Source organism: Variovorax sp. JS1663 (assembly GCF_002157355.1).
Taxonomy (GTDB): domain Bacteria; phylum Pseudomonadota; class Gammaproteobacteria; order Burkholderiales; family Burkholderiaceae_C; genus Variovorax.
Window position 1 is genome coordinate 55,277 of record NZ_LYMK01000017.1, and the last position, 54,125, is coordinate 109,401.

Consider the following 54,125-nt stretch of genomic DNA (forward strand, 5'->3'; position numbering starts at 1 on the left):
CCGCCGCCCTGCGGCCCCTGGCCGGCCACCGGCTTCAACCGCGGCGCATGGCGCGGCAGCCAGCCGGCCCAGGCCGGGTACCAGCGCAGCAGGTGGAAGACGAAGAAGCTGCGCACCAGGCGCCAGCCGCTCCATTCGTCCAGATCGGCCGCCTCCACGTGCTTGCAGTGGTGCTGCATCAGGCGGTCCAGCCGTTCCCACAGGTGCTGGGCAAAGGCGGCGTCGCGCACGATCACGTTGGCCTCGAGGTTGAGCGACAGGCTCAGCGGGTCGAGGTTGCTGGAGCCCACGGTGCTCCACCGGTCGTCCACCACCGCGACCTTCCCGTGCAGCGGCCGCTGGCAGTACTCGTAGATGTGCACGCCGGCGTGCAGCAGGTGGTGGTAGAGCATGCTGGCCGCCACCTTGACGATCGGCATGTCGGGCTCGCCCTGCAGGATCAGGCTCACGTCGACCCCGCGTCGCGCCGCGCGGCGCAGTTCCTTGATCAGGCGGTAGCCGGGAAAGAAGTAGGCATTGGCGATCACGATGCGCCGGCGGGCGCTGCGGATGGCGGCCAGGTAGTGGCGCTCGATGTCGTTGGTGTGGCGACGGTTGTCGCGCGTGACGAACTGCACCTCCGCCTCACCGGTCGGGGCGAGTTCGGCCTGCGGCGCCGCCTTCAGTCGGCGGCGGAACCATCCCGCGCCCTTGCCGCCGACCGCGATCGCGTGCAGCACGAAGCGGTGGATCTCCGACACGATCGGTCCGGTCAGCGCGACGGCATAGTCCTGCTTGGCCTTGGGGCCGAAATCCATCAGGTGATCGGCCGAGTAGTTGATGCCGCCGACAAAGGCCAGGCGGCCGTCGACCACCACGATCTTGCGGTGCATGCGGCGGAAGAGGTTGAGCCGCTGGCCGAGGAACTGTTGTCCGGGGTCGAACACGCGCACCCGTACGCCGGCACTGCCCAGGCCCTGGATGAAGTCTTCGGACAGGTCGGGCGAACCGAAGCCGTCGATCATCAGGTCCACCTTCACGCCGCGCTGCGCGGCTTCGCGCATGGCCTCGGCCAGTGCCTGGCCAACCTTGTCCTCGAACAGGATGAAGGTCTCGATGATCACCTCGCGCTCGGCACCGCGGATCGCGTCGAAGACGCGCGGGAAGAATTCCTCGCCGTTCTCCAGCAGTTCAACCCGGTTGCCGCCGATCCAGCGTTGACTCATGCCGCGTGTCCTCAGAGCTCGATGTCCGCCACCAGCGGTGCGTGATCCGACAGGTGCGACCAGGGCCGGCGCGGCAGCACCACCGGCGCATGCACGCTGGCGTTGCGCACGTAGATGCGGTCCAGCGACAGCACCGGCAGGCGCGCGGGGAAGGTCTTTGCCGCGCGGCCCCTGGCATGCACGAACACCTCGCGCAGCTGTGCGCCTTCCTCGAGGATGCGGTGCGCGCGTCCGCGCCAGTCGTTGAAGTCGCCCGCCACGATCAGCGGTGCATCGGCCGGCACCTCGTCGCGCACGATGTGGCACAGCAGCTCCAGCTGCTGCAGGCGGTGGTTCTCGGCCAGGCCTAGGTGCGCGCAGATCGCATGCACGTCCACCGTGCGGCCGGGCAGGCGCAGCACGCAATGCAGCAGGCCGCGCTTCTCGGGGCCCACGATCGACACGTCGTGGTTCTTGTGGTGGACGATCGGAAACTTGGACAGCACCGCGTTGCCGTGGTGGCCGCGCGGATAGACCGCGTTGCGGCCATACGCGAACTGCGGCCACATGGTGTCGGCCAGGAATTCGTAGTGCGGTGCCTCGGGCCAGTTGTCGATGCGGCTGGAATGGCGCGAATGCGTTCCGAGCACTTCCTGCAGGAACACCACGTCCGCACCCACGGTGCGCACCGCCTCGCGCAACTCCGGCAGGATGAACTTGCGGTTGAGCATCGTGAAGCCCTTGTGGGTGTTCACGGTCATGACCTTGAGCGAGGTCGGCGCAGCGGTCATCCCGGCGGCTGGCGAAGAAGGCTTCACATCCTGTTTTTAAGCCGCCGTGCAACTGGCGGTTGTAGGAGCCCGCCATCTCCTGCCGCCTCCTCCTGGCTTCGCCTGCGCCCGGCGGGGTCCGGCTCCTACAGGGATGGCGGCCCCCTCCCCACACCGGGTGCACGGGACGGCACCTACGTTGAACCCAGAGTCTTTCGAGAAGGGCTCGTTTTGTTGAACTTCGAGACAAGGACATCACCATGACAAGAGCTTCGATTTCCACCGCGGTGCTCGCGGGCCTGATGGGCCTGGCGGGTGCCACCTACGCGCAGACCACCAGCGTGCCGGCGCAACCCGACCCGGCCAAGGGCGGCCAGGCCAGCACCAAGAGCGTGCCTGGTGGCGTGGCCAATGCCACGCAGCGCCCTGACGGCACCGACCCGGCCTCGCGCGAGGCCGTGCGGGCCGAGGCGCGCGCGCACAACCGCAACAATGTCAACAACTCGGTACCGAAGGGTGAAGCCACCACCACGGTGAACGGCCAGCCCAATGCGATGCCGCGCCCCACGGGCGAGGTGTCGCGCACCGAGGTGAGCATGGAAACGCGCAAGGTGCGCCCGCGCTTCGGCAACCCGGGTGAGCGGCCGGAGGTGCCGACCAATCCGACCGACCGCACCGGCACCCCGCAGTAAACGGCGGCCCGCAAAAAAGCCCGCAGCGATGCGGGCTTTTTCATGGGCGGCGCGAGGCTCAGCTTCGGGTGGGCTCACCCTTGCCGTGGGGATGCGGGCCATGGCCGCGATGGCCGAAGCGCAGCGTTTCGGCGTCGAAGGTCTTCTGCTGCTCAGGCGACAGGGTCGCGTAGAGGTTGCGCGTGGCGGTCATGAGCTCGGTGAAGCGGGCGCCGCGCTCGGCATGGCGGGCCTGCATGCGTTCGAGGCGCTGCGGCGTGCTCAGCTTGGCGAAGGCCTCGCGCTCCGCGCGCGCCTGGCCGGCGGGTCGGACGGGGCGTTGTTGCGCGGCGGCGAAGTTGTTCCAGGCGCCTTCCTGGCTGGACTGCAGGTGCAGCTTCTGCTTGAGATCGGCCAGGCGCTGGACGCGTTGCGCCTGCATCCGCTCCATGCGTTGCGCGCGGTCCATGCGCTGGGCCTTCTGCGGCGCCTCCGCGGGTGCGGCCTGGGCCTGGGCGACAGGCGCAGCGCCCGAGGGCTGCGGCGCCTGTGCGAAGGCGGCACAGGCAAAGGCGGCCGAGGCGATCAGGCCGGCCATGCGGATCTTTTGACGGGACGGGATCATGTGCGAGCTTCCTTTCGAAGAAGCCTGACGGCGGGGCCGGCAGGTGAGACGAAGTGTGGAAGTGCTCTGTATCCCCGCCGTGGCCTGCTCGTGAGGCGTGCGTAAAGAAAGATGTCGAGCCGTGTCGCCGGCAGGCTCTACTTGGGCCGCGGGCGCTCGAGCCCGATGTCGGGTGGTTTCAAGCGGCCAGTGCGCAGTGCGTCCACCGCCCGGGCCACCGCGCGCGCGACGTTGCGCACCTCTTCCTGCAGGCCGGGGTCCCGGTCGAGCGCGTCATGGCTGGTTGCGTACGGCTCGTAGTAGCCCACGTAGCGGTCCAGCCGGGCCTGGGTGCCCGCATCGACCAGTCCCATCCAGTCCAGCCAGTCGCTGAGGTTGCGCCTGAGGCTCTCGATGCCGGCCACGTCGCCATGCACCACCAGGCCGTAGGCACGGCCGGCCAGGTGCTTGGGATAGTTCCAGCCCTTGAGCTCGATGGCCTTCGCCTCGTCGGCCTTCTTGCCGTGCGTCGAGGTGGGATCGGGATTGCCGCCGTCGGCGCAGACCAGGCGGTCGGCCATCAGCTTGAGTGGGCTGGTCGCCTGGTACCAGTGGGTCGGGGTGAAGATGATCACGCCGTGTGCCGCGACCCAGCGCTCGTAGATCTCGTTCATCCAGTCGCCGGTCTGGCGCAGTGCATGGTTGGGATAGCAGCTGCAAGGCCAGTGGCACAGCGGCATGGCGGTGGAGACGCAACTCTTGCAGGGATGGATGTGGCGGCCGTAGTCGGATGTCACTCGGCTCAGGTCGAGCACGTCGCAGTCGAGCTGCGGCTCGAGCACTTCCTTCGCCAGCTGCAGCAGGCGCCAGCTCTTCGACATCTCGCCAGGGCAGGTGCCGTCGTTGCGCGGGGAGCCGTTGATCAGCAGGATGCGCGATGTCGTCTCCGGCCGCGACCATGCGGCCTGCGCCTGCTCGATGCGTTCCCTGGCCTCCAACCAGTCGACCGACAGCTCGTAGTCGGGATCCGCGTAGCCGGGGCCGGCCTTGCGCGTGACGGGTGCCTTGCGGCCGTCTTCGTAGGCCTTCCATGCGATGACCTCGATGCGGGTCAGTGCCGCCAACTCGGCGTGGTAGGCCGGGTCCTGAAAGCCCTGCATGAAGCGTTCGTGGAATTCGGCGCGTTCGATCGTGGGGGGCGCTTGCCCCTTGCGGACGTCGGTCATGCCGCCAATCTAGGCAGCAGGCGGCGCGTCCGCAGCGCGCCGATGGGCGCAAACTGCCGTAGGCAGAAGGCTACAGTTTTCCGTTCTGGAAGTCGTGCACCGCTTGCAGCACCTGCTCGCGTGTGTTCATCACGAAGGGGCCGTACTGCGCGATCGGTTCGTGCAGTGGCTTGCCGGCGATCAGCAGTGCGCGCGCCGGGCTGTGGTTGGAGGCCTGGGCGCGCAGCAGCACGCCGTCGCTGTCGGCCTCGTTGGCGAGGATGGCCATGCGCTTGGTCGGGATCTCGCTGCTGCCCACGAACAGCGATTCGCGGAACACGTAGACCAGCACATTGCGGTCCGGCGGCAGCGGCTGGGCGAACTCCGCGCCCGGGGGCAGCGTGAGGTCGAGGTAGAGCGGCTCGGTGTGCTCACGCTGCACGGCGCCCGCGATGCCATGGCTCTCGCCCGCGATCACGCGCACCTGCACGCCGGACGGCGTGACGAACTCGGGAATCTCGCCGCTCTGGATGTCGCGGTACCAGGGCTTGCGCATCTTGTCCTTGGCCGGCAGGTTGAGCCAGAGCTGGAAGCCTTCCATCATCCCGTGCTCCTGCTCGGGCAGCTCGCTGTGCACCAGGCCGCGGCCGGCGGTCATCCACTGCACGCCGCCGTTCTCCAGCAGGCCTTCGTTACCGGCGCTGTCGCGGTGCCGCATGCGGCCCGCGATCATGTAGGTCACGGTCTCGAAGCCGCGATGCGGATGGCTGGGGAAGCCGCCGATGTAGTCGCCGGGGTTGTCGCTGCCGAAGGCGTCGAGCATCAGGTAGGGGTCCAGGCGCTGCTGCAGCGGCTGGTGCAGCACGCGCGTGAGCTTGACGCCGTCGCCGTCGCTGGTGGAGACGCCGGCGACGATCTGGTCGATGCCGCGCGGGCGTGCGAGGGTCGCGGACGCGACGTGGTGGGGATGGGGGCCGTTCGTGTTCGGTGCTGTGCTCATTGGATCCTTCGCCTTTGGCTGCGGTATGACCGCCTTCGGGCGGCCGGGCGGCGCGCATGCGTCGCATGGTGGCACGGAGCGGAGACCGCGCTAGGGGTGGGGCTGCCGGCCGCTGAGCGCCTCGAGCTCCCAGGAGACGCCCTGCCAGGCCACTTCCAGACCGGGCGCGCGCGGTGCCGGGCCCGAGCGCCCGGCCTCGATCGCCCAGCGGGCGCCGGCGACCACGCTGTCGATGAGCGGCACCGGCAGCGACGGCGCGATGCCGGCGGCCAGGCCTGCGAGCCCGGCGCCGCCCAGGATCAGCGCCTGTGCGCCGAAGCGGTCCGCCGCCTCGTGGCAAGCCTCAGCCAGTAGCGCCTGCGCGCGTGCCGGATCGGCCGCCAGCTCGGCGCCGCTCGGTGCCACGGTGTGGATGCCGGCGAGTGAGGACGCATGCCCGAGCGCGAGCGCCAGCCGTTCGAGCATCGGCCGCCAGCGCTCGCCGCCGGTCACGACGGCAAAACGTCCGTGGCGTGCGGCCGCCGCGAAGGCCGCCTCCGCCAGCCCGCCCACCGGCACGCCGGCCGCCTCGCGCAGCGCGAACAGGCCCGGGTCGCCGAAGCAGCCGATCAGCACCGCGTCGGGCCGCTCGCCGCGCGCCAGCGCCGCAGCCCAGGCATCGAGCACCGCATGCTGCGCCACCGCGTAGCTCGCCTCGCCGGCGATGTAGGGCGCGCCGAAGCGGGCGGTGACGGTGTGCACTTTCAGCGCCGGGCTCAGCTCGTCCTGCACGTGGCGCTGCAGCAGTGCGCTCACCGCCGTGCTGGTGTTGGGGTTGATGACGAGCAGGCGGCTCACTGGAGACCTTCGCCTTCGGCTGCGGTATTCGCCTTGGGAGCGGCCCTGCGGCTCACGAGCGCCGGCGGGTGGCGCGCCGGCGCAGCCAGGCCGCGCTGCCGAGCGCGACTGCCATCACGGCGAAGGAGACGACGGTGGTGACCGTGCCCAGCGCATAGATGGCCGGCGTGGTGACGGTCGAGGTCAGGCCCTGCAGTTCCAGCGGCAGCGTGTTGACGTCGCCGATGGCCTGCGAGGTGCGAGCGATCTCGTCCCACGAAAGCGTGAAGCCGAACATGCCGATGCCCACGACCGAGGGCCCGATCAGCGGCAGCACCACGTGCCGGAAGCTCTGCCAGGGCGTGGCGCCGAGGTCGCGTGCTGCTTCCTCGAAGGCCGGGTTGAAGCGGTTGAAGACGGCGAACATGATGAGCAGGCCGAAGGGCAGCGTCCAGGTGAGATGGGCTCCCAGCGCGGAGCTCAGCAGGCCGAGCGCGGTGCCGTAGCTCTCCAGCGTGCTGCTGGCCTCCATCGCGGCCAGCGCGCCCTTGATGCCGCCGTCGAGCAGGCGGAACTGCAGTCCGATGCCCAGCGAGACGATGATCGACGGCATGATCAGGCTGGCCACGGTAACGAAGAAGAGCGCGTTGCCGCCCGCGAGCTTCTTGCGGAAGGCCAGGCCCGCCAGCACGGAGAGGGCCACCGTCAGCAGCATCACCACCGTGCCCAGCATCAGCGAGCGGCGGAAGGCGGCGCCGATGTCCACCGTGCCCAGCCCTTCGGCCAGCTTGTGGAACCAGTGCAGCGACACCCCGCGCAGCGGAAAGGTGAGGCCCCCCTCCGGCCCCTGGAAGCTGAGCACGAAGATGGTGATCATCGGCCCGTAGAGGAAGAGCACGAAGAGCGCGAACACGATCGCCAGCGGCCAGAAGCCGGGCCTGCGCTCCGCAGGTACTCGTGCTTGCATTTTCAGTACGCCCGACGCGCAATGCGCGGGCGTGTTCGGGGAACACCGTGGAACCGGCTTTGCCGGGCCACTGGTGTTGCCCCCTTGAGGGGGGAGGCGGCTACACGAAGTGAGCAAGCAACGGGGGTGGTCATAGCTCCTTGCGGATGTCGACGAGCCGCGTCAGGCCCCAGATGATCATCAGCACCACCGCCAGCAGGATCATCGCGTTGGCCGCTGCCAGCGGGAACTGCAGGTAGGAGGTCTGGACCTGGATGATCTTGCCCACCGAGGCGATCTGCTGCCCGCCCATCACGCCGATGGTGACGAAGTCGCCCATGACGATGGTGATGACGAAGATGGAGCCGATCAGGATGCCGGTGCGCGACAGCGGCACGACCACGTTCCACAGCGTCTGCCAGCCGGAGGCGCCGGCATCGCTGGCCGCCTCGAGCAGCGCGCGGTCGATGCGCATCATCGAGTTGAAGATGGGCACGATCATGAACATGGTGTAGAGGTGCACGAAGGCCAGCACCACCGAGAAATCGGAGAACAGCAGCCACTCCACCGGCTGCTCCACCAGGCCCAGGCCCATCAGCCCCTGGTTGACCAGCCCGTTGCGGCCCAGGAGCGGCACCCACGAGATCATGCGGATCACGTTGGAGGTCCAGAAGGGCACGGTGCACAGCACGAACAGCAGGGTCTGCATGCCGGGCGAGCGCACGTGGAAGGCCAGGAAGTAGGCTACCGCGAAGCCGATCAGCAGCGTGATGGCCCACACCAGCAGGCAGAACTTGAGCGTGCTGAGGTAGGTGGACAGCGTGACGCAGAAGTCGCCGTTGTCGGTGAGGTGCGAGCAGCCCTCGAAGATGCTCGCGTAGTTGCGCACGGTGAGCGCGGGGATCAGTTCGTACTCGTTGAAATTCCAGAGGCTGACCATGGCGATCAGCCCGAGCGGGATCAGGAAGAAGAGCAGGAAGACGGCCGCGAAGGGCGCAGCCTGCCACCAGGCCTTGATCACATGGGTAGGCGCCAGCGGCGCATGAGCGGATGCCGCGCTCACGGCAAGCGAAGCGAAGCCCGTTCGGGAGACACCGCGGAACCGGCTTTGCCGGGCCGCTGGTGTCGCCCCCTTGAGGGGGGAGTCGAGCTACACGAAGTGAGCGAGGGACGGGGGTGGGCCATCACGCCGCGACGAATTCGTTCCACTTCCTCACCATGTATTCGTTCTCGTCCATCACCGCGTTCCAGCACGCGATGCCGCCCATGCGCTGCTCGTAGCTGCCGCCGTCGCGCGTCGCGCCCGCCTTGGCGAGCAGGTCGCCGTTGGGGCTCTTGATGTCCTGGGAGGCCGCCTTGCCTTCCATCCAGTAGGCCCACTCGTAGGCTTCCATCTTGGCCTTGGCGGTCTCCAGCACCGCGCTGTAGTAGCCCTGGCGGTTGAGGTACGCACCGGCCCAGCCGTCGAGGAACCAGTTGATGAACTCGTAGGCGCCGTCGAGCTTGCGGCCCGAGAGCGTGGCCGGCAGGCCGAAGCCCGCGGCCCAGGCGCGGTAGCCTTCCTTCAGCGGCTGGAAGTTGCAGGCGATGCCCTTGGTGCGCACCGCCGTCACTGCCGGCGACCACATCGACTGGATCACCACCTCGCCCGAGGCCATCAGGTTCACGCTCTCGTTGAAGTCCTTCCACAGCGCGCGGAACTGGCCGGCCTTCTTGGCCTCGATCAGGGTCTTGATGGTGAGGTCGATCTCGGCCTTGCTCATGTTGCCCTTGTCGGCGTACTTGTGGATGCCCTTGGCCTCGACCACCATCGCCGCGTCCATGATGCCGATGGAGGGGATGTTGAGGATCGCGGCCTTGCCCTTGAACTCGGGATTGAGCAGCTCGGCCCAGGTGTCGATGGGCCGCTTGATCAGGTCGGGCCGGATGCCCAGCGTGTCGGCGTTGTAGACCGTGGGAATCAGCGACATGAACTGGGTCGGCGACTTCGCGAACACCTTGCTCTTCTCGCCCTCGAGAAAGATCACCTTCTTCGGCGCCGTGCCCTGGTCGCCGACCTTCTTGCCGCCCACCTCGCCCTTGGTGAAGAGCGGCGTGATCTTGTCGGCGTTCTTGATCTTCCTGGTGTCGATGCCCTTGAGGTTGCCGGTGGGAACGATCTTCTTGAGCGAGAAGTACTCGGTGTCGATCAGGTCGAAGCTGTTGGGCGCGGTCACTGCGCGCTTGGTGACGTCGTCGGTGGTGACGGCCACGTACTGGATCTCGATGCCGGTGTCGGCCTTGAACTTCTCGGCGATGGCCTTGTCCTGGTTGACCGCGGTGCCGAGGTAGCGCAGCACGATCTTCTCCTGCGCGTGGATGGCAGGGAACACGCCGGCCGCGAGGATGCCGGCGGTGCCCTGCAGCAGGGTGCGGCGCGCGAGGCCCTTGGCGTTCGGATCATGGGCGTGGGACATGGATGGGTCTCCTTGGACGAGAGATGAAGAAGAAGGAAAGAACTCAGCGGCGCCCGGCCCTGTGTGCCTTCTTCGGGGAACACCGCGGAACCGGCTTTGCCGGGCCGCTGGTGTTGCCCCCGGCGAGGGGGTTGGCGGACCGCACGAAGTGGGGGAGCCTGGGGGAGCGCGTCATTTCAGGCGGCCATGGCGGCAAGTGCGGCCAGTGGTTGCCGCACGCTCGGCGTGCCGGGCGACTGGGGCTCCGGCCGGGTCGCGCCGGGGCCCAGCACGCGCACGTCCGCCGGCGACCACGAGAGCCGCACGCGCTCGCCCACCGCGTAGGGCCGCTGCGCGAACGTGCGCTCGGTCAGCTGCACCGAGACACCGCGCCGCTCGGGCGTCGATTCGGCCAGGTGCAGCCCCATCAGGACGTAGGTGCCCTGGTATTCGACGTCGGTGATGTCGGCGGCCAGTCCGTCGCCGTCGGACGCGATGCGCGTGTGGTCGTGGCGCACCGCGATCAGGCCTTCGGGCGTGTCCAGCACGTTGTGCCCGCCCATGAAGCGCGCGACGAACTCGCTGGCCGGATGGTTGTAGACCTCGTGCGGCGAGCCGACCTGCTCGATCAGCCCGTGGTTCATCACCACCATGGTGTCGGCCAGCGCCATCGCCTCTTCCTGCGAGTGGGTGACGTGGATGAAGGTCAGGCCCAGGTCCTTCTGCCAGCGCCGCAGCTCGGCGCGCATCTGGATGCGCAGGAAGGGGTCGAGCGCGGACAGCGGCTCGTCCAGCAGCAGCACGCGCGGCTCGGTGATCAGGGCGCGCGCCAGCGCCACGCGCTGCTGCTGGCCGCCGGAGAGCTCGCCCGGCTTGCGCTGCGCCAGGTGGCCCATGGCGACGCGCTCCAGCAGCTGGGCCGCGCGCCGGTGGCGCTCGACCTTGGAGACGCCCTTCATCTTCAGGCTGAAGGCCACGTTGTCCAGGGCCGAAAGGTGCGGGAAGAGGGCGAAGCTCTGGAACATCATGGCCGTGCCGCGGGCGGCGGCCGGCAGGTGGGTGATGTTGCGGTTGTCCAGCAGGATGTCGCCGGAGGAGACGGATTCGTGGCCCGCCACCATGCGCAGCGTGGTGCTCTTGCCGCAGCCGGAGGGGCCGAGCAGGCAGCAGTAGCTGCCGCTGGCGATGCGCAGGTCGATCCGGTCGACGGCGGGCGGCGTGCCGGCGGCATAGCGCTTGGTCAGCGCGACGATCTCGACGGCCGCGGGGGGCGGGGCGGTGACGGCATCCATCGATGCCGGTGTTCGCAAGACATATGCCAGCGCCAGCCGGGCCTGCGTGCGCCGGCTTGGTGCGGGCAGGCCCGATTCAGGGCGCTGGCGGTGCGAAGCGCGCCGCGGCGAGCTGCCGCAGCAGGGCCTCGCGCTGGGGCCGGGTGATGCCGCGCACGCCCTCGGCCACCCACTTGGCGCGCTCGCCGTCGATGCGGCCGTCGCGCTGCCATTTCCCGACCGCCGCGCCGGGGTTGTTCAGCATCGCGGCCAGCCAGACGGCCTGGGCCGGCTCCAGGTTGCGGGCGCTGCGCTTGAAGTAGCGCCTGGCCGCCGCCTCGGCGCCGCACAGGCCGCCCTCGCCCCAGGGCGCGTTGTCCAGGTAGAGCTGCAGGATGCGCGCCTTGCCCAGGGTCTGCTCCATCTCGACCGCGTAGAGCAGCTCGCGCAGCTTGCGCTCGGCGCTGCGCTCGCTGCCGGTGGCGATCAGCCGGGCCAGCTGCTGGGTCAGGGTGCTGCCGCCGCGTTCGACCTGGCCGGCCTTCTGGTTGGCGTCCAGCGCGGCGGTGAGTTCGGCCAGGTCGTAGCCGTAATGGCCGAAGAAGCGCTGGTCCTCCGCGGCGATGACGGCGCGCGCCAGCCAGCTGTCGGTGGCCAGCCGGCTGGGCGGGCCGCAGCTGGTGCGGGCATCGAGCAGGGCCTCGGTGCCCAGGCCCTCGACGGTGAACTGGTCGATGCGCGGGTGCACGGCGAAGCGGCCCGCCGGCATGTCGACCTGCGCCCGCAGGGCCATCGTGCCGCCGATCTTCGCGCGCTGCAGCTCGGGCAGGGTGGGGGCGAGCACCGCGTACCAGCGCGCGATCGGCGCCTCGGGCGCGTCGACGTGGATCTGCAGCGCGGTCTGCGTCAGCCGGCCGTCCCAGCGCGCGCGCAGCAGGTTGTCCCCGGCCAGGGTGGAGACGGTGGTGGCGGCCGGGGTGGCCTCCAGCGTGCCGGCCAGCGAGGGGCCGTCGCGCCGGGCCGTGAAGCGCAGGGTGTCGAGCCGCAGGGGCTGTGGGCCCAGCGCCGGCACGGCGGCGGTGCAGGGCGCACAGTTCAGCGCCAGCGTGTGGCTGGCCTCGATCCATTCGATCTGCACCGTGCCGTGCGCGGTCTGGACGCTGCGGCCGTCCAGCCAGGGCCCGAACCAGGACGAGGTGGCCAGGCGGATCGCGGTGGGCACGCCCACGTTCAGCGCGAAGGGTCCGGCCTGGATGCGGGTGGGCCATTCGCCCGGGCTGGGCGCCAGCGCGAAGCGGACGACCAGATAGATGGCGACCACGGCGGTCAGCACGAGGGCCAGCAGCCCGAAAAGCAGGAACAGCAGCGCTTTCTTCAAGAAATCTCTTTCACTCACTCGCAAATGCAATCGGTCTGGCCTGGGTGACCGCCTGCCACGGCCCGATGGACCGGCCCGTGGCCGCCGCCCAGTACCAGTCCGAAGTGTCGGTGAAAGCCGTGCCCCGGGCATCGACGATGCGCTCGCAGACCCTCAACTTCTGCCCATCGTGGCCTTCGGTGACGAAACAACGCCACAGTCGGCCCTCCGCATCGCGTTCCAGGCGGGTGTCGCCGATCCGGAAGCCGAGCGCGCGGTAGCAGTCGGCGGCCGGGTGCAGCATGCGGGTGGGCGCCTCCACCCGGCGCAGCACCAGGGTCTGGCGGCCGTCGGTGAGGCGGGCGATGGTGCCCGGGAAGCGCTCGGCGAAGCGCTGCTCGACCGCGCCGAGCGCCATCGGCCGCAGGGGCGCGCCGTCCCAGTGGCTTGGCCATTCCTGGAAGCGCGCGACCGGCGCGGGCGCCGCCGGCCGCAGCGCGAAGGCGGCCGACCAGAGCAGGCAGAGAAGCATGACGAGCGCGAAGACCGCCTTGTGCGCGATGCGGTTGAGAAAGCGGTTGCCGAAGCAGCGTTCAAGAAAGAGCGGTATCCACATGGCGGGCTCCGGGAGCGGTGATCAGGCCGGGAACGGCGAGGGAGGGGGCGGGTCGCGGCCGCCGCGCGGGTGCCATCAGCCAGGCGATGGCGCCGCAGACCAGCGCCAGCGCGGCCAGGCCCACGGCCTGGTGCAACCAGGGCGCGAGCGCGTGGCCGGCGCCCTCGAAGCCCACCAGCACGCTGTTGCGCAGGACGTTGCCGCCCAGCACCAGCAGGCCGACGGCCGGCAGGCGGGCGAGAAAGCGCCGGTCGCCATGCCGGGCCCACAGCGCCACCACGCAGGCGCAGAAGTAGCCGAGCCAGGCCATCTGCACGCCCGAGCAGGGCGCATCGACGATCACCAGCCGGCCGTCCACCAGCAGGCTGCTGCCCTCGCGCAGCACCGAGAAGCCCGGCGCCAGCAGCCAGCGGCTGGCCTCGGCGGTGACGATGCGCAGCGGGTAGCCGGCATAGAACTGCAGCGAGGACAGCAGCGGCAGTGCGAGCACCGCCAGCCCCAGCACCGGCAGCTTCGCGACCTGGCGCGGCAGGAAGGCCAGCAGGCCGGCGGCCAGGGCCAGCACGGCGATCAGGCCGGTGGCGAGCGGCGGCCATGCGGGCAACGGGCCGATGCCGGTGCGCAGCAGGGTGGCGGCCACGGTGCCGGCGCCGGCGAGCGCCAGCCACCCGAGACGCGGGGCGGCACGCAATGCATGGCGCTGCGACCAGACGAGGCAGGCCAGAGCGGCCAGCGCCAGCAGGCCGAGCGGATCGTCGCTGCCATCCTGCAGGCGGCGGGCCATCCAGACCCAGGTCGGCGCCAGCGCCGCGGCCTGCAAGGCGAGCCACGCGGTCGCGGGCCAGCGGTCGAGGCGGATGCCCCCGTCGAAGAGACGTGGATGGGAGCGGGCGAACTGGTCGAGGGTCATTGGCTCTCCCCCAGGCTTGCCCACTTCGTGTGGCCGCCAACCCCCTCACCGGGGGCAACACCAGCGGCCCGGCGAAGCCGGTTCCGCGGTGTTTCCCGAACGAGCCTGGCTCCACCGGCCGAGGGCTGCTTCTGAATGTGGAAGTTGCTGAACATCATGCAGTCAGGCGGCGGTCATCGTGGCGGCGGGCACGCCGGCGCAGCATGGCCAGCATCGACAGCGCCACCGCGATCGCGCCCAAGGTCTCGGGCTCCGGCGTGCTCGGCACCTCGGCGCCCAGGGCGTGGCCCTGGCCCAGCGCCTGCTCGCTCACGCCCTTGGGCAGGGGCTGCGGCTGGTCCACCGAGGTGCCGGCCTGCGGGTTGGGGTTGCGAACGACCTTGTCGACGGCGATAAAGCTGGTGTACTGCGTGAGCAGGCTGTAGCGCAGGCCGAGCTCGGTGATGCGCTGCTTGAGGGCATCGCCGCCTTCCAGCGCTTCCTGGTCGCTCAGGCTCGCGATGCGGTGGCGCGCCCACAGGCTGCGCAGCGCGGCGGCGTCCTGGCGCGTCTTGCCGTCGATCACCAGCTCCTGGCGGAACGGGCCTTCGGCGCCCTGGCCCTGGATCACCACCCGGCCCTTGGCCTCGCCGCGCCACTTGCCGAACACGATCACCGGGCGCTCGCCCAGCACGTCGGGCAGGGCCTGCGGCTCCACGTCGTAGACCTCGAGGCCGCCGAAGGTGGCCTTCACGTTGGTGAGCACCGGCGACTCGACCATGCGGCGGAAGCGCGCGGCCTGCTCGGGGGCCTGAATGGGGTCGGTGATGATGAAGGGCTCGCCCATGCCGGCGCGCGCCAGGCCTTCCATCAGGTGCCGGTTGACCGAGCTGCCGATGCCGAAGGCGAAGACGTTGGCCTTCGAAAGATTCCTGCGCACCAGCTCGAAGGCCTCGCGCTCGACGGTCACGTAGCCGTCGGTGACGACCACGACGGTGCGCGAGACGTTCTCGGCCTTGGGCTCGGCATAGACGCGCTTGAGCGCCGGGATCAGCTCGGTGCTGCCGCCGCCGCTGTAGTTCCTGATGGTGGCCAGCGCCTGCTCGATGTTGGCGCGGCTGGCCGGCACCGACTGCGGCGACAGCATCCTGTTGCTGCCCGAGAACAGCAGCACGTTGAAGGTGTCGCTGGGGCGCAGGCCGCCGATCAGGCGCTCGAGCAGCACCTTGGCGGTGTCCAGCGGGAAGCCGTGCATCGAGCCGGAGATGTCGACCACGAAGATGTAGTCGCGCGGCGAGATCGTGCTGGCCGCGACCGACTTCGGCGGCTCGACCATGGCGAGGAAGAAGTTTTCCGGGCCATTCCCGTCATTGCCGCCCTGGCCCCTATAGAGCATCAGGCCCGATTCGATCTTCTCGCCCGCCAGGCGCCAGTCGAGCACGAAGTCGCGGTCGTTGGCCGGGCCGGCGCCGCGCGCGAGCGCGACCTCGGCATGCTGGTCCTCGCTGCTCTTGCGCACGTCGATCGCGTGCGTGGCGGAGCGGATCTCCTTGATGCCCAGCGGCGTGTCGAGCGCGACCTTCATCGCGAAGGCGGTGTTCGGCAGGGCGCTCGCGCGCAGGGTGGGCTGCGCGACCCACTTCGCGTCCTTCTGTTCCGAGCGCGGGCTGTTGTAGCGCGGCCCCACCACCGTCGGGAAGACGAACTGGTAGCTGCCGGCCTGCGGCACCAGGAGCTCGGTGTAGCGCAGCTCCACCCGGACGTCGTCGCCCGGCAGGATGTTGGCCACGTTCATCTGGAACACGTTGGGCAGGTGCTGCTCCAGCAGGGCGGCGGTCTTGCCTTCCTTCTTCGCCGCCTCGTAGTCGATGCGCGCCTGCTGCTTCTCGCGGATCTGCGCGGTGATCAGGCGGTCGGCCAGGCGCACGTTCAGCCCGCTGACCGCGGCGCGGGTCGAGCCGGGGAACACGTAGCGGGCCTCGATGGGGCGCGTGCCCTCGTTGCGGTAGGTCTGGGTGACGGTGACGTCGGCGATCACGCCCGAGACCTTGACGTCCACCTCGGTGCGCCTGAGCGGCAGCTGGTCGACGGCGGGATCGTCGCTCTTGACGAAGAAGTAGGGGCTCTCGGTCTTCTGGCGCGGCGGCGCCTCCTGCGCATGAAGCGGCTTGGCGACGAGCAGCGCGAAGCCGGCGCCGGCGAGCGCGATGGTCGTGAGCCAGAGCCAGCGGCCGGGGCGGGTGGTGGTGGCTTCCATGGTCCTTTTCCCTCGATGGATGTCGTGCAACGGTGCACGGTGGCCACTGTCGAGGGCGCAGGCGAAAGGAGTGGGAAGCCTTCTTGAAGCGTGCGGCGCCGTGTGAAGTCCATGTGAAGTCCGCCGGCGGCCGCACTTCACATCCGCTTCGGACAGCGCGGCCAGCATCGCCGCATCGCCCGAAACGAGGAGAACCCTGTGCTTCAGATGCTTCGAAACTCCGTGCTGGCCAAGGTCGCCGGCCTGCTCCTGCTCACCGTGCTGCTGTGCATTCCGCTGGCGCAGATCGACGCGCTCAACCGCGAGCGCGGCCACAGCCAGCAGGAGGCCGCGCAGGAGCTGGCCGCCACCTATGCCGGCCCGCAGACGCTGGTCGGGCCGCTCGTGGTGCAGCCCTACGTGGAGCGCTGGATGGAGCCGCAGCGCGATGCCCAGGGCCGCATCGTCGGCCAGGAGGCGCGCAGCAAGGAGTTGGCGCACCTGGTCTTTCCGGACCGGCTGCACATCGAGGGCCGCATGGCGCCGCAGGAGCGCTACCGCGGCATCTTCCGCATTCCCTTCTACACGCTGGACGCCACGCTGGATGGCGGCTTCGCGGCTTTCGACGCCGCCAGCGTGCCGCGCAGCGAGAAGGGCTCCACCATCGAGCTCGGCGCGCCCTACGTCGCGCTTCACGTGAGCGACCTGCGCGGGCTGGACGGCTCGCCCGCGCTGCAACTCGGCGGCGAGGCGCTGCGCTTCCAGCAGCGGCTGCCGGGGCTGGCGGAGGATGCGCGGCTGGCCAACGGCATCCATGCGCCGCTGGCCGGCGCGGCGCTCGCGGCCTGGCAGGCGGGGCAGCCGCTGCCCTTCCAGCTGAAGCTCGGGCTGGTCGGCCAGGAGCGGCTGGCGATGGTGCCGATCGGCGAGGAGACGACCGCGCACCTCACGTCGCCCTGGGCGCATCCGAGCTTCGGCGGCCGCTTCCTGGCCTCGGAGCGCAGCGTGACGGCGCAGGGCTTCGATGCGCGTTGGCGCGTGGCTTCGCTGGTGACCACGGCGCGCGAGCAGGTGCGTGAAGGCGTGCGCGGCGCGCGCGAGGGCAAGGCGCAGGCCGGCGGCATGGCGCCGCAGAGCTTCGACGTGTCGCTGGCGCAGCCGCTCAACGTCTACGCGATGTCGACCCGGGCCTCGAAGTACGGCCTGCTCTTCATCGGCCTGGTGCTGATGGCGGCCTTCATGTTCGAGCTGTTCCGCAAGCTGCGGCTGCATCCGGTGCAGTACGGGTTGGTGGGGCTGTCGATCGCGCTGTTCTTCCTGCTGCTGCTGGCGCTGTCGGAGAAGCTGGCCTTCTGGATCGCCTATGCGGGCGCCGCGGGCGCGAGCGTGCTGCTGCTGGCGGTGTATTTCAGCGCAGTGCTCGGCGGCTGGCAGCGCGGCGCGTCCTTCGGCGCCTACGTGGCGCTGCTCTATGCCGCGCTCTACGGGCTGCTGGCCTCCGAGAGCAATGCGCTGCTGCTGGGGTCGCTGCTGATCTTCGGCATGCTGGCCGCGCTGATGCTGGCGACGCGCAAGGTGGACTGGTATGCGCTGGGTGGCGCCAGGGCCGCGGCCATCGCGCCCTCGGCTGCGGGGGTGCCAGCATGAAGCGCGTGCTCCGCTGGACGATCGGCATCGCCGCTGGCGGCGCGCTGGCCTCGCTCTGCGCCGTCGGCATCGCCATCGCCGTGCTCCATCCGCGCCTGCCCGATGTCTCGTCGCTGGACGACTACCGCCCCCGGCAGCCGCTGCGCATCTACACCGCGGACGATGTGCTGATCGGCGAGTTCGGGGAGGAGCGCCGCACCTACACGCCGCTGGACCAGATCCCGCAGGCGATGAAGAACGCGGTGATCGCGGTGGAGGATGCGCGCTTCTACGCGCACCCGGGCGTCGACCCGATCGGTCTGCTGCGTGCGGTGGTGGCGAACCTGCGCCACGGGCTGCACCAGGGCGCCTCCACCATCACCATGCAGGTGGCGCGCGAGATCTACCTGAGCCAGGAGCGCACGCTGACGCGCAAGCTCTCCGAGGCGATGCTGGCCTTCGAGCTGGAGCGGCGCTTCGGCAAGGACCGCATCCTGGAGATCTACCTGAACCAGATCTTCCTGGGCCGCCGCGCCTTCGGCTTCGCCGCCGCCTCGGAGACCTACTTCGGAAAGCCGCTGCAGCAGGTCACGCTGGCCGAGGCCGCGATGCTGGCCGGCCTGCCGAAGGCGCCGCAGGCCAACAACCCGGTGGTCAATCCGCGGCGCGCGCGGGCGCGCCAGCTCTATGTGCTCGACCGCATGCAGGAGGCCGGGATGATCACCGCCGAGCAGGCGGCGGCCGCGAAGAAGGAGCCGCTGCAGCTGCGCGCGCCCTCGGACCCGCCGCGCCTGCACGCGGAGTACGTGGCCGAGACGGTGCGGCAGATGATGGTGGCGCAGTACGGCAAGGAGGCCTACACGCGCGGCTTCAAGGTCCAGACCTCGCTGGTCGCCGCCGATCAGTCCGCCGCCTGGCAGGCGCTGCGCAAGGGTCTGCTGGACTACGAGCGGCGCCAGCCCTGGCGCGGGCCCGAGCGCTTCGTCGAACTGCCGGCCGATGGCGCTGCGCTCGACGATGCGGTGGACGAGGCGCTGGCCGGGCATCCCGACAGCGACGAGCTGCTGGCGGCGGTGGTGCTGGAGGCCGATGCGAAAACGGTAACGGCCGTGCGCGCCGACGGCGAGCCGCTGCGCATCACCGACGCAGGCCTGCGCCTGGCGCAACCGGGGCTCGCGCCGCGCGCGGCGCCGAACCTGCGCGTGCGCCGCGGCGCCGTCATCCGCATCGCGAAGACGCCGCAGGGCGCGTGGGAGATCCTGCAGATGCCGCAGGCCGAGGGCGCCTTCGTGGCGCTGGACCCGCGCGACGGCGCGGTCAAGGCGCTGGTCGGCGGCTTCGATTTCGGCCGCAACCAGTTCAACCACGTGACGCAGGCCTGGCGCCAGCCGGGCTCCAGCTTCAAGCCCTTCATCTACTCGGCCGCGCTGGCGAAGGGCTTCACGCCGGCCACGCTGGTCGACGATGCGCCGCTGTTCTACGACAGTGCGGCCACCGGCAGCCGGCCCTGGGAGCCGAAGAATTTCGACGGCGGCTTCGACGGGCCGATGACGCTGCGGCGCGCGCTGGAGCTGTCGAAGAACATGGTGACGATCCGCGTGCTGGAGTCCATCGGCCCGCGCTACGCGCAGGACTGGATCACCCGGTTCGGCTTCGAGCGCGGCAGGCATCCGGCCTACCTGCCGATGGCGCTGGGCGCGGGCGCGGTCACGCCGATGCAGATGGCGGGCGCCTATGCGGTGTTCGCCAACGGCGGCTTTCGCGTCAGCCCGCGGCTGGTGACGCGCATCACCGATGCGCGCGGCGAGGTGCTGGTGGAAGCGCCGCCGGTGGCGCTGGACGAGTCGGCACGCGTCATTCCGGAGCGCAATGCCTTCGTGATGCGCTCGCTGCTGCAGAGCGTGGTGCGCCACGGCAGCGGGGTCAAGGCCTGGCAGGCGCTGCGGCGAGACGACCTGCACGGCAAGACCGGCACCACCAACGACTCGGTCGACACCTGGTTCGCCGGCTTCCAGCCCACGCAGGTGGGCATCGCCTGGATCGGCTACGACACGCCGCGCCAGCTGGGGGTGCGCGGCGAGACCGGCGGCAGCCTGAGCCTGCCGGTGTGGACCGGCTACATGCAGGCCGCGCTGCGTGGCGTCCCGGTGGCGCCGATGACGGTGCCGGACAGCGTGGTGCAGGTGGACGGCGAGTGGTACTACGACGACTACGCACCGGGCCACGGCATCGCGAGCCTGGGGCTGGATGCGAAGCCGGCCGCACCGGCGGAGACGCTGGCCGGTGCGCCGGTAGGTGCGGTGCCGACGGACCAGGAGCGCCTGCGCATCCTCGACCTGTTCCGCTAGGCGCTCGCCAAGGGCAGGGTGAGGGTGGCCAGCGCCCCGCCGCGCGGCGCGTTGGCGAGCTCGATGCGCCCGCGGTGCAGGCCGGCGATCTCCTTCACGAAGGCCAGGCCCAGGCCGGTGCTCTTCTTCTGGTTGTGCGGGCGCGCCAGCGAATAGAACTTCTCGAAGACCTTGTCCTTGGCGTAGTCGGGGATGCCGCGGCCATGGTCGCGCACGGTGATGCGGGCCTCGCGCGCGCCGGCATGCAGGGCCAGTGCGACCTCGGCGCCTTCGGGCGAGAAGTCGATCGCGTTGTCCAGCAGGTTGCTGACGGCGCGGCGCAGCAGGAAGGGGTCGCCCTCCACGCGCGCGTCGCTGTCGATCGCCAGGTGCAGGCGGATCTCGCGCGACGCCGCGGCGCCCTGCGCGCTGGCGGCGACCTCCTGGAGCAGGGGCGCGAGCGCGACCGTTTCGCTGCGGTCCAGCGCGCGCTGGGTCTCCAGCGCGGTCAGCTCCATCATGCGGTCGACGATCTCCTGGATGCGCTGCGTCTCGTGCGTGATGTTGGCCAGGAAGCGCGCGCGCTCGGCCTGCGGCATCGAGGGCTCCTGCACCAGCTCCGCGGCGCCGCGGATGGCCGAGAGCGGGCTCTTGATCTCGTGGGTGAAGGTCTGCACGTAGTCGGACACGTAGCTGCGGCCGGTGAGGGCGTCGCGGATCTCGCCGAAGCCGCTGCGCAGGGTGTCGACCGCGCGGCGCACCATGCGCGGCAGGCTGAAGCTGCGCTGCGCGCGCAGCCAGCGCCAGTAGTCGGAGATCAGGCCGAAGGGCCGCACCAGCCAGATGGAGATGATCAGCGCGCCCACCAGCAGCGCGAAGGCCGACCCCACGCCCACCCACAGCGTGCGTGCGCGCGCGTCCTCGACGAACTGGCCGAAGGCCTGCACCGGCTTGCCCACGCTGACCACGCCGACGATCTCGTTGTTCCAGCGCACCGGCGCGGCGGCGTACATGACGGAGGTGAGCGGGTCTCCTTCGATGTCGCGCGAGGTGCGCGCGCCGTACATGCCGGCCAGGGTGCGGCTGACGTCGCTCCACTTGGCGTAGTCGGCGCCGGTGTTGCGGCCCAGCGAGTCGAAGAGCACCCGCCCGCTGCGGTCGGTGACGTAGACGCGCAGCTCCACGCGGCTCTTGTGGAGGTTGTAGATCTGGGCCGAGAACTGGCGCGCGTAGACGGTGCGGAACAGGGGCTCCAGCCGCGCGGTGTTGATGGCCCCGGCGATCACGTCCTGCTCGATCAGGCTGGCCATGAGCTGCGAGGTCTCGACCAGCGATTCCTCGGCCGACTCGCGGTAGCGCGGGTCGATGTCGGCCACCACGCGGTACAGCAGGAAGGCGATGCCTGCCGTGTAGATCAGCAGGATGCCGATGAAGATGCGAGTGCGTCGGCTCACGTTACTGGACGTGCGGCGGCAGGTCTTCGTGCAGCGCGTAGCCGGTGCCGCGCAGGGTACGGATCGGCTCCACGTCCGGCGCCACGGCGCGCAGCTTGGCGCGCAGCGTTTTCACGTGGGCGTCGACGGTGCGGTCGAAGCTCTCGCTGGCATCGTCCCACACCAGTTCCAGCAGCTCGTCGCGCGTGAAGACGCGGCCCGGGCGCTGCACCAGCAGCTTCAGCAGGCCGTATTCGTATCGCGAGAGCTCGAGCAGGCGGCCGTAATAGCGGATCTGCATGCGCTCGGCATCGAGGGCGAAGGGCGAAGAATGCGCGGCGGGCGGCGCGGCGGCAGGGGCCGGCGGGTGCACCGGCGTGGGGGCTGCATGCCCGTTGCCGCGGCCGCTGCGGCGCAGGATGCTGCGCACGCGCGCCACCAGCTCGCGCGGGGAGAAGGGCTTGGCGATGTAGTCGTCGGCGCCCAGCTCCAGGCCCACCACGCGGTCGATCTCGTCGCTGCGTGCGGTGAGAAAGAGCATGGGCACCTCGGGGCCGCCCTGCGCGCGGTTGAGCGCCTGCAGGCGCTTGAAGAGCTCGAAGCCGTTCATGTCGGGGAGGCCGACATCCAGGATGGCCAGCGCCGGCGGCTCGGCGGCGAAGCGCGCGATCGCCTCCTCGGCAGTCGGGCACCAGACCGGCACGAAGCCGTCGGTCTTGAGCACGTACTGCAGGGTGTCGGCGATGCCGGATTCGTCCTCGGCGATCAGGATCCGCGGTGGGGAGAACATGGGGCGGATGGTAGCGGGCCGGAACTTTGGGCCGGCGCCGGCAACGAAGAGGGTCCTGCATCTGACGGAGAAACGCATCGTGACCCCATCCGAAACCCGCGCCATCGTGAGCCTGAGCCTGCTGGCGGCCTTCGTCGACGGCGAAAAGCACGAGCGCGAACGCGCCGAGATCAAGCGCATCGCCGAGGGCCTGTCGCAGGCCGACGGCGTGCAGCTGCCGATGCTCTACCAGGACGTGCTGATGAAGCGCGTGTCGCTCGCCTCGGTGGCGGGAGAGCTCAAGACCCCGGATGCGCGCCAGCTGGCCTACGAGATGGCGGTGTGCGTGTGCGACGCCGACGGCACGCAGTCGGAGGCCGAGCGCGCCTTCCTCGCCGATGCGCGCACCGCGCTCGGGCTGGATGCATCGTCGGCCACGCAGTTCACGCAGCAGGCCGAGGCGATCGCGGCGGTGCCGCTGGCGCCTGCTGCGGCCGCCCCCGCGGCGACGGGGCCGGCCGTGGACGGCGCGGCACTGGACCAGGCGATCCTCAACGCCGCGATCCTCAACGGCGCGCTGGAACTCCTGCCCGAGACGCTCTCGACGATGGCCATCATTCCGCTGCAGATGAAGCTGGTCTACCGCGTCGGCAAGGCGCATGGCTACGAGCTCGACAGCGGCCACGTGAAGGACTTCCTCGCCACCGTGGGCGTGGGCCTCACTTCGCAGTACCTGGAGCAGGCCGGCCGCAAGCTGCTGGGCGGGCTGCTGGGCAAGATGGGTGGCGGGCTCCTGGGCGGCCTGGGCAAGCAGGCGGTGAGCTCGGGGATGAGCTTTGCCACCACCTATGCGCTGGGCCACGTCGCCAAGCGCTACTACGCGGGCGGCCGCACGCTGTCGACGCAGATGCTGAAGGACGCCTTCGCCGGCCTGACGCAGGAGGCGCAGGGCCTGCAGACGCGCTACCTGCCGGCCATGCAGGAGAAGGCCCGCACGCTGGATGCGGGCAAGGTGCTGTCGATGGTGCGCGGTGCCTAGGCGAGCGGCCAGGGACGCCGCGCTTTCCCACGATTTCTCCCAGTTTCGGCCGCAGGATGAGGGCATGAATCCCCATGCCGCCTTGGCCGAGCGCTTCCAGTCCGTGTCCCGCGCCGAGCCGCCCACCCTGGCGGGCACCCGCGCCGCCCTCGCGCTGCTGCATCTGCGGCTCGACCAGGTGCTGATGGCCTCGACCGAGCGCTTCGACGCGCAGGTGCTGGAGATGATCCGCGGGCGCCAGGCCGCGGCCAGCCTGGCATCGGCCGCCACGCTGGTCGACATCCGGACCTTCGGCTGGAAGGCGCTCGGGCGCTACGGCGACGAGGCCACGGCAGCGGCGCCGGGCGCGTTCGAGTGGCTTCGCGTGACCGCGCGGCGGCTGACCCGGCTGGCGTCCGGCGGCAGGCGCCGCTGAGGGCTCACTGGAGTACCTTTGCCTTGGGAGCGGTCCTGCGGCTCAGGCGCGGACGATGCGGTATTGGCTGCGCGGCCGCCCGTCGTAGAGGATCCATCGGCGCTCCACCAGCCCGGCTTCTTCCAGCACCTTGAGCACGCGGTAGACCTTCGACATGACCATCGCCCGGCCGCTGTCCATCAGCGCCTTGTAGATCGACTGGACATCGCCCGCGCCGTCCTCCATCCGGTCCAGGGTGCGCAGCATCGCGGCGTGCGGAAGGCCGACGCGGCGGGAGCTCGAGGGCCGCAGCCGCGCGTTGATCAGCTCCACCAGCTCGATCTCGGTCGCGATCTGGTCGAGGGGCAGCAGTGGTTGCGGCCGCGACCTGGCCGGGGCGCGGGCCTGGGTCCTGCCGCCATCCGGCACCGGCGTCAGCAGCACCCGCGGCCGCGCCGTCCCGGTGGCCTTGGCAGTGCGCTGCTGCGCGCTGGGAGTCGGATGCTTGCCGGTGGATCGCGTCATGGATTCGGGTCCGCTGCCGGCTGGCCTCGGCGCTGCTGTCGAGTAGGACCGTAGCGTACTACTCGCGCGACCCGTCGCGCGCAAGGACCGGCCCCGGCAAGGTGGCCGGGCCGCGCGAATCCGCGCAAAAACCTTGGCTAAGGCCTATTGACGGGCCTTAGTGCCGGTCGAAGCAGCAGCCGGCGTAGTAGGCCTTGTCGCCGCCGTCCACGAAGGGCACCTCGATCGGCTTGCCCTCGTTGCGCCAGGCATCGCGGCGCTTGTAGCCGGCCTCGGCCAGTTCGGCCAGCAGCTGGTCGTGGTGCTGGATGCGGTAGGGGCAGACCGCGAAGCCGATGCTGTTGAGCGTGTAGAGCGTGCGCTCGGAATGCACGGCGGTCGTGTTGAGGATGATGCGCCGCGGCTTGACCGGCAGCGAGGCGATGATTTCCGACATACGGGTCGGCAGGTACTGCAGGCTGCCCGAGGCGTAGAGCACGTCGTAGCCGCTCGCGTCCGCGATGTCGGTGGTGAAGCTCAGCTGCGCCGTGGCATCCCGCTGTGCCGCGAGCTCCCGGCCGCTCTTGACCACGCTGGGCACGTCGCACACGGTCCAGCGCAGCGCCTGCGGGTAGTTCAGCATGCGGCGGAAAGCGTAGTACTTGATGCCGACGTGGCCGCCCAGGTCGAAGACACTGCGCATGCCCTCGTCCAGCGCGCGGCCGAGCCAGAAGAGGCCCGGATAGTCATAGAAGGCGACCTGATGGCTGTAGAAGGCATCCGCGGGTGCGTTGTCGTAGCCGACGGCCTTGGTCGGCGGCGCGCCCGCTTCGGCCGCGGCGAAGCTCTCGAAGGAACCCATGAACAGGTTCTCTTCGCGGTTTTCCAGGAACTTGCGCCTGTACGCGGCTTCGCGGACGGACGAAGGCAGAAGACTCGAAAGCATGGGGGCCCTTTGTGTTCGACGCAATGGCAGCGCGCATTTTGCACTTTGAAACAAAGGTATTCAACAGTTTCTGATGCCGCGCCGCGCCGAAATCCCGGCGGCGCGAACTATTCGACGCGGTAGCCGGCGTTCTCGATCGCCAGCACGATGTCCTGGCGGGGCTGCGTGCTCAGCACGTCGACATGGCCGGTTTCGAGATCGACCGTGACCTGCGCCTTGGGATCGACTGCCTGCACCGCGTTCTGGACGGCGCTGACGCAGTGGTTGCAGCTCATGCCGGATACCTGGAATTTCTGGCTCATCGTTGCGGCTCCTTCGGATGGGGTGGGAGCGCGAGTTTGAACCTTCTCACGGTGTCAAGGTAAAGCGAATTCGGGCTTGACCAGCCGGCCGTCGGGGTTTCGCGCCGGGGCCGGTTCGCGCTGCAGCGCGTCGACCAGTTCGCACAGGCCGCGCAGGGCGATGCCGTTGCCGGACGGATCGAGGCGCGACGGCGGAATGCACAGGCGGAAGGCGTCCTCGACGGCCTGGATGAACTCCCGGCTGGCGAGGGAATCGAGCCCGAGCTCGGCCAGCGTGAGCTCGGGGCGGAGGGCCGGGCGCGGGAGGTGGAACCCGGCCTCGAGGATGTCGGCGATGCTGTTGAAGGTGACAGGGCTCATGACGTGATCTCCTGGGGCGAAGGGGTGAGGGTGGGCGGCGCCGATTCGGCATTGCCCGCCGCCTGGCGTCTTGGCGCGAACCACGCCACGTAGAGCGCGGGCAGCACCACCAGCGTGAGCAGCGTGGCGGTGACGAGACCGCCGATCACCACGATGGCGAGGGGGCGCTGCGTCTCCGAGCCGATGGCGGCCGAGACCGACAGCGGGATGCCGAAGAGCCACAGCGCGACGAAGCCGCCGATCAGCGCCAGCGGCACGTTCAGCAGAATCAGCGAGGCCATCTTGAGCGACTTGAAGGCGTCGAAGAGCACCACGAAGATCAGCAGCAGCGAGATCGGCACCACCACCGCCAGCCGCGCCATGGCGCGCCCCTGGTTCTCGAACTCGCCCGACCAGCCGACGGTGTAGCCAGTCGGCAGCTTCACGTTCTGCGCGACCCGGGCCTGCATGTCCTTGACCACCGAGCCCATGTCGCGGTCCTTGATGAAGATGCCGATGGCCATGATGCGGCGCCCGGCCTCGCGCGCGATGTTCATCGTAGCGTGCCGCGCGCTCGCGGTCGATGTCGACCACCAGCTGGGGGAGGTCGCCGAGCCAGTCGATCTCGCCGCGGAACACGCCGGGCACCTGCTTGACCTCGTGCTCGATGGATTCTGTGATCCTGCGCAGCACGGCCAGGTCGTCGCCCGCCACCTTGATCACGATCTGGCCGTCGATCTGCGAGATCGACTCCAGCACGTTGTCGCGGCAGCCACCATGTGGCACCCATCAAAAAGGCCGCACATGCGGCCCGGCTTCGTCTCCTCATCCGTCGTTCGTCGCGCCGCGCGACTGACCGCCTGCTGACCCTGGCATGCGGTAAAAACGCGTATCTTTCTGCGGGCTGCTCCCATGCGAATCCTCCTGGTCGAAGACGATGCCGTGCTGCGCGGCGTGGTGCTGCGCAGCCTCGTCGACGCGGGCCACCGCGTCGACGTGGCAGCCAATGCGGAAGACGCGGACCACCTGTGGCGCGTGCAGCTGTTCGACGCGGTGCTGCTCGACCTGAGCCTGCCGGCCACCGCCAGCCCCACCAGCGGCCTGGCGAGCGGGCTGAACGTGCTGCGCCACGCGCGCGCGCGCGGCGACCGCACGCCGGTGCTGGTGCTGACCGCGCGCGGCCGCACCGAGGAGCGCATCGCGGGACTGGACGCCGGCGCCGACGACTACCTGGGCAAGCCCTTCGACCTGGCCGAGGTGGAGGCGCGCCTGCGTGCGCTGGTGCGGCGTGCGCAGGGCACCGACGACGTCGCGATGCTGGGCCGGCTCAAACTCGACCGCAAGGCGCGCCGCTTCTCGGTGAACAGTGCGCCGCTGGATCTGCCAGCGCGCGAGTTCGAGGTGCTGTGGGAGCTGATGAGCCCGCCGGGCCGCACCGTCAGCAAGCGCGCGATGTCCGACAAGCTTTCCACCTTCGACGAGTCGCTGGGCGACAACGCGCTGGAGGCCTTCATCTCGCGGCTGCGCAAGAAGCTCGTGGGCAGCGGCGCCGCGATCCGCACGCTGCGAGGGATCGGCTATCTGCTGGAAGCGGCCGAGTGAGTTCCCTGCCGCCCAAGGCGAGGGCGCCCTCGCTGACCGGGCGGATGCTGCGGCGGGTGCTGCTGCCGCTCGCGCTGACCTGGCTGGCGGGCACGGCAGTGGCGGTGGCGGTGGCCAGCCACTTCACCGAACAGGCGTTCGACCGCTCGCTGCTCGACGATGCGTATGCGGTCTCCGCCAACGTCGAGGCGGGCGAGCGCGACATCCAGCTGCGGCTCACGCCGCGCGAGGTCACGAGCGTGCTGTTCGACCAGTCGGAGACGATGTTCTTCGCCGTGCTTCGGCCGGACGGCTCGCTGCTCGCGGGCCACGCCGGACTGCAGGCGCCGCAGCCCGAGGCCGGCGCGCGCTACCGCTTCTCCGACATCCATTACCAGGGGCACCCGCTGCGCGCGGTGGCCTTGCACCACGATGAGCCCAACGCCTTCCGCGTGGTGATCGCGCAGACCACCCGGGCGCGCAGCGCGCTGGTCGAGCGGCTGCTGGCCTATTCGCTGGCGCCGCAGCTGGTGCTGCTGGTGCTGCTCGCGCTCTGGCTGTGGCGGCGCATCGAGGGTGAGCTGCGGCCGCTGGGCGAGTTGCGGCAGACGCTGGACCGGCGCGCCGCGCACGACCTGGCGCCGGTGCCGGTGGCGCGCAGCTCGCGCGAACTGGAGCGGCTGGGCGACACGCTCAATGCGCTGTTCGAGCGGCTCGGCCACAGCGTGCGGGCGCAGCGCGAGTTCGCGGGCAACGTCGCGCACGAGTTGCGCACGCCGCTGGCGGGCATTCGCGCGCTGGCCGACTACGGCCTGGTGCAGCAGGCGCCGGCCGTGTGGCGCGAGCAGCTGCAGCAGATCGCCGCCAGCCAGGCGCGTGCCAGCCGCCTGGTCGACCAGCTGCTGGGCCTGGCGCTGGCGGACGAGGGGCGCACGGCGCTGCAGCGGGAGCCGCTGCGCCTGGACATGCTGGTGGAGGAGGCGGTGCTGCGGCACCTCGCGCGCGCCGATGCGCAAGGCGTGGACCTGGGCGCGCTGGGCCTGGATGCGCCGGTGACGGTGCAGGCCAACGTGGCGCTGGTCGAGGGCATCCTCGACAACCTGATCGACAACGCGCTGCGCTACGGCGGGCGCACCATCACCATCGAAGTGGCCGGGCACACGCTCTCGGTCGCCGACAACGGGCCGGGCATCGCGCCCGAGGTGCAGCGCGCGCTGATGGCGCGATGGTCGCAGGGCCCGGAGGGCCAGAAGCTGGGGCAGGGCGCGGGGCTGGGGCTGGCGATCGTGGCGCGCTACGCGGCATTGCTCGATGCCGGACTGCGCTTCGAGAAGGCGAGCGAGGCGGGCGGGCTGCGCGTGAGCGTGGCCTTCGGCGCCGCACCGCCTGCGTCTGCGCTGCTTCAGGCCAGCGCCGGGTAGTCGATGTAGCCCTTCTCGCCGCCGCCGTAGAAGGTGCTCTTGTCCCAGGGATTGAGCGGCGCGCCTTCGCGCAGGCGGCGCACCAGGTCGGGGTTGGAGATGAAGGGCTTGCCGAAGGCCACCAGGTCGTCGCCTTCCTTCAGGGCGGCCTCGGCCAGCGGCTTGTCGTAGCCGTTGTTCACCATCCAGGCACCCTGGCCGCCGGCCTGGCGGTAGGCGGTCTTGAGGGCTTCGTAGTCGAAGGGGCGGTCCTCGATCTCGCGCGGCCCGCCTGTGGCGCCCTCGATGACGTGGATGTAGGCCAGGCCCAGGGGCGCGAGCTGTTTCACGACGTACTCGAAGAGCGGCTGCGGGTCGGCATCGTGCACGTCGTTGGCGGGGGTGACGGGCGACAGGCGGATGCCGGTGACGCCGCCGCCGACCGCATCGACGACGGCGCGCGTCACCTCGAGCAGCAGGCGGGCGCGGTTCTCGATGCTGCCGCCGTAGTCGTCGTCACGCCGGTTGCTGCCGGTCTTGAGGAACTGGTCGAGCAGGTAGCCGTTGGCCGCGTGGACCTCGACGCCGTCGAAGCCGGCGGTCTGCACCGCGTTGCGCGCGGCCGCGGCATAGGCCTGGACGATGCCGGGCAGCTCGCTCGCTTCGAGGGCACGCGGCTCCGAGGTCTCGACGAAGGCGGGCACGCCGTCCTTGATCAGCACGGTCTTGGTCTTCGCGGCGATCGCCGAGGGTGCGACGGGCTTGCCGCCGCCGGGCTGCAGTTCGTTGTGCGACACCCGGCCCACGTGCCAGAGTTGCACCACGATCCTGCCGCCCTGGGCGTGCACCGCATCGGTCACGCGCTTCCAGGCGGCGAGCTGATCCTGCCCATAGAGGCCGGGCACGTCGGCATAGCCCTGGCCCTGGTGGCTGATGGCGGTGGCCTCGGTGATCAGCAGGCCGGCACCGGCGCGCTGCGCGTAGTAGGTGGCAGCGATCGGCGGCGGCACGGCATTGGGCGAACGGTTGCGCGTGAGCGGGGCCATGACGATGCGGTTGGCGAGCTGGAGCTGGCCGGCCTGAAGCGGATCGAAGAGGGAGGACATCGGGGTACTTCTTGGTTGTTGCGGAGTGATCGCGACAGTAAGGCGGCGCGAGCGGGCCTGCTCGCACAGGGTTGTCGTTTTGGTGCTAGTGCCACCGGAGCCATGACGCAGAATCGCCGCAGTCCATGACAAGCAACGACACCGCCACGATGACCCCCGGCCAGGCCCTTCGCCTGGCGCTGGCACTGTCGATGGGGGCCGCGGTGTCGCTGGGCATCACGCGCTTTTCCTACGGGCTGCTGCTGCCGCCCATGCGGGCCGACCTGGGCTGGAGCTATGCGTTGGCGGGTGCCATGAACACGGCGAACGCGGCCGGCTACCTGCTGGGCGCGCTGATGATGCCTGCGCTGATGCGGCGGCTCGACCACAGCCGCCTGCTGGTCGGCGGCTGCGTACTGGCCAGCCTGTTCATGGCGGCCAGCGGCTTTTTCATCTCGGCCCCCGCCCTGCTCGTGCAGCGGCTGCTGGCCGGGCTGGCCAGCGCCTGGGTGTTCGTGGCCGGCGGGGTGTTGGCGGCGCGGCTCGGGGCGCTGCAGCCTGCGCGCATGGGCTTGCTGCTGGGGCTGTATTACGGCGGCACCGGCTTCGGCATCACCCTGTCTGCGCTGCTGGTGCCGTCGGCGGTGCAGGTGGCCGCGGGCCGGGCGCACGGCTGGGCCTGGGCCTGGTGGGCGCTGGCCTTCGCCAGCATCGCGGCGACGGCGGTGCTGGCCCTGGCGATGCGCGCGATGCCCGCAGCGGAGGGCAGTCCGGACGCGGCGCCCGCGCCGTCGGCGGGTGCAGGCCCCGCCGGCGGCGTGCTGCGCTTCGGCTGGGCGCTGGCCGGCTATGGCTGCTTCGGCATGGGCTACATCGGCTACATGACCTTCGTGATCGCGCTGCTGCGAGAGCAGGGCGCGAGTGCGGGCGGCATCACGGCCTTCTACGCGCTGCTGGGGGTGGCCTGCGTGGCCTCGGCGCGGCTGTGGGCCGGGCTGCTGGACCGTTACCGCGGCGGCGAGCCCCAGGCCTTCCTCAACCTGCTGCTGGGCGGTGCGACGCTGCTGCCGGTGCTGAGCGCCGCGTGGCCGGTGGCCTTGCTGTCGGGCCTGCTGTTCGGCGGGGTCTTCCTGTCGGTGGTGGCTTCGACCACCGCACTGGTGCGCCACAACCTGCCGGCTGCGCAGTGGGCCGCGGGCATCAGCGCCTTCACCATCGTCTTCGCGCTGGGGCAGATCGTCGGCCCGACCGTGACCGGGTGGATCTCGGACGGGCCGGGCGGACTGGCGCGGGGGCTGGTGGTGTCGGCCGTCACGCTCTGGGCCGGGGCGCTGCTGGCGTGGCGGCAGCGGCCGCTGTCGGCCTGAGTGCCCGTTCGGGCCTACTTGGCGAGGCCTTCGGCCTTGAGCGCTTCCTGCACCGCCGGGCGCGCGCCGACGCGCGCGTGCCAGGCCTGCACGTTCGGGTAGGGCGACAGGTCGAGGCCGACCGGCTTGGCCCAGTTGGTGACGGTGAAAAGGTAGCCGTCGGCGACGGTGAAGTGCTCGCCCATCAGGTAGTCCTTGCCCTCGAGTTCGCGATTGAGCCACTCGTAGCGCGACTCCAGCTTGGTCTTGAAGGCGGCCTTCGCTTCGTCGGGCATGGCGGGATTGAAGAACGGCGAATAGGTCTTGTGGATCTCGGTGCCGATGAAGGTGAGCCACTCCTGCAGCCGATAGCGCGAGAGCGTGCCGGCGGCTGGGGCGAGGTTCTTGGTGGGTGCGAGGTCGGCGACGTACTGGACAATGGCCGGACCTTCGCGCAGCCGGGTGCCGTCGTCGAGTTCCAGCATCGGCACGTAGCCGAGCGGATTGATGCCGTAGTAGTCCGTACCGTCCTGCAGCTTGTGGCTCTTGGTGCTGGCCAGCACGGGCTCGAACGCAATGCCGGCTTCGCGCAGCGCGATGTGCGGCGAGAGGGAGCAGGCGCCCGGCGAGTAATACAGCTTCATGCGAAAAACTCCAGTGGAATGTTGAAAAACAGGATCGAGAAAGCCATGGCGATGCTAGCGGTTTCGGTCGCGCGGGGTTGTCCTACGGTGCCTCGGGCGGGGCGACTATCGGTGGCTGCCGCATGGCTTCCTATCCTGCCGACGCCGCGGCGAAGTCCGCATCGAAGGAGCCCTCCATGTTGAAGTACGCCATCATTTTCGCGATCGTCTCGCTGATCGCCGGCGCGCTCGGTTTCGGCGGCATCGCTGCCGGCGCGGCGGGCATCGCCAAGCTGCTGTTCGGCCTGTTCCTGATCCTGGCCGTGGTCTTCCTCGTGCTGGCGGCGTTGGGCATCGGGGCGGCGAAAAAAGCCCTGGACTGACGCGACCGTGTCGCCGTGGCCTGGAGGAGGACAACATGCACGTATCGAACGTGGACGCGGTGCTCGACTACGAAGTCGAAGCGCCCTCGCACCTGGTGTTCAACATCGAGGCGACGCGCGGCGGCGCGCAGGCTGTTGCCAGTGAGGAGCTGGTGATCGAGCCGGCGGTGCAGCGGCAGGCGTTCTGCGATGAGAACAGCGGCAATCGCTTCATCCGCTTCGACGCGCCGAAGGGGCCGCTCAAGATCCGCTACCGGGCGCAGATTCAGCGCACCCACGTGCTGGTGCCGTCCGAGTTGGAGGAGCGGCCGGTGAACCAGGTGCCGAACGACATCCTCCACTATCTGATGCCGAGCCGCTATTGCGAGTCGGACCTGATGTCGCGCTGCGCGCAGCAGCTGTTCGGCGATCTGCCGCCCGGCATCGGACGCGTGCAGGCGATTGCCGACTGGATTCACGACAGCATCACCTACGAGCCCGGCATCAGCGACTCGACCACCACGGCGCGCGAGGTGTTCGTCGAGCGTGCGGGCGTGTGCCGCGACTTCGCGCATCTCGGCATCACCTTCTGCCGCGCGCTCAACATTCCGGCGCGCCTGGTGGTCGGCTATGTCTGGTTCGACGAGCCGCCCCAGGATTTCCACGCCGTGTTCGAAGCCTGGCTGGGCGGGCAGTGGGTCCTGTTCGACGGCACGCGCATGGCGCCGGTCGACCGGCTGGTGCGTGTGGGCACCGGCCGTGATGCGAAGGACGTGGCCTTCTGCACCTTCTTCGGTCCGGTGCGCATGACCGGCAAGATGCTGAACGTGCACGAAGTGCAGGATGAGCGCCTGCTCGTCTCGAGTGGGCCGGTGCCGAGCGGGCACCTGCTGGGCATCGAGAAACCCGTACCCATTGCTGCGGAGACGATGTCCCTGCTCCAGACGCCGGCAGAAGCGCGGGCGCTATAGAAAATATAGCACCCACCGGCGATGCCAGAGGGGTTTGGGGGGAGGGGGCCGGGCTGGTGGCCATGTCCCTCCAGCCGCCCTGGCGTGGCTTGCGAGATTAAAATCGATGCCCCTTTCCGCCGCGCCCGCGCAGGGCGCGCCCCCTCTCCATGCTGTACCCCGAAGAATTCGATGTGATCGTCGTCGGCGGCGGCCATGCCGGCACCGAAGCCGCGCTGGCGTCCGCCCGGATGGGCGCACGCACGCTGCTGCTCACCCACAACATCGAGACGCTGGGGCAGATGAGCTGCAACCCGTCGATCGGAGGCATCGGCAAGGGGCACCTGGTCAAGGAGGTCGATGCGCTCGGTGGTGCGATGGCGATCGCGACGGACGAAGCCGGCATCCAGTTCCGCATCCTCAATTCGAGCAAGGGGCCGGCCGTGCGGGCGACACGCGCGCAGGCCGACCGGGTGCTCTACAAGGCTGCCATCCGCCGGCGGCTGGAGAACCAGCCGAATCTGTCGCTGTTCCAGCAGGCGGTCGATGATCTGATGATCGAGGGCGACCGGGTGGTGGGCGCAGTGACGCAGGTGGGCATTGCCTTCCGTGCGCGCGCGGTGGTGCTGACGGCGGGCACTTTTCTCGACGGCCGCATCCATGTGGGCCTCGACAACTACCAGGCCGGCCGGGCCGGCGATCCGCCCGCTGTGAGCCTGTCGGCCCGGCTCAAGGAACTCAGGCTGCCGCAGGGCCGGCTCAAGACGGGCACGCCGCCTCGGCTGGATGGGCGGACCATCGACTTCTCGAAGTGCGTCGAGCAGCCAGGTGACGGCATGCCGGGCGGGGCCGGGCCGATGCCGGTCTTCAGCTTCATGGGCCGCACCGGCATGCACCCGAGGCAGATGCCGTGCTGGATCACCAACACCAATGCCCGGACGCACGAGATCATCCGCTCCGGCTTCGATCGCAGCCCGATGTTCACCGGCAAGATCGACGGGGTGGGGCCGCGCTACTGCCCGAGCGTGGAGGACAAGATCAACCGCTTCGCCGACAAGGAGAGCCACCAGATCTTCCTCGAGCCCGAAGGGCTGACCACGAACGAGTACTACCCCAACGGCATCTCGACCAGCCTGCCGTTCGACATCCAGTACCAGCTGGTGCGCTCGATGGCTGGGCTGGAGAATGCCCACATCCTGCGGCCTGGCTACGCGATCGAGTACGACTACTTCGACCCGCGCGCGCTCAAGAGCAGCTTCGAGACGCGAGCGATCGGGGGGCTCTTCTTTGCGGGCCAGATCAACGGCACCACGGGTTACGAAGAGGCCGCCGCGCAGGGGTTGTTCGCCGGCATCAACGCGGCCTTGCTGTGCCGGGGCGAAGACGCGTGGCTGCCGCGCCGCGATGAAGCCTACCTGGGTGTGCTGGTCGACGACCTGATCACCAAGGGCGTGACCGAGCCCTATCGCATGTTCACCAGCCGCGCGGAGTTCCGGCTGCAGCTGCGCGAAGACAACGCCGACATGCGCCTGACCGAAGCCGGTCGGCGCTTGGGCCTCGTGGATGACGCGCGCTGGGATGCGTTCTCGCGGAAGCGCGATCTTGTTTCACGTGAAACAGAGCGGCTGCGCTCGATCTGGGTGAGCCCGCGCAACCTTCCGGCGAGCGAGTCGGAGCGCGTGCTCGGCAAGGCCATCGAGCGCGAATACAACCTGGGCGATCTGCTGCGCCGGCCCAATGTCGACTACGCCTCGCTGATGTCGTTGGACGGGGGCAAATACGCGTCGGACCAGCCACTGGGCGAATCCGAGATCGAGCAGATCGAGATCGCGGCCAAGTACGCCGGCTACATCGACCGGCAGCAGGACGAGGTGGAGCGCTCGGCGCACTTCGAGAACCTCAGATTGCCGGCCGACCTCGATTACAGCCAAGTCACCGCCTTGAGCTTCGAGGTGCGTCAGAAGCTGGCCAAGCATCGCCCCGAAACTTTGGGGCAGGCTTCACGCATCTCCGGCGTCACGCCCGCAGCCATCTCGCTCTTGCTGATCCACCTGCGCAAGCGGGGGCATCGCGCCTTTGCGCGGGATGCGGCGGTCGAGACGCCAGCAGCCGCCGAATGAGCTCCGAGCAGGTACTGCGCGACGGCGCGGCTGGGCTGGGGCTGCGTCTGAGCGATCCCCAATGCGAGCGGCTCCTGGCCTACGGGGCGCTGATCCTCAAGTGGAACAAGGTCTATAACCTGACTGCGCTGCGGGATCCGGCCAGTGTGCTGACCCATCATCTGCTCGATAGCCTCTCTGTCATCGCGCCCTTGGCGCGCGAGTGGCCGGGGAGGGCGGCTCTGTTGGATGTGGGCGCCGGCGCGGGTTTGCCAGGTGTGGTGGTCGCGATCCTGCGCGATGACATCACGGTCAGTTGCCTGGACGCGGTGGCCAAGAAGGCGGCCTTCGTCCAGCAGGTCGCGGGCGAACTGCAGTTGCCGAACCTGCGGGGCCTGCATGCGCGCGTCGAATCCCTGACCGGGCGCTACGAGCTGATCAGCGCCCGCGCCTTTGCGTCGCTGCCTGCTTTCTTCGCAGGATCGAAGCATCTGCTGGCACCCGGTGGCGTTTGGATGGCGATGAAGGGCAAGCGGCCGGACGAGGAACTCGCGCAGCTGCCGGCCGAAATTGATGTGTTTCACGTGGAACAGCTGACCATCCCCGGCCTGGATGCTGAACGCTGCATCGTCTGGGCACGAAAACAAGCAGGCTGAACGGCCCTCGGAGAGTGGACCTCGCTTAGACTCGACCACTCCCCATCCGAGGCAGTTTTCCATGTTTGGCATCGCTGACTACGGCGCCTTTGTCGCCGCCATCATCCTTTTTCTTGCGATTCCTGGACCTGGGAATCTGGCGCTCATTACCTCCACCAGCAAAGGGGGTATTCGGGCCGGCCTGGCCGCCACCTTTGGCTTGATCATGGGAGACCAGATCCTGATGTGGGCCGCGGTGGCCGGCGTTGCAGCCTTGTTGGCCGCCTTTCCGCCGGCGTTCAAGGCGGTCCAGTGGCTGGGCGCGGCCTACCTGGCCTGGATGGGCTTCCGGATGTTGACCGCCAAGCCCGGCGCCGCCCCGGTGCTGAACATCCGGCCGCGCCAGTACTTCCGCCAAGCCCTGACCATCACCTTGCTCAACCCGAAGGCCATCGTCTTCTACATGGCCTTCTTCCCGCTCTTCGTCGACCCGGCACGTCACCAGGGTCTGCTGACCTTTGGCGTGATGGCTCTGACCATCGCGGTCCTGACCTTCTTCTACTGCCTCAGTGCCACGCTGCTCACCCATTTCCTCGCCGAGCGGCTGCGCGCCAATCCGCGCATCTCGGCTGCGCTGGAAAAGCTGGCGGGCGTGTTCCTGATCGGCTTCGGCATCAAGCTGGCAGCCAATCAGTAGCATGGCCAAGATCTTCTGCGTCGCGAATCAGAAGGGGGGCGTGGGCAAGACCACGACCACCGTCAACCTCGCGGCCGGCCTGGCCAAGGTGGGGCAGCGGGTCCTGATGATCGACATGGACCCGCAGGGCAATGCGACCATGGGCTCCGGCATCGACAAGCGCGAGCTGGAAACCACGGTCTACGACGTGCTCCTCGAATCGGCCTCGGTGGCCGAGGCCCGGGTGAGGGCGGAGAAATGCGGCTACGACGTGCTGGGCGCCAACCGCGAACTGGCCGGCGCCGAGGTCGAAATGGTGGCGCTCGACCGCCGCGAGAAGCGCCTGCGTACCGCGCTGGCCGCGGTCGGTGCCGAGTACGACTTCATCCTGATCGACTGCCCCCCCAGCCTCAGCCTGCTGACGCTCAACGGTCTGTGCTCGGCCCATGGCGTGATCGTGCCCATGCAGTGCGAGTACTTCGCGCTCGAAGGCCTGACCGATCTGGTCAACACCATCAAGCAGGTGCATGCCAATCTCAACAAGAACCTGCAGATCATCGGCCTGCTTCGCATCATGTTCGACCCGCGCATCACTCTGCAGCAGCAGGTCAGCGAGCAGCTCAAGGCGCATTTCGGCGACAAGGTCTTCGACACGGTGATTCCGCGCAACGTGCGCTTGGCCGAGGCGCCGAGCTACGGCCTGCCGGGCGTGATCTTCGACCCCGCCGCCCGCGGCAGTCAGGCCTTTGTCGCCTTTGCCGAGGAACTGGTCCAGAAGATGCCGCCCGCCAGCGCCATGGCCGGCGCAGCGCCAGCGCCCGCACCGATCGAGCCGCCGCCCGTCGCCATGCAGGATCCCTCCAGCCTCTGAGGCCGGCGAGCGGCTTCCTGCTATCAATTTCGGAGCATATGACGGTCCCTACCATCCTGTTGCTGCCCGGCTGGCAGAACAGCGACCCCCCGCACTGGCAGAGCCGCTGGGAGGCGGTCTACGGCGACCGCCGGGTCGAGCAGCATGAATGGATGCGGCCGCTACGCGGCGACTGGTCGGCCCGGCTCGAGGAAGAGGTGCTGGCCGCCACCGCGCCGGTGGTGCTGGTCGCCCACAGCCTCGGCTGCATCCTGGTGGCTGCCTGGGCTGCCCATTCGCGCAACACCCACAAGGTGCGGGCCGCCTTCCTGGTGGCGCCGGGCGACCTGGAGCGTGAGGACCTGCGCGAGCTGATTCCCGGCTGGGCGCCCATCGTGCGCCAGCCCCTGCCGTTCCGGGCGCTGATGATGGCCGCCAACGACGATCCCTATTGCAGCGCCGAACGCTCGCGCGGAATGGCGCGCGACTGGAGCGCTCGCTACATCGACGCCGGCCGCGGCGGCCACCTCAATGGCGAATCCGGCCTGGGGGACTGGCCCGAAGGACGGCAACTGCTGAACGACCTGCTGAAAGAAGAATGACCTCGATGGCCACCAAGAAACCCAAGGGCCTCGGCCGCGGACTGGAAGCCCTGCTGGGCCCCACCTTCAACGGTCCGGACACCCCGGCCAATGACGAAGCCGCGCCGGCCAACCCGACCACCCTGAACCTCGACCAGATGGTGCCCGGCATCTACCAGCCGCGCACGCGCATGGACGAGGGCGCGCTCTACGAACTGGCCGAGAGCATCAAGGCGCAGGGCATCATGCAGCCCATCCTGGTCCGTCGCCTCGATGCCGAGGCGGCGCGCGCCAAGAATGCCGAGTTCGAGATCATCGCCGGCGAGCGCCGCTTCCGTGCCGCCAGGCTGGCCGGGCTGGACAGCGTGCCCGTGCTGGTGCGCGACGTGCCGAACGAGGCGGCCGCCGCGATGTCGCTGATCGAGAACATCCAGCGCGAGGACCTCAATCCGCTGGAAGAGGCGCAGGGCCTGCAGCGGCTGGTCGCCGAGTTCGGGCTGACGCACGAATCGGCCGCCCAGGCGGTGGGCCGCTCCCGCAGCGCCGCCAGCAACCTGCTGCGCCTGCTCAACCTGGCCGAGCCGGCCCAGGCCATGCTGATGGCGGGCGACATCGACATGGGCCACGCGCGCGCGCTGCTCTCGCTGGACAAGGCCACCCAGATCACTGCGGCCAACCAGATCGCGGCCCGGAAACTGTCGGTGCGCGAGGCCGAGGCGCTGGTCAAGAAGCTGGGCGCCGAATTCAGCCTGCGGCCGCCGGTGCATCGCAGCGGCAGCGAGAAATCGCGCGACCTGCAGCGCGTCGAGGAAGAGCTGGCCGACCTGCTGGCCGCGGAGGTCGAGGTGCGGATCAAGAAGCGCAGCAAGCGCGGCGGCAAGGTGGAGCAGAGCGGCGAGCTCGCCATCCACTTCGGTTCGCTCGAAGCCCTCAATGGCCTGATCGACCGCATCCGCCAAACGGCCTAATTCCGCAAAGTCGAGGACTCCAGCTTCCGGGCGATTGTCCGGAGGCATCTTTGCGCATATGCTTGCCCGTTACGTTTACTAACTGTAGTCCGAAAGTTCTCGGAGGAGCCTGACCATGACCATCGCTCGATTCCCGCTTGCCGCCGTTGCTCTGGGGGCGCTTCTTCTGACAGGTTGCCAGACCACCGACATGCAAATGGGCAGCCAGAGCGCCAAGACGGTAGCCACCGGCAGCGCTGCCGGCTCCGCCTCCGCCAATACCAGCAGCGCGCTCGAGCGCTGCGCCTCGCCGCTGGGCACCGTCTCGCTGATCGAGAACCAGCAGGCCGGTTGGTACACCATCCTTCGCAACGAATACCGCCTGCCGCCCACGGCCAATCTGCTGCGCCTGCTGGTCCAGCAGTCCAACTGCTTCGTGGTGGTGGAGCGCGGCGCGGCCGGCATGAACGCCATGTCGCGCGAGCGCGACCTGATGGCCTCGGGCGAGATGCGCCAGGGCAGCAACTTCGGCCGCGGCCAGATGGTCGCTTCCGACTACGGCCTGTCGCCTGAAATCGTCTTCAGCAACAGCAATGCCGGCGGCATGGGCGGTGGGCTCGGCGGCCTGGTCGGCGGACGCTACAGCGGCGTGCTGGCCGCGGTGGGGGGCAACCTCCAGACCAAGGAAGCCAGCGCCTTGCTGACCCTGATCGACAACCGCTCCGGCGTGCAGGTCGCGGCCTCCGAAGGCAGCGCCTCCAAGACCGACTTCGGCGCCTTCGGCTCCGTCTTCGGCGGCAGCGGCGGTGGCGCACTGGGTGGCTACACCAACACGGCGCAGGGCAAGGTGATCAGCGCCGCCTTCATGGATGCGTTCAACCAGATGGTCGTCTCGCTGCGCAACTACAAGGCGCAGACGGTGCAGGGCCAAGGCCTGGGCGGCGGCGGCCGGCTGGGTGTCGATGGCGGCGTGGCGCCGTCGCAGACCTCGGCCCCCGCCGAGCGCGCGCCTGCGCGCCGCAAGTGACGAGAGGGAGCGCCGGACCATCGATCCGGCGCACAAGAAAGCCCGGCCTCTTGTGCGAGCGCCGGGCTCTTTTTTTGGGGGGAGCCGATCAGAGGCTGAAGATCTTGCCCGGGTTCATGATGTTCTTCGGGTCGAGCGCGCGCTTGATGGTGCGCATCATGTCGATCGCGCCGACACCGGCCTCGCTCACCAGGAAGTCCATCTTGTGCAGGCCCACCCCGTGCTCGCCGGTGCAGGTGCCTTCGAGCGCGAGCGCGCGCGACACGAGCGCATGGTTGAGCTTCTCCGCCGTGACCCGCTCTTCGGGTGCATCGGGATCCAGCAGGTAGCCGAAGTGGAAGTTGCCGTCGCCCACGTGGCCGACCAGGAAGTAGGGGATGCCGCTCGCATCGGCCTCCGCCACCGATTCGAGCAGGCAGTCGGCCAGCCGCGAGATCGGCACACAGGTGTCGGTGCTGATCACGCGGCAGCCCGGGCGCGACTGCACCGCCGCGAAGTAGCTGTTGTGCCGGGCCGTCCACAGGCGCGTACGTTCCTCCGGCGTGCTGGCCCATTCGAAGGCCTTGCCGCCGTGGCCGCTGGCCAGCTCCTGCACTGTCTCGGCCTGCTCCTTCACGCCGGCCGGCGAGCCGTGGAACTCCATCAACAGCATCGGCTCCTCGCGCAGGCCCAGCTTTGAATAGGCATTCACCATGCGCACCGTGTTGACGTCGATCAGTTCCACGCGCGCGATCGGCACGCCCAGCTGGATGATCTCGATGACGGTGCGCACCGCCGCCTCGATGCTCGGGAAGGAGCAGATCGCGGCCGACACCGCCTCGGGCAGGGGATAAAGGCGCAGCGTGATCTCGGTCACGACGCCCAGCGTGCCCTCGCTGCCGACCAGGAGGCGCGTGAGGTCGTAGCCGGCGGAGGACTTCTTCGCCCGCGTGCCGGTGCGGATCACCTCGCCGCTCGCGGTGACCACTTCGAGCGCCAGCACGTTCTCGCGCATGGTCCCGTAGCGCACCGCGTTCGTGCCGCTCGCGCGCGTGGCCGTCATGCCGCCGATCGAGGCATCGGCGCCGGGGTCGATGGGGAAGAACAGGCCGGTGCTCTTGATCTCCTCGTTGAGCTGCTTGCGCGTCACGCCGGGCTGCACCGTGACCGTGAGGTCCTCCGCATTGACCGAGAGCACGCGGTTCATGCGGCTCACGTCGATGCTGATGCCGCCCTGCACCGCGAGCAGATGGCCTTCGAGCGAGGAGCCGACGCCGAAGGGGATCACCGGCACGCTGTGCTCGCTCGCGAGCTTCACCGCATCGGCCACGTCCTGCGTGCTTTCCGCAAAGACCACGGCCGCGGGCGGCGGCGCGTCGAAGGAGGACTCGTCGCGCCCGTGCTGCGTGCGCACGGCCAGCGCCGTGGAACACTGCTCGCCGAAGCGCGCCTTCAGGCCTTCGATCAGGGCATCGGGCACGTCGCGCAGCGCGATGGACGGCGTGAGGTGGGAGAGGGCGGTGGGCGCGTTCATCGGCGGGTCTCCTGAGGGGGCTACCATTCTACGAACCGCATCTGCCGAACGACATCCACATGGGCAACCGACTCACACAGATCGCCACGCGCACCGGCGACGACGGCACCACCGGCCTCGGCGACAACACGCGCGTCCCAAAGGACCACCTGCGCGTGCAAGCCATGGGCGACGTGGACGAGCTCAATTCGCACATCGGCCTGCTGTTGTGCGAGCCGATGCCGGACGGTGTGCGCGAGCTGCTGGTCGACGTGCAGCACCAGCTGTTCAACCTGGGCGGCGAACTGTCCATGCCCGGCTTCACGCTGCTGAAGGCCGATGCGCTGCTGCAGCTGGACAACGCGCTGGCCGAGCACAACGCGGCGCTGCCACGGCTGGCCGAATTCATCCTGCCGGCCGGCACCCGCGCGGCCGCGCAGGCCCATGTGTGCCGCACCATCGCCCGGCGCGCCGAGCGCGCGGTCGTGTCGCTGGGCGCGCAGGCCGAGCTCAACGACGCACCGCGCCAATACCTCAACCGCCTGAGCGACCTGCTGTTCGTGCTGGCGCGCGTGCTCAACCGTGTCGACGGCGGCGACGACGTCTACTGGAAGAGCGAGCGCCTGGCGCGCGCTGCTGCGGCAGGCGGCGACGAATGAATCACCCGCTGCAAGAAGACCGCATCATGTCGATCCCCTCCCTGACCTTCGCGAGCGCTGCCGTGCTCGCGGCCTGCCTCGCGCTGCCGTCGGCCGCATCGGCGCAGAACGCGAACGAGCCCCCCACGACGCAGCGCGCCCACACGCTGAAGTCGCCGCCCCGCGACAGCAAGGTCCTCGGCGGCATCCAGCGGGGCACCGATGCCGCCGGCCGGAGCATCGACCATGCAGACTCGGCGACCCGGCGCGGCGTCAACAACACGTCCGAGCGCGCGAGCCGGCCGATACGAAACTTCGGCGAATCGCTGGGCCGCAAGCTTCCCGGCGGATCGGGCCGCAGTTCGCAGCCCAACGTGGGACCGCAGGGCAGCGCCCCCTGAAGCGCTGCGGCGCGTGTTTACCCGCGCTTACATCCTTCATGGCCGCCACATCCGTGGCCTGCGTGCGCGACACATGGGCTTCCCACAATGCCTCCATGTTCCAACGCAATGAAGGAGTCGTGATGAACAAGCACAGCAGGATCCGTACGAGTGCCGTCGCCGCGGTGCTGGCCCTTGGCATGGCCGGCAGTGCCCTGGCCCATGACGGTGGCCACCGGGATCATGAGCGCCGCTGGGAAGAGGGCCCGCGCCATTCGCAGCGCTTCGAGCGCGAGCATGATCGCCGCGGCTGGGAGCGCCGCCACTATCACCACGAATCCGATCGCCGCGACTGGGACGGGCACCGCGAATGGCGCCGCGGCGGCTACGTGCCGCACAGCTACCGCGGCCAGGGGTACGAGGTCCGCGACTGGCGCGCTTACCGTCTGCAGGCGCCGCCGAGCGGCTATCACTGGGTCCAGGCGGATGGCAATTTCGTGCTGGCCGCAGTGGCGACCGGCCTGATCGCCCAGATCATCGCTTCGCAGTAAGCGACGTGGCTCGGGGGCTCAGGCGGCCGCTGCCGCCGTCTGAGCGCACACGTTGCGCCCGGTGATGGTGAGCCGCAGCCCGCCGCCGTGCCATTCGAGCCAGTTCAGGGTCACGTAGGCCTCGATGTCGGCATCGGCGATCCGGTCGGCATGACGCTGTTTCAGCAACTCGACCGTGGCCGGCAGCGCCTGCCGCAGCCTTTCCCGCGCCGCGGCTTCGTTGGCCGCGGAAGCGGCGGGTGGGCGCATGAGAGAAGTCGATGCCTTGGCCAAGATCGCTCCGATTCGCGAGAAGAAAGTACCAATGTACGCTTCCTGGCCGCCGCGTCACGGACCTTTTTATCGGTTTCGCGACCCGCAACGCGGATCGGCGCCTCACTTGCGGGGCGTCTTCAGCAGCTTGCTGACTTCGTCGACGTTCGAGCGGATGCGCTGGCTCACGATGTCGAAGGCCTCGGCCTGCGAGCGCGCCGCCAGTTCCGAGAGCTCGCGGATGTCGTCCAGCGCCTGCTTGAAGGCGGCCCTGCCCAGCGCGTCGAGCTTGGCGAGGTTCTCGCGCGGCTCCGCGGGCGACATGCCCTTGACGGCACCCTGCCATTCCACGATCGAGGCCTTGAGCATCTCCGTTTGCCGCTGCACCACGGCCTGCAGGCCTTGGTAAGACTTCTCGTTCGCCTCCATCAGCGCGGCCAGGTCCTTGCGCCCGCTCTCCACGATCGTGCTGGCCGCGCCCGCCAGCGGAAGGTTCTGAAGCCGATCGGCCATGCCCTTGAGCGGCTTGATGAAGGCGTCCTGGACGTCGTCCGCGACCGTCGGGCGCGCCTTCTTCGCCCCCGCGCTGCTGCTGCTCGTCCTGCTGGTTGCCATGCTTGTGACTCCGGGTTGTTGATTGGGAGCCGCCACGATACGCCCATACCCCGACCGGATGGAAGTCGCAAAGCCCCGAAAAACTTCGCCTTGCAATTTCGCACGCATGTGCTAAATTTCGCCACATGGACGCGAAGACCCAGAAGAGCGAGATGACCCGCACCGCCATCGTCGGCGCGGCGATGGATCTCGCCTCGGCCGAGGGCCTGGACGCCATCACCCTGCAGGCGGTGGCCACGCGGCTGGGCCTGTCCAAAAGCGGGGTGTTCTCCCGCGTCGGTTCGCGCGAGGCGCTGCAGAAGGCGGTGATCGAGGAATTCGGCCGCCGCTTCCTGGCCGACGTTTTCGTGCCCGCCATGCAGAAGCCCAAGGGCGTGGCGCGCCTCGACGAGATCGTCTCGCGCTGGATCGTGCGCACCCGCGACATCGAGACCGAGACCGGCTGCATCTATACCGCCGGCGCCTTCGAGTACGACGACCGCGAGGGAGAGCTGCGCGACCTGCTGGTCGAAGAGGTCACGCGCTGGCGCGCCGCGCTGCGCCGCAGCGTGCTGCAGGCGGTGGAGACCGGCGAGCTGCGCGCCGATACCGATGCGGCGCAGCTGGTCAGCGAGATCAACGGCCTGATCATGTCCTTGCTGCACGACGCGCGCTTCCTGCGCGATACCCGGGCTGCCGAACGCGCCCGGCTCACCTGGCAGCGGCTGCTCGCCAGCTACCGGGCCTGAATCCCATGCACCCGGCTGTCCTTGCCCTTTGCTCGTTCGAATTTCGCACAAGCGTGCGATAAAGGAGAAAACCATGTTGATCGCTCTTCTGTTCCTCGGTGCCTGCCTGGTCGGCCTGGGTGTGCGCACGGTCGTCGGTACCGTGCGCAGCCTGCCTCGTACCAACGAGGACTGGGTCTGGTACTGAAAAGGAAGCGTGATGCCGACTGCCACTTCCGCTTCGCCCGCGGCCGCCGCGGCCTCCAACTACTACGGCGCCAGCCCGTGGATGCGTGCGCTGCGGCTGGCCTTGGGCGCCTCGCAGCGGGCCTGGCCCGCGCTGGCGGTGCGGGCCGCCTACCGCCTCTTCGGTACGCCGCTGCCCCTCAAGTGGCTCAACCGCCGCCACGGCCCGGCGGCCGGTTGGCAGCGCGAGGCCTGGGCTTTCGAGGATGCCGACCTGGGCCTGTACACGCCGGCCGCCATCACGCTGGGCGCACCGCGCGTGCTGCTGGTGCACGGCTGGGGCGGCCACGCCGGGCAGATGGTGCCGCTGGCGCAGGCTTTGGTGGCGGCGGGCTTCGCGCCGCTTCTCCTGGAAATGCCGGCCCATGGCCGCAGCGCCGGCACGGTCAGCAACCTGCCGCAGTTCGCGCGTGCGATCGAGTACGTGGCGGCCCGCCTGGCCCTGGAAGGTTCGCCGCTCAGGGCGGTTGCCGCCCACTCGCTGGGCGCGAATGCCCTGGCCTATGCCGCCAGCCGCGGCCTGCGCGCGGAGCGCCTGGTGCTGCTGGCACCGCCGGCATCGCCGCATGCCTTCACGCGCTACTTCGCTCATGTGTTCGGCCTGAGCGAGCGCACCCGCGCCGCCATGCAGCACCGCATCGAGGCGCGCGAAGGCATCCTGATGCCGTTGCTGGAGCCGGCCGCCGTCGGCCCGCGCATCGCGCAGCCGACGCTGGTGGTGCACGACCGCGACGACCGCGTGAACCGTTTCGCCGACGGCGTGGCCTACCGCGATGCGATCGCCGGTGCGCGGCTGCTCGCCACCGAGGCACTGGGCCACCGCCGCATCCTGCGGGAGCCACCCGTGCTGGAGCAGGTCACCGCCTTCATCGCGGCGGCCTGAAGCAAGATCTCAGCGCGCCGCGAATGCGGCGCCGTCCGGCAGCTCGATCTTCACCTCGAGCACCTCCAGGTCGTCCTGCTTTTCGAGGTTGACCTTGATGTCCTCGGCATTGATCGAGACGTACTTGGAGATCACCGCGATCAGCTCACGCTGCAGCTCCGGCAGGTAGTCCGGCCGGCGCTTGCCGCTCAGGCTGCTGCGCTCGTGCGCGAGGATGATCTGCAGCCGCTCCTTCGCGACCGCCGCCGTCTTCTTCTTTTCGCCCAGCAGGAACGAGAGGAAAGACATCCATTACCTCCCGCCGAAGAAGCGCTTGAAGAAGCTGGGCTTCTCCGCGTCGACGAAGCGCATCGGCCTGTCCTCGCCGAGGAAGCGCGCGATCACGTCGGCGTAGGCCTGCGCCACCAGGCTCTCCTTGTCGTGGATCACCGGGATGCCCTGGTTGGAGGCTTGCAGCACGCTCTCCGACTCGGGGATCACGCCGATCAGCTTGATGCGCAGGATGTCCTGGATGTCCTCCAGCGACAGCATCTGCCCACCGGCCACGCGGTTCGGGTTGTAGCGCGTGATCAGCAGGTGCTCCTTGACCGGCTCGCCGCCTTCCTTGGCGCGCTTGGTCTTGGAGCCGAGCATGCCGAGGATGCGGTCCGAATCGCGCACCGAGGAGACCTCGGGGTTGGTCACGATCAGCGCCTCGTCGGCGAAGTGCATCGCCATCAGCGCGCCGGTCTCGATGCCGGCGGGCGAGTCGCACACGATGTAGTCGAAGCCCTGCTCGTCCAGCTCCTTGAGGATCTTCTCCACGCCCTCCTGTTTGAGCGCGTCCTTGTCGCGCGTCTGCGAGGCGGCCAGCACGAACAGGTTGTCGCACTGCTTGTCCTTGATCAGCGCCTGGCTCAGGTTGGCTTCGCCCTGGATCACGTTGATCAGGTCGTAGACCACGCGGCGCTCGCATCCCATGATCAGGTCCAGGTTGCGCAGGCCCACGTCGAAGTCGATCACGGCCGTCTTTTTGCCCGCCAGCGCGAGGCCCGACGCGAAGCTCGCGCTCGTGGTCGTCTTGCCGACGCCGCCCTTGCCCGAGGTCACCACCACAATCTTGGCTGCCATTCCGTTCCTTCTCTATCGTTTCGTTCGTTCAGGTGTGCGCGCGCATCGTCATTCGATGGCGCTCATCACGATCTTTTTTCCGTCCAGCGAAATCTGTGCCGGCTTGCCCGCGATCTGCTCCGGCAGCGCGACTTCCGAGGTGCGGTAGATGCCCGCGATCGCCACCAGCTCCGCTTCCATGCAGGTGGTGAAGATGCGCGCCTCGGTATTGCCGCGCGCACCGGCGATCGCCTTGCCGCGCAGCGGCGCGTACACGTGCACGTTGCCATCCGCGATCACCTCGGCGCCGTAGTTGACCACCGCCGTCACCACCACGTCGCCGCCGCGCGCGTAGACCTGCTGGCCCGATCGCAGCGGCTTGTCGATCACCAGCGTGCCTGCGGCCGGTACCGGCACCTCGCGCACGATCTGGGGCTGCTGTGCCTGGGCCGGCGGTGCGGGCGGCCGCGGGCTGGGCGCGGGCGGCACCGGCATCGCGGTCACCGACAGGCCGGCGGCCCGCGCCGCCGCATTCTGGGCATTGCTGCCGCCGCGCACCGCGATCGGCTGCGTCTGGTGGCGCGCCAGCAGCGCGCGCAGGGCGGCGAAGTCGAACTCGGCCGGGGCCTGCGCATCCTGCAGCAGCGACAGGTCGATGACCACCGGCTCCTGGTCGAAGAAGTCCGGTGAGTCGGCCAGCTGCACGTCCAGCGCGGCAGCGAGGACGTCCAGGTCCGCCGTCTTGAGGATCACGGCAATCAGCGGAAGCGTCGCGCTCTTGAATTCGAAAACCGCTCGGGTGCGCGCGGCGGATGCATCGGCCATGGAAAACGTGTGTGCGAAAAGCGTGGAAGTCTAACGGGCACGGGCGTCGAGCCCAGGAGAGGGTCCCTGAAAGCGGCACGCGGCACAACACATCTTGCACCAGGTTTCACTTTCATCGTCGTGTGAACGCGCGCTATTCCTACATCGAAGGCGACTCGCCGTGCGCAGACTCGCCGCTTTTCAAAATGCCAGGTGTGCCTATTTCACAGATGCAGCCCATCCTCGACATCCGTGCGGTGAATTCGCACCTCTACACCTACAGCCTCTGCGCGGCGGCGCAGGCCGAGGCCCATCGCGGCGACCTCTTCGACAGCGCCGAGCGCTGCCTGCTGGATGCGGGCCAGGGCCTGACCCACTATTTCGACCAGGTCCAGATCCGCTTCGCCGGCTTCGCCCTCGGCAGCTACCCGGTCACCCGCATGGTGGAAGATCCTCTCGGCCTGTTCCAGGAGCTGATGGCGCGCGTGCTGCGCATCTACCGACTGCGCGCCGCGCCGCGATGGCGTCCTCAAGCAGTGGCGCGCGAGCGGCTCAGCAGTGCGTAGAGCAGGATCGCACCGAAAGTCGCGGTGCCGATGCCGCCGAGCGCGAACTGGCCGAACTTCAGCGTGAAGTCGCCGGTGCCCAGGATCAGCGTGATGGCGGCCACGATGAGGTTCTTGTTCTGCGAGAAGTCGACCCGGTTGTCGACCCAGATCTTGGCCCCGGCCACCGCGATCAGGCCGAAGACCACGATGCTCACCCCGCCCATCACCGGCAACGGGATGGCCTGGATCAGCGCGCCGAACTTGGGGCTGAAGCCCAGCAGCAGCGCGATCAGCGCCGCCACCACGAAGATCGCAGTGGAGTAGATCTTGGTCGCGGCCATCACGCCGATGTTCTCCGCATAGGTGGTCACACCGGTGCCGCCGGCCGCGCCGCTCACCATGGTCGCGATGCCGTCGCCGATGAAGGCGCGGCCCAGGTAGGGGTTGAGGTCGCGCCCCGTCATCGCGCTCACCGCCTTGATGTGGCCCAGGTTCTCCGCCACCAGGATCACCGCCACCGGCGCGATCAGCAGCATCGCGTTCACCTCGAACACCGGCCTGGAGAACTGCGGCAGGCCGAACCAGGCCGCGGCGGCGAGCGGGCCCAGGTCGATCGGCTTGCCCAGCCCCAGGCCGTTGGTGAGCACCGCGTAGATGATGCTGGCCGCGATCAGCCCCATCAGGATCAGCAGCCGCTGCACCATGCCGCGGCTGTAGACAGCGATCACGCCCACGCACAGGAAGGTCAGCGCCTGCATCCAGGTGTCGAAGCCGGTGGGCGCCATGTTCTTGATCGGCACGCTGGCCAGGTTGAGCCCGATCACCGCGACCACCGCACCGGTCACCACTGGCGGCATCAGCCGCTCGATCCAGTGCACGGCCACGTCGTGTTCGATCTCCTCTACCTCCACGCCGCGCAGCGGTGCCGACTTGTGGCGCCGCTCGTTGGTCAGCGCCACCAGCACGCCGATCAGCACGTAGACAAGGCCGCAGGCGATGATGCCGCCCAGCGCCACGCCGAGGTTGGCGTTCGGCCCCTGGCCCGCATAGCCGGTGGCTGCGATCACCACGCCGATGAAGGCGAAGCTCGACCCCAGGTAGCTCGGCACGCGTCCGCCGGTGATCAGGAAGAAGATCAGCGTGCCGATGCCGCTCATCAGGATCGCGATGTTCGGGTTGAAGCCCATGAGGATCGGTGCCAGCACCGTGGCGCCGAACATCGCGATCACGTGCTGCACGCCCATTGCGGTGGTCTGCAGCCAGGGCAGGCGCTCGTCGGGCGCCACCACCGCGGCCTGGCCCGGGGTGACCTCGCGCCAGCGGGGAAGATAGGAATCGCTCATGGTCTGGGTTCTCCTCGGTTGTTGTTCTTGGCGGGGTCGACGCTTCAGCCTTGGGGTGCCAACACCGCCATCGTGATGCGCGAGACGCAGGTGAGCTCCCCGGCATCGTTGGTCAGGTCGATCTGCCAGACCTGCGTGCTGCGCCCGCGGTGCACCGGGCGCGCGGTGCCGGTGACCCAGCCGGATGTGGTGGCCCGGATGTGGTTGGCATTGATGTCCAGCCCCACCGCGCGGTGGCCTTCGGGCGCCGAGTAGTGCGCACCGCAGGAGCCCAGCGTTTCAGCCAGCACGACCGAGACGCCGCCGTGCAGGATGCCGTAAGGTTGGCGCGTGCGCGTGTCGACCGGCACTCGGCCGCGGATGAAGTCATCGCCGATCTCCAGGAACTCCACCCCCAAGGTCGCGACGGCCGTGTTTTCGTGGCTGCGCGTCAGCTCCTCGATCGAGATTTCTTTCTTCCAGATGGACATTCGGTTCTCCAGTTCGGTGTGGCGCAAAACTATAGCGACTGCCCCTGACATGGCCATCGGGACTCGGCCGATGGCGGCACCGGGCGCGCGAACTAAGCTCATCCCATGAAGCACGCTCGACGATGGCTGGTTGGCTCGGTGGTGGCGGTGCTCCTGCTGCTCGGCGGCGGGGCGTGGTTTGCCTGGCGGATGCTGCCCAGCGACGAGGCGCTGGCGGCGCAGATCGAGGAGAGCTTCCAGAAGGCCACCGGCATCGCACTGCGCGTCGGAAGCGCAAGCTGGTCCTTGCGACCGGCGCCGGTCGTGGTGCTGGAAGATCTCGCGACGACGCAGGACAAGCCGATCACCGTGCGCCGCGTGGTCCTGCGGCCCCGGCTCGCTGCGCTGTGGCGCCGCTCCATTGCCATCGAGGCGATCGAGGTCGAGGGCGCCGTGCTGCCGCGCGCCTCGGTGCGGGCCTTTCGCGGGCACTTGGAGGGCGGCGAGGTCTCCGGCATGCTGGCCGGCGCGTGGACCACCGCCCAGATCCCCGTCGAGCGTGTGCGGCTGAGGGACATCGTCTGGATCAACCGCCGCGGCCTGGCCCTGGCCTACGACGCCGACGTGCGCTTCGACCCCGGCTGGCGCCCGCGCGAGGCCGAAGTGCGGCGGCCCGGCGTGTCGCCCACCACCCGGCTGCGCGCGACGCGCGAGGGGGACGAAGACCGCTGGCGCGTGGAGATCGATGCCGGCGGCGGCACGTGGAACGGCCAGGGCGCCCTGGAGACGCTCGACCAGGGCCGGATGCGGCTCACGGCCCAGCTCGAGCCCCGCGACGTGAACCTGGGCGAACTGCTGCGCGCCTTCGAGCGGCACCAGGTGGTGGAGGGCCGCTTCGGCGGCCGCACCGAGGTGCGCAGCGAGGGCAGGAACGTGGGTGAACTGGTCCGCCAAGCGCACACGCGCACACGCTTCACCATGCGTCCGGCCACCGTCCAGGGCTTCGACCTGTCGAAAGTGGTTGGCGCGCCTGGCGCGGCGCGCGGTGGCCAGACCGTGCTCGACGAACTCAGCGGCACGCTCGAGACGCAGAACACCGACGACGGCATCCAGCTGCGCTATTCCGGCCTGCAGGCGCGATCCGGCGTGCTCAGCGCCAGCGGCAGCGCCACCGTGCTCAACCGCCGGTTGAACGGCGAACTCGCGATCGACCTGGTCGACGGCGTCGTGGGCCTGCCGCTCAAGCTGGCGGGCACGCTCGACGACCCGCAGCTGTCGATGACCGGCGGCGCGCTGGCCGGCGCCGCGGTCGGCACCGCCGTGTTGCCGGGCGTGGGCACCGCGATCGGCGCGCGGGTCGGCCAGCAGGTCGAAAAGCTGTTCGGCGGCGAAGACGAGAAGAAGAAGCCGCAGCGACCTGCGCCGCGCAAATCGCCCTGATCGGCGCGCTTCAGTGCGCTGGCCGAGGTCGCCCGCAGGTGGCGTGCCCCGGCCCGTCGCCGCTGCGCCTGGGCGCCAGCGGGATGGACGGCGCGGCCGATGTGTTCCTCGATGCCGACCTCGTCATGCCGGCCGTGTACGACCGCGCGCTGGCGCCCGAGGCGATCGCACGGCGCTTCGCGGCGCGCGGCCTGTGTGCGCCCACCGGCCGTTCGGTGCTGGCCTGCTGGCCGCTGCGCGAGGAGCGCGGCTCGCAGGTCGCCGATGCCAGCGGCCACCAGCGCACCGGCCGCATCGTCAACCACGGCACCTGGATGATCGTCGGGCCGCGGCCTTCGATGCCGCCAAGGTTGCGCCCAACGAAGACGTCGAGTCCGACTACGACCCCTTCGCCGACCCGACCCGCGGCCACGGCCTGCGCCTGGCGAGCGACGCCCTTCGCGAAGAACGTCGTCGACGACCCGGTCTGGCCGCGCCGCTCGGAGGGCCTGGAGAACTGCCACCCCGATGCGCCCGCGTACTGCAGCTACACGTATCACCGCGCCGGCCAGCCCTGCTACCAGGTCGGCCTGCGCATGCCCTGGCCCAACGCCAGCCCCAACGCGCTCTACGACCCCGCGGGCAGCGGCTTCAGCCAGTGGGCGCGCCTGGAGCGCCACCTGCACGTGTGGCTGGCGCGCGAGGGCTACGACTTCGACATCGCCGCCGACATCGACCTGCACCGCGACCCGGCGATGCTGTCGCGCTACCGGACCGTCTTCGTCAACGGCCACAGCGAGTACTGGTCCACGCCCAGCGTCGACGGGCTGGACGACTACCTGCGCCGCGGCGGCAGCGCGGTCGTGCTGTCGGGCAACACCATGTACCTGCGCGTGAGCTACGACGAGGACATGACGGTGATGGAGCAGCGCAAGGTCAACGGCCCCGGCCACGACGAGAGCGCGCCGCCGGTGGGCCCGCCCGCCGGCCCCTTCGGCGAGCAGTACCACAGCCAGGACTGGGCGCGCGGCGGGCGGCTCAAGGCCTCGGGCCGCGCGGCCGGCCACATCATCGGCCTGGAAACCGCCGGCTGGGCCTTCGCCGACGGCGAGGACTTCGGCGTCTACCACGTGGTGCAGCCGGACCATGCGCTCTTCAACGAACCGCAGCCGCTGGGCCTCGAAGCCGGGCAGACCTTCGGACATGCACCGGGCGGTGGCCTGCCGCGGGCCATCGGGCATGAATGGGATCTCACCCTCGCGACGCTCGCGCGCATGACGCACACCGTGCCGCCGGGCGCGGCGCTGCCCGAGCCGCCGCAGGGCATCGAGCTGATCGCCCACGGCATCCGGCGCGTGCCGGGCCGGCTCGATGCCTACCTCGACTACTTCTCGAATCTGAGCGAGTCGATCGATGGCCTCTCGGCCGAAATGATCTACTGGGAGCGTCCTCAGGGCGGTCGTGTGTTCCACGCCGGCGCGGTGGGCGCGGCCTGGGTGGTGGGCTGCGATCGGGTCTTCGGCGGGCTGCTGCGCAACGTGCTGCACCGCTTCGGCGTGCAGCCGCGGCCGCACTGACGTCCTCAGCCGGCGAGCAGCGTGCCCAGGCGCTCCACGTCCACGTTGCCGCCGCTGATCAGCACGCCCACGCGCAGCCCCGCCAGCTGTGACTTCATGGCGCGCGCCGCCGCGAAGCCCAGGCAGCCGGTGGGCTCCACCACCAGCTTCATGCGCGAGGCGAAGAAGCGCATGGCCTCGACCAGTTGCGCGTCGGTGGCGGTCAGCACGTCGTTCACGTCGCGGCGGATCACCGGGAAGGTGTGCTGCCCCAGGTGCTGCGTCTGCGCGCCGTCCGCGATCGTCTTGGGCGTGTCGATGTGCACGATCCGGCCGCTGCGGAAGGACTGCTGCCCGTCGTTGCCGGCCTCCGGCTCCACGCCATACAGCCGGCACTGCGGCGACAGCGCGCGCGTCGCCAGCGCCGTGCCCGACAGCAGCCCGCCGCCGCCCAACGGCACGAACAGCGCGTCCAGCGGCCCGACTTCCTCGAACAGCTCCTTGGCCGCCGTGCCCTGGCCCGCCATCACGTCCGGGTGGTCGTAGGGCGGGATCAGCGTCATCCCGTGCTTCTGCGCCAGCTCGCGGCCGATCTGCTCGCGGTCGTCCTTGTAGCGATCGTAGATCACCACCTGGCCGCCATAGCCCTTGGTGGCCGCGACCTTCGCGGCCGGCGCATCGTGCGGCATCACGATGGTGGCCGGCATGCCCAGGATCCGCGCCGCCAGCGCGATCGCCTGCGCATGGTTGCCCGAGGAGAAGGCCACCACGCCGCCCTGGCGCTGGCGCGCGTCGAACTTCGACAGCGCGTTGAAGGCACCGCGGAACTTGAAGGCGCCCATGCGCTGCAGGTTCTCGCACTTGAAGAAGAGCTGGGCGCCGAGCTCCTCGTCCGCCGTGCGCGAGCGCAGCACCGGCGTGCGGTGGGCATGGCCTTCGAGGCGCTGCGCGGCGGCGGCCACGTCGTCATAGGTGGGGAGGGTGAGGGTCTCTGCCATGGCGTCTTCCTTTCGACTGGACGAATTATCCACAGTTGGACAGTCCGTCAAAGCCCCTCGAACCAGCGGTCGGCCCACTGGTTGAGCGGCTTGAGGCGCTTGACCAGTTCGCCGCCCGATTCGGTGAGCGCATAACCCTCTTCGGCCAGCGCGACGATCTGCAGCGCGCGCAGTTCCTTGAGCCGGTCGTTGAGCACCGAGGGCGACATCTCGCCCGCATTGGCCTGCAGCAGCCGGAAGCTCTGCGGCGTGCCGTCGCGCAGCTCCCAGAGGATGCGCAGCGTGCCCTTGCGGCCCAGCTGCTCGAGCAGCGC

General features: G+C 69.5%; 57 protein-coding genes and 1 pseudogene (2 of these 58 running past the window's edge). 25 read left to right on the forward strand and 33 right to left on the reverse strand.

All coding sequences use genetic code 11. From position 1 onward, the window contains the following. Together clsB and A8M77_RS16020 are read right to left on the reverse strand one after the other, a co-directional pair. Positions 1–1,205, reverse strand: partial view of a cardiolipin synthase ClsB gene (clsB, locus tag A8M77_RS16015; RefSeq protein WP_086922505.1) — the 5' portion only. It extends 25 nt beyond the left edge of the window; only the first 1,205 of its 1,230 coding nucleotides appear in the window; the start codon lies at positions 1,203–1,205; the stop codon falls past the left edge of the window. Between the two features lie 11 nt (positions 1,206–1,216). Further along, the gene (locus tag A8M77_RS16020) at positions 1,217–1,975 is read right to left on the reverse strand and encodes an endonuclease/exonuclease/phosphatase family protein (RefSeq protein ID WP_086922506.1); all 759 of its coding nucleotides are present in this window, start codon (positions 1,973–1,975) and stop codon (positions 1,217–1,219) included. A 239-nt stretch (positions 1,976–2,214) separates the two neighbouring features. Here A8M77_RS16020 and A8M77_RS16025 point away from each other — a divergent pair, with 239 nt between their 5' ends. Then, positions 2,215–2,646: a serine/threonine protein kinase gene (locus A8M77_RS16025; protein ID WP_086922507.1), complete on the forward strand. Its 432-nt coding sequence runs from the start codon at positions 2,215–2,217 to the stop codon at positions 2,644–2,646. Between the two features lie 58 nt (positions 2,647–2,704). Here A8M77_RS16025 and A8M77_RS16030 read toward each other — a convergent pair whose 3' ends face one another. The 12 genes from A8M77_RS16030 to A8M77_RS16085 all read right to left on the reverse strand — a co-directional run bounded on the left by A8M77_RS16030 (position 2,705) and on the right by A8M77_RS16085 (position 16,021). Continuing rightward, positions 2,705–3,250, reverse strand: a complete 546-nt coding sequence (locus A8M77_RS16030) for a Spy/CpxP family protein refolding chaperone (protein ID WP_086922508.1) — start codon at positions 3,248–3,250, stop codon at positions 2,705–2,707. Positions 3,251–3,387: 137 nt separating this feature from the next. Beyond that, positions 3,388–4,455 carry a flavodoxin family protein gene (locus tag A8M77_RS16035; protein WP_086922509.1) on the reverse strand — a complete coding sequence of 356 codons (1,068 nt, stop codon included), beginning with the start codon at positions 4,453–4,455 and terminating at the stop codon, positions 3,388–3,390. Between the two features lie 70 nt (positions 4,456–4,525). Then, positions 4,526–5,434, reverse strand: coding sequence for a pirin family protein (locus A8M77_RS16040; protein ID WP_086922510.1), 909 nt, complete (start codon positions 5,432–5,434; stop codon positions 4,526–4,528). A 90-nt stretch (positions 5,435–5,524) separates the two neighbouring features. Continuing rightward, a complete protein-coding gene (locus A8M77_RS16045; RefSeq protein WP_086922511.1) occupies positions 5,525–6,271 on the reverse strand; it encodes an aspartate/glutamate racemase family protein in 747 nt (248 codons plus the stop codon). Between the two features lie 52 nt (positions 6,272–6,323). After that, on the reverse strand, positions 6,324–7,217 hold the full coding sequence (locus A8M77_RS16050; RefSeq protein WP_086922512.1) for an ABC transporter permease: 894 nt from the start codon (positions 7,215–7,217) through the stop codon (positions 6,324–6,326). A 130-nt stretch (positions 7,218–7,347) separates the two neighbouring features. Beyond that, complete coding sequence (locus tag A8M77_RS16055) at positions 7,348–8,259, reverse strand: ABC transporter permease (protein ID WP_086922513.1); 912 nt, start codon at positions 8,257–8,259, stop codon at positions 7,348–7,350. Between the two features lie 121 nt (positions 8,260–8,380). After that, positions 8,381–9,652, reverse strand: a complete 1,272-nt coding sequence (locus A8M77_RS16060) for an ABC transporter substrate-binding protein (RefSeq protein ID WP_086922514.1) — start codon at positions 9,650–9,652, stop codon at positions 8,381–8,383. 176 nt (positions 9,653–9,828) lie between these two features. After that, positions 9,829–10,923: an ABC transporter ATP-binding protein gene (locus A8M77_RS16065; RefSeq protein WP_086922515.1), complete on the reverse strand. Its 1,095-nt coding sequence runs from the start codon at positions 10,921–10,923 to the stop codon at positions 9,829–9,831. A 76-nt stretch (positions 10,924–10,999) separates the two neighbouring features. Next, positions 11,000–12,280, reverse strand: a complete 1,281-nt coding sequence (locus A8M77_RS16070; protein WP_086922516.1) for a biosynthetic peptidoglycan transglycosylase — start codon at positions 12,278–12,280, stop codon at positions 11,000–11,002. Between the two features lie 10 nt (positions 12,281–12,290). Continuing rightward, positions 12,291–12,875, reverse strand: coding sequence for a hypothetical protein (locus A8M77_RS16075; RefSeq protein WP_086922517.1), 585 nt, complete (start codon positions 12,873–12,875; stop codon positions 12,291–12,293). Continuing rightward, on the reverse strand, positions 12,853–13,785 hold the full coding sequence (xrtQ, locus tag A8M77_RS16080) for an exosortase Q (protein WP_086922518.1): 933 nt from the start codon (positions 13,783–13,785) through the stop codon (positions 12,853–12,855). Before xrtQ ends, A8M77_RS16075 begins: the two co-directional genes overlap by 23 nt. Positions 13,786–13,939: 154 nt before the next feature. After that, positions 13,940–16,021, reverse strand: a complete 2,082-nt coding sequence (locus tag A8M77_RS16085) for a VIT and vWA domain-containing protein (RefSeq protein WP_086922519.1) — start codon at positions 16,019–16,021, stop codon at positions 13,940–13,942. A 207-nt stretch (positions 16,022–16,228) separates the two neighbouring features. Here A8M77_RS16085 and creD point away from each other — a divergent pair, with 207 nt between their 5' ends. Together creD and A8M77_RS16095 are read left to right on the forward strand one after the other, a co-directional pair. Then, positions 16,229–17,647, forward strand: coding sequence for a cell envelope integrity protein CreD (gene creD / locus A8M77_RS16090; RefSeq protein ID WP_086922520.1), 1,419 nt, complete (start codon positions 16,229–16,231; stop codon positions 17,645–17,647). After that, the gene (locus tag A8M77_RS16095) at positions 17,644–19,974 is read left to right on the forward strand and encodes a penicillin-binding protein 1A (RefSeq protein WP_086922521.1); all 2,331 of its coding nucleotides are present in this window, start codon (positions 17,644–17,646) and stop codon (positions 19,972–19,974) included. The genes creD and A8M77_RS16095 overlap by 4 nt, the downstream gene beginning before the upstream one ends. Here the strand turns inward: A8M77_RS16095 and creC are convergent. Then, entirely contained in the window at positions 19,971–21,407 is a 1,437-nt protein-coding gene (gene creC / locus A8M77_RS16100; RefSeq protein WP_086922522.1) for a two-component system sensor histidine kinase CreC, read from the reverse strand. The two genes, A8M77_RS16095 and creC, sit on opposite strands and share 4 nt — an antisense overlap. A 1-nt stretch (position 21,408) precedes the next feature. Further along, positions 21,409–22,176 (reverse strand): two-component system response regulator CreB, encoded by a 768-nt coding sequence (gene creB, locus A8M77_RS16105; RefSeq protein WP_086922523.1) that lies wholly within the window; start codon positions 22,174–22,176, stop codon positions 21,409–21,411. Between the two features lie 79 nt (positions 22,177–22,255). Between creB and A8M77_RS16110 the strand changes: the two genes are divergently transcribed. Next, the gene (locus tag A8M77_RS16110) at positions 22,256–23,194 is read left to right on the forward strand and encodes a YcjF family protein (protein ID WP_086922524.1); all 939 of its coding nucleotides are present in this window, start codon (positions 22,256–22,258) and stop codon (positions 23,192–23,194) included. Between the two features lie 64 nt (positions 23,195–23,258). After that, a complete protein-coding gene (locus A8M77_RS16115; RefSeq protein ID WP_086922525.1) occupies positions 23,259–23,609 on the forward strand; it encodes a hypothetical protein in 351 nt (116 codons plus the stop codon). 42 nt (positions 23,610–23,651) lie between these two features. Here A8M77_RS16115 and A8M77_RS16120 read toward each other — a convergent pair whose 3' ends face one another. From A8M77_RS16120 to A8M77_RS16140, 5 genes and pseudogenes are all read right to left on the reverse strand, one after another. Beyond that, a complete protein-coding gene (locus tag A8M77_RS16120; protein WP_086922526.1) occupies positions 23,652–24,113 on the reverse strand; it encodes a transcriptional repressor in 462 nt (153 codons plus the stop codon). A gap of 157 nt (positions 24,114–24,270) precedes the next feature. Then, a complete protein-coding gene (locus tag A8M77_RS16125) occupies positions 24,271–25,038 on the reverse strand; it encodes a TIGR04325 family methyltransferase (RefSeq protein WP_086922527.1) in 768 nt (255 codons plus the stop codon). A gap of 107 nt (positions 25,039–25,145) precedes the next feature. Next, positions 25,146–25,340, reverse strand: a complete 195-nt coding sequence (locus A8M77_RS16130; RefSeq protein WP_068676631.1) for a heavy-metal-associated domain-containing protein — start codon at positions 25,338–25,340, stop codon at positions 25,146–25,148. A gap of 54 nt (positions 25,341–25,394) precedes the next feature. Further along, entirely contained in the window at positions 25,395–25,700 is a 306-nt protein-coding gene (locus tag A8M77_RS16135) for a phosphopantetheine-binding protein (protein WP_086922528.1), read from the reverse strand. Further along, positions 25,697–26,447 (reverse strand): annotated as a pseudogene (locus A8M77_RS16140) (efflux RND transporter permease subunit); the annotation flags it as partial. The gene A8M77_RS16135 and the pseudogene A8M77_RS16140, both read right to left, overlap by 4 nt. A gap of 144 nt (positions 26,448–26,591) precedes the next feature. Between A8M77_RS16140 and A8M77_RS16145 the strand changes: the two are divergent. Both A8M77_RS16145 and A8M77_RS16150 read left to right on the forward strand, forming a co-directional pair. After that, positions 26,592–27,281, forward strand: a complete 690-nt coding sequence (locus A8M77_RS16145) for a response regulator transcription factor (RefSeq protein WP_086922529.1) — start codon at positions 26,592–26,594, stop codon at positions 27,279–27,281. Positions 27,282–27,325: 44 nt separating this feature from the next. Beyond that, entirely contained in the window at positions 27,326–28,681 is a 1,356-nt protein-coding gene (locus A8M77_RS16150; protein ID WP_086922530.1) for a sensor histidine kinase, read from the forward strand. Here A8M77_RS16150 and A8M77_RS16155 read toward each other — a convergent pair. Further along, positions 28,663–29,766, reverse strand: a complete 1,104-nt coding sequence (locus A8M77_RS16155; RefSeq protein WP_086922531.1) for an alkene reductase — start codon at positions 29,764–29,766, stop codon at positions 28,663–28,665. The two genes, A8M77_RS16150 and A8M77_RS16155, sit on opposite strands and share 19 nt — an antisense overlap. Positions 29,767–29,891: 125 nt before the next feature. Here A8M77_RS16155 and A8M77_RS16160 point away from each other — a divergent pair, with 125 nt between their 5' ends. After that, positions 29,892–31,112 (forward strand): YbfB/YjiJ family MFS transporter, encoded by a 1,221-nt coding sequence (locus A8M77_RS16160; protein WP_086922532.1) that lies wholly within the window; start codon positions 29,892–29,894, stop codon positions 31,110–31,112. A gap of 14 nt (positions 31,113–31,126) precedes the next feature. Here A8M77_RS16160 and gstA read toward each other — a convergent pair whose 3' ends face one another. Then, the gene (gstA, locus tag A8M77_RS16165) at positions 31,127–31,735 is read right to left on the reverse strand and encodes a glutathione transferase GstA (protein ID WP_086922533.1); all 609 of its coding nucleotides are present in this window, start codon (positions 31,733–31,735) and stop codon (positions 31,127–31,129) included. A gap of 176 nt (positions 31,736–31,911) precedes the next feature. Here gstA and A8M77_RS16170 point away from each other — a divergent pair, with 176 nt between their 5' ends. The 9 genes from A8M77_RS16170 to A8M77_RS16210 all read left to right on the forward strand — a co-directional run bounded on the left by A8M77_RS16170 (position 31,912) and on the right by A8M77_RS16210 (position 39,841). Further along, complete coding sequence (locus A8M77_RS16170; RefSeq protein ID WP_086922574.1) at positions 31,912–32,097, forward strand: DUF1328 family protein; 186 nt, start codon at positions 31,912–31,914, stop codon at positions 32,095–32,097. 35 nt (positions 32,098–32,132) lie between these two features. Further along, a complete protein-coding gene (locus tag A8M77_RS16175; RefSeq protein WP_086922534.1) occupies positions 32,133–33,047 on the forward strand; it encodes a transglutaminase-like domain-containing protein in 915 nt (304 codons plus the stop codon). A gap of 149 nt (positions 33,048–33,196) precedes the next feature. Beyond that, positions 33,197–35,146 (forward strand): tRNA uridine-5-carboxymethylaminomethyl(34) synthesis enzyme MnmG, encoded by a 1,950-nt coding sequence (mnmG, locus tag A8M77_RS16180; RefSeq protein WP_086922535.1) that lies wholly within the window; start codon positions 33,197–33,199, stop codon positions 35,144–35,146. Next, positions 35,143–35,781: a 16S rRNA (guanine(527)-N(7))-methyltransferase RsmG gene (rsmG, locus tag A8M77_RS16185; protein ID WP_086922536.1), complete on the forward strand. Its 639-nt coding sequence runs from the start codon at positions 35,143–35,145 to the stop codon at positions 35,779–35,781. Before mnmG ends, rsmG begins: the two co-directional genes overlap by 4 nt. Positions 35,782–35,842: 61 nt before the next feature. Next, positions 35,843–36,457: a LysE family transporter gene (locus tag A8M77_RS16190; RefSeq protein ID WP_086922537.1), complete on the forward strand. Its 615-nt coding sequence runs from the start codon at positions 35,843–35,845 to the stop codon at positions 36,455–36,457. Between the two features lies 1 nt (position 36,458). Further along, positions 36,459–37,307 carry a ParA family protein gene (locus A8M77_RS16195; protein ID WP_086922538.1) on the forward strand — a complete coding sequence of 283 codons (849 nt, stop codon included), beginning with the start codon at positions 36,459–36,461 and terminating at the stop codon, positions 37,305–37,307. A 38-nt stretch (positions 37,308–37,345) separates the two neighbouring features. Then, positions 37,346–37,888, forward strand: a complete 543-nt coding sequence (locus A8M77_RS16200) for an RBBP9/YdeN family alpha/beta hydrolase (RefSeq protein ID WP_086922539.1) — start codon at positions 37,346–37,348, stop codon at positions 37,886–37,888. A gap of 5 nt (positions 37,889–37,893) precedes the next feature. Next, entirely contained in the window at positions 37,894–38,835 is a 942-nt protein-coding gene (locus A8M77_RS16205; RefSeq protein WP_086922575.1) for a ParB/RepB/Spo0J family partition protein, read from the forward strand. A 115-nt stretch (positions 38,836–38,950) separates the two neighbouring features. Next, positions 38,951–39,841: a CsgG/HfaB family protein gene (locus A8M77_RS16210; RefSeq protein ID WP_086922540.1), complete on the forward strand. Its 891-nt coding sequence runs from the start codon at positions 38,951–38,953 to the stop codon at positions 39,839–39,841. Positions 39,842–39,929: 88 nt separating this feature from the next. On the opposite strand, the gene A8M77_RS16215 is transcribed toward A8M77_RS16210, so the two are convergent. Next, the gene (locus A8M77_RS16215) at positions 39,930–41,354 is read right to left on the reverse strand and encodes an FAD-binding oxidoreductase (protein WP_086922541.1); all 1,425 of its coding nucleotides are present in this window, start codon (positions 41,352–41,354) and stop codon (positions 39,930–39,932) included. Positions 41,355–41,413: 59 nt separating this feature from the next. On the opposite strand from A8M77_RS16215, the gene A8M77_RS16220 reads away from it, so the two are divergent. From A8M77_RS16220 to A8M77_RS16230, 3 genes are all read left to right on the forward strand, one after another. Beyond that, positions 41,414–41,992, forward strand: a complete 579-nt coding sequence (locus A8M77_RS16220; protein WP_086922542.1) for a cob(I)yrinic acid a,c-diamide adenosyltransferase — start codon at positions 41,414–41,416, stop codon at positions 41,990–41,992. 26 nt (positions 41,993–42,018) lie between these two features. After that, a complete protein-coding gene (locus A8M77_RS16225; RefSeq protein WP_086922576.1) occupies positions 42,019–42,372 on the forward strand; it encodes a hypothetical protein in 354 nt (117 codons plus the stop codon). A gap of 122 nt (positions 42,373–42,494) precedes the next feature. Beyond that, positions 42,495–42,902: an RcnB family protein gene (locus A8M77_RS16230; RefSeq protein ID WP_086922543.1), complete on the forward strand. Its 408-nt coding sequence runs from the start codon at positions 42,495–42,497 to the stop codon at positions 42,900–42,902. Between the two features lie 18 nt (positions 42,903–42,920). Here A8M77_RS16230 and A8M77_RS16235 read toward each other — a convergent pair whose 3' ends face one another. Then, positions 42,921–43,175 carry a hypothetical protein gene (locus A8M77_RS16235; RefSeq protein ID WP_238136841.1) on the reverse strand — a complete coding sequence of 85 codons (255 nt, stop codon included), beginning with the start codon at positions 43,173–43,175 and terminating at the stop codon, positions 42,921–42,923. Between the two features lie 102 nt (positions 43,176–43,277). Further along, positions 43,278–43,769, reverse strand: coding sequence for a TIGR01841 family phasin (gene phaP / locus A8M77_RS16240; protein WP_086922545.1), 492 nt, complete (start codon positions 43,767–43,769; stop codon positions 43,278–43,280). A 125-nt stretch (positions 43,770–43,894) separates the two neighbouring features. Here phaP and A8M77_RS16245 point away from each other — a divergent pair, with 125 nt between their 5' ends. Together A8M77_RS16245 and A8M77_RS16250 are read left to right on the forward strand one after the other, a co-directional pair. After that, the gene (locus A8M77_RS16245) at positions 43,895–44,497 is read left to right on the forward strand and encodes a TetR/AcrR family transcriptional regulator (protein WP_086922546.1); all 603 of its coding nucleotides are present in this window, start codon (positions 43,895–43,897) and stop codon (positions 44,495–44,497) included. Positions 44,498–44,696: 199 nt separating this feature from the next. Continuing rightward, positions 44,697–45,605, forward strand: a complete 909-nt coding sequence (locus tag A8M77_RS16250) for an alpha/beta hydrolase (RefSeq protein ID WP_086922547.1) — start codon at positions 44,697–44,699, stop codon at positions 45,603–45,605. Positions 45,606–45,614: 9 nt separating this feature from the next. On the opposite strand, the gene minE is transcribed toward A8M77_RS16250, so the two are convergent. The 3 genes from minE to minC are packed head-to-tail and all read right to left on the reverse strand — an operon-like array spanning position 45,615 to position 47,519. Then, the gene (minE, locus tag A8M77_RS16255; protein WP_086922548.1) at positions 45,615–45,893 is read right to left on the reverse strand and encodes a cell division topological specificity factor MinE; all 279 of its coding nucleotides are present in this window, start codon (positions 45,891–45,893) and stop codon (positions 45,615–45,617) included. Between the two features lie 3 nt (positions 45,894–45,896). Next, complete coding sequence (gene minD / locus A8M77_RS16260; RefSeq protein WP_086922549.1) at positions 45,897–46,715, reverse strand: septum site-determining protein MinD; 819 nt, start codon at positions 46,713–46,715, stop codon at positions 45,897–45,899. Positions 46,716–46,763: 48 nt separating this feature from the next. Continuing rightward, positions 46,764–47,519, reverse strand: coding sequence for a septum site-determining protein MinC (gene minC, locus A8M77_RS16265; protein WP_086922550.1), 756 nt, complete (start codon positions 47,517–47,519; stop codon positions 46,764–46,766). 209 nt (positions 47,520–47,728) lie between these two features. On the opposite strand from minC, the gene A8M77_RS16270 reads away from it, so the two are divergent. Further along, a complete protein-coding gene (locus tag A8M77_RS16270) occupies positions 47,729–48,064 on the forward strand; it encodes a hypothetical protein (RefSeq protein ID WP_086922551.1) in 336 nt (111 codons plus the stop codon). Here A8M77_RS16270 and A8M77_RS16275 read toward each other — a convergent pair. Then, the gene (locus tag A8M77_RS16275) at positions 48,028–49,389 is read right to left on the reverse strand and encodes a solute carrier family 23 protein (RefSeq protein ID WP_086922552.1); all 1,362 of its coding nucleotides are present in this window, start codon (positions 49,387–49,389) and stop codon (positions 48,028–48,030) included. The genes A8M77_RS16270 and A8M77_RS16275 overlap by 37 nt on opposite strands. 44 nt (positions 49,390–49,433) lie before the next feature. Continuing rightward, positions 49,434–49,859: a hotdog fold thioesterase gene (locus A8M77_RS16280; RefSeq protein ID WP_086922553.1), complete on the reverse strand. Its 426-nt coding sequence runs from the start codon at positions 49,857–49,859 to the stop codon at positions 49,434–49,436. A gap of 105 nt (positions 49,860–49,964) precedes the next feature. On the opposite strand from A8M77_RS16280, the gene A8M77_RS16285 reads away from it, so the two are divergent. Together A8M77_RS16285 and A8M77_RS16290 are read left to right on the forward strand one after the other, a co-directional pair. Next, the gene (locus A8M77_RS16285) at positions 49,965–51,278 is read left to right on the forward strand and encodes an AsmA-like C-terminal region-containing protein (protein ID WP_086922554.1); all 1,314 of its coding nucleotides are present in this window, start codon (positions 49,965–49,967) and stop codon (positions 51,276–51,278) included. Between the two features lie 38 nt (positions 51,279–51,316). After that, on the forward strand, positions 51,317–52,834 hold the full coding sequence (locus A8M77_RS16290) for a N,N-dimethylformamidase beta subunit family domain-containing protein (protein WP_238136842.1): 1,518 nt from the start codon (positions 51,317–51,319) through the stop codon (positions 52,832–52,834). 5 nt (positions 52,835–52,839) lie between these two features. Here the strand turns inward: A8M77_RS16290 and A8M77_RS16295 are convergent, their stop codons facing one another. Both A8M77_RS16295 and A8M77_RS16300 read right to left on the reverse strand, forming a co-directional pair. After that, the gene (locus A8M77_RS16295; protein WP_086922555.1) at positions 52,840–53,811 is read right to left on the reverse strand and encodes a threo-3-hydroxy-L-aspartate ammonia-lyase; all 972 of its coding nucleotides are present in this window, start codon (positions 53,809–53,811) and stop codon (positions 52,840–52,842) included. Between the two features lie 47 nt (positions 53,812–53,858). Continuing rightward, positions 53,859–54,125, reverse strand: the 3' portion of a protein-coding gene (locus A8M77_RS16300) for a winged helix-turn-helix transcriptional regulator (RefSeq protein ID WP_086922556.1). Its footprint extends 54 nt past the window's final position; the window shows 267 of its 321 coding nt (coding positions 55–321); its start codon lies off the right edge, out of view; its stop codon occupies positions 53,859–53,861.

Excerpts from the sequence above, each read along its gene's own strand:
- A8M77_RS16155 (WP_086922531.1), bottom strand. The coding sequence starts at position 29,766 with ATGTCCTCCCTCTTCGATCCGCTTCAGGCCGGCCAGCTCCAGCTCGCC.
- A8M77_RS16035 (WP_086922509.1), bottom strand. The coding sequence starts at position 4,455 with ATGACCGACGTCCGCAAGGGGCAAGCGCCCCCCACGATCGAACGCGCC.
- A8M77_RS16115 (WP_086922525.1), top strand. The coding sequence starts at position 23,259 with ATGAATCCCCATGCCGCCTTGGCCGAGCGCTTCCAGTCCGTGTCCCGC.
- A8M77_RS16295 (WP_086922555.1), bottom strand. The coding sequence starts at position 53,811 with ATGGCAGAGACCCTCACCCTCCCCACCTATGACGACGTGGCCGCCGCC.
- A8M77_RS16175 (WP_086922534.1), top strand. The coding sequence starts at position 32,133 with ATGCACGTATCGAACGTGGACGCGGTGCTCGACTACGAAGTCGAAGCG.
- A8M77_RS16030 (WP_086922508.1), bottom strand. The coding sequence starts at position 3,250 with ATGATCCCGTCCCGTCAAAAGATCCGCATGGCCGGCCTGATCGCCTCG.
- A8M77_RS16020 (WP_086922506.1), bottom strand. The coding sequence starts at position 1,975 with ATGACCGCTGCGCCGACCTCGCTCAAGGTCATGACCGTGAACACCCAC.
- A8M77_RS16195 (WP_086922538.1), top strand. The coding sequence starts at position 36,459 with ATGGCCAAGATCTTCTGCGTCGCGAATCAGAAGGGGGGCGTGGGCAAG.
- A8M77_RS16230 (WP_086922543.1), top strand. The coding sequence starts at position 42,495 with ATGAACAAGCACAGCAGGATCCGTACGAGTGCCGTCGCCGCGGTGCTG.
- A8M77_RS16285 (WP_086922554.1), top strand. The coding sequence starts at position 49,965 with ATGAAGCACGCTCGACGATGGCTGGTTGGCTCGGTGGTGGCGGTGCTC.
- A8M77_RS16170 (WP_086922574.1), top strand. The coding sequence starts at position 31,912 with ATGTTGAAGTACGCCATCATTTTCGCGATCGTCTCGCTGATCGCCGGC.
- creB (WP_086922523.1), bottom strand. The coding sequence starts at position 22,176 with ATGTTCTCCCCACCGCGGATCCTGATCGCCGAGGACGAATCCGGCATC.
- A8M77_RS16060 (WP_086922514.1), bottom strand. The coding sequence starts at position 9,652 with ATGTCCCACGCCCATGATCCGAACGCCAAGGGCCTCGCGCGCCGCACC.
- A8M77_RS16125 (WP_086922527.1), bottom strand. The coding sequence starts at position 25,038 with ATGCTTTCGAGTCTTCTGCCTTCGTCCGTCCGCGAAGCCGCGTACAGG.
- A8M77_RS16135 (WP_086922528.1), bottom strand. The coding sequence starts at position 25,700 with ATGAGCCCTGTCACCTTCAACAGCATCGCCGACATCCTCGAGGCCGGG.
- A8M77_RS16050 (WP_086922512.1), bottom strand. The coding sequence starts at position 7,217 with ATGCAAGCACGAGTACCTGCGGAGCGCAGGCCCGGCTTCTGGCCGCTG.
- A8M77_RS16095 (WP_086922521.1), top strand. The coding sequence starts at position 17,644 with ATGAAGCGCGTGCTCCGCTGGACGATCGGCATCGCCGCTGGCGGCGCG.
- A8M77_RS16200 (WP_086922539.1), top strand. The coding sequence starts at position 37,346 with ATGACGGTCCCTACCATCCTGTTGCTGCCCGGCTGGCAGAACAGCGAC.
- A8M77_RS16210 (WP_086922540.1), top strand. The coding sequence starts at position 38,951 with ATGACCATCGCTCGATTCCCGCTTGCCGCCGTTGCTCTGGGGGCGCTT.
- A8M77_RS16085 (WP_086922519.1), bottom strand. The coding sequence starts at position 16,021 with ATGGAAGCCACCACCACCCGCCCCGGCCGCTGGCTCTGGCTCACGACC.
- A8M77_RS16150 (WP_086922530.1), top strand. The coding sequence starts at position 27,326 with ATGCTGCGGCGGGTGCTGCTGCCGCTCGCGCTGACCTGGCTGGCGGGC.
- A8M77_RS16120 (WP_086922526.1), bottom strand. The coding sequence starts at position 24,113 with ATGACGCGATCCACCGGCAAGCATCCGACTCCCAGCGCGCAGCAGCGC.
- creD (WP_086922520.1), top strand. The coding sequence starts at position 16,229 with ATGCTTCGAAACTCCGTGCTGGCCAAGGTCGCCGGCCTGCTCCTGCTC.
- A8M77_RS16245 (WP_086922546.1), top strand. The coding sequence starts at position 43,895 with ATGGACGCGAAGACCCAGAAGAGCGAGATGACCCGCACCGCCATCGTC.
- A8M77_RS16275 (WP_086922552.1), bottom strand. The coding sequence starts at position 49,389 with ATGAGCGATTCCTATCTTCCCCGCTGGCGCGAGGTCACCCCGGGCCAG.
- A8M77_RS16220 (WP_086922542.1), top strand. The coding sequence starts at position 41,414 with ATGGGCAACCGACTCACACAGATCGCCACGCGCACCGGCGACGACGGC.
- A8M77_RS16145 (WP_086922529.1), top strand. The coding sequence starts at position 26,592 with ATGCGAATCCTCCTGGTCGAAGACGATGCCGTGCTGCGCGGCGTGGTG.
- A8M77_RS16270 (WP_086922551.1), top strand. The coding sequence starts at position 47,729 with ATGCAGCCCATCCTCGACATCCGTGCGGTGAATTCGCACCTCTACACC.
- gstA (WP_086922533.1), bottom strand. The coding sequence starts at position 31,735 with ATGAAGCTGTATTACTCGCCGGGCGCCTGCTCCCTCTCGCCGCACATC.
- A8M77_RS16130 (WP_068676631.1), bottom strand. The coding sequence starts at position 25,340 with ATGAGCCAGAAATTCCAGGTATCCGGCATGAGCTGCAACCACTGCGTC.
- minC (WP_086922550.1), bottom strand. The coding sequence starts at position 47,519 with ATGGCCGATGCATCCGCCGCGCGCACCCGAGCGGTTTTCGAATTCAAG.
- A8M77_RS16205 (WP_086922575.1), top strand. The coding sequence starts at position 37,894 with ATGGCCACCAAGAAACCCAAGGGCCTCGGCCGCGGACTGGAAGCCCTG.
- xrtQ (WP_086922518.1), bottom strand. The coding sequence starts at position 13,785 with ATGACCCTCGACCAGTTCGCCCGCTCCCATCCACGTCTCTTCGACGGG.
- A8M77_RS16190 (WP_086922537.1), top strand. The coding sequence starts at position 35,843 with ATGTTTGGCATCGCTGACTACGGCGCCTTTGTCGCCGCCATCATCCTT.
- A8M77_RS16040 (WP_086922510.1), bottom strand. The coding sequence starts at position 5,434 with ATGAGCACAGCACCGAACACGAACGGCCCCCATCCCCACCACGTCGCG.
- minE (WP_086922548.1), bottom strand. The coding sequence starts at position 45,893 with ATGTCTTTCCTCTCGTTCCTGCTGGGCGAAAAGAAGAAGACGGCGGCG.
- A8M77_RS16215 (WP_086922541.1), bottom strand. The coding sequence starts at position 41,354 with ATGAACGCGCCCACCGCCCTCTCCCACCTCACGCCGTCCATCGCGCTG.
- A8M77_RS16250 (WP_086922547.1), top strand. The coding sequence starts at position 44,697 with ATGCCGACTGCCACTTCCGCTTCGCCCGCGGCCGCCGCGGCCTCCAAC.
- minD (WP_086922549.1), bottom strand. The coding sequence starts at position 46,715 with ATGGCAGCCAAGATTGTGGTGGTGACCTCGGGCAAGGGCGGCGTCGGC.
- mnmG (WP_086922535.1), top strand. The coding sequence starts at position 33,197 with ATGCTGTACCCCGAAGAATTCGATGTGATCGTCGTCGGCGGCGGCCAT.
- phaP (WP_086922545.1), bottom strand. The coding sequence starts at position 43,769 with ATGGCAACCAGCAGGACGAGCAGCAGCAGCGCGGGGGCGAAGAAGGCG.
- A8M77_RS16160 (WP_086922532.1), top strand. The coding sequence starts at position 29,892 with ATGACAAGCAACGACACCGCCACGATGACCCCCGGCCAGGCCCTTCGC.
- A8M77_RS16225 (WP_086922576.1), top strand. The coding sequence starts at position 42,019 with ATGTCGATCCCCTCCCTGACCTTCGCGAGCGCTGCCGTGCTCGCGGCC.
- A8M77_RS16280 (WP_086922553.1), bottom strand. The coding sequence starts at position 49,859 with ATGTCCATCTGGAAGAAAGAAATCTCGATCGAGGAGCTGACGCGCAGC.
- rsmG (WP_086922536.1), top strand. The coding sequence starts at position 35,143 with ATGAGCTCCGAGCAGGTACTGCGCGACGGCGCGGCTGGGCTGGGGCTG.
- A8M77_RS16065 (WP_086922515.1), bottom strand. The coding sequence starts at position 10,923 with ATGGATGCCGTCACCGCCCCGCCCCCCGCGGCCGTCGAGATCGTCGCG.
- A8M77_RS16025 (WP_086922507.1), top strand. The coding sequence starts at position 2,215 with ATGACAAGAGCTTCGATTTCCACCGCGGTGCTCGCGGGCCTGATGGGC.
- A8M77_RS16075 (WP_086922517.1), bottom strand. The coding sequence starts at position 12,875 with ATGTGGATACCGCTCTTTCTTGAACGCTGCTTCGGCAACCGCTTTCTC.